Source organism: Thauera aminoaromatica (assembly GCF_000021765.1).
GTDB lineage: Bacteria > Pseudomonadota > Gammaproteobacteria > Burkholderiales > Rhodocyclaceae > Thauera > Thauera aminoaromatica.
Map to the genome: position 1 here is coordinate 1,463,009 of NC_011662.2, position 57,671 is coordinate 1,520,679.

Consider the following 57,671-nt stretch of genomic DNA (forward strand, 5'->3'; position numbering starts at 1 on the left):
GCGAGAAGCAGCAGGCCGGGAGACAGGCCGGGGTGCACCCGCCACGGCAGCAGCACCGCCGTCAGCATGCCGAGCGCGGCCAGCAGGCGCGCGGCGATCCAGAAATCGATCGCCTTCTCGGGGCTGCTCGGCGTGATGAAGTCCGGCATGCCGAGGTAGGACAGCATGTGGGTGAAATCCAGCACCGCCACGCCGAGGAAGCAGCACCCCAGGATGCGCGTGTTGGCCGCCGCGCTGCGCTCGGGCGTCAGCCATGCGACCGCGAACACCAGCACGGCGGCGACGATCGAGGCGGTCTCCAGCGCCAGGTGCAGCGGCAGGTAGTGCGCCAGCCCGGCGGCCCAGCGCGTGGGCAGCCACCACAGCGCGAGCACGCCGGCGAGGCCGACGCCGAGCACGCCGAGGCTGCGCGGCGCGGCGCGGGCGTGGGTCGGGTGGACGTACGCCATCTCAGCCTGCCTTCCAGTCCTCGATCGGAACCGGCCGGCCGAACAGATAGCCCTGGAACAGCTCGCAGCCGCGCGTCAGCAGCAGCTCGTGCTGGGCGGCGGTCTCGACACCCTCGGCCACCACCTTCAGGTCGAGCGAGCGGCTGAGCGCGAGGATCGCGCGCACGATCGCCTCGCTGCTGGTGTCCTTCTCCATGTCGCGCACGAACATCTGGTCGATCTTGAGCTGGTCGAAGGGCAGGCGCTTGAGATAGGACAGCGAGGAATAGCCGGTGCCGAAGTCGTCGAGTGCGAACCTCACCCCCAGGGCCTTGATCTGGCGCATGCGCAGCACCGTGGTCTCGATGTCGCCGATCACCACGCTCTCGGTGAGCTCGATCTCGAGGCCGCCGGGGCGGATGCGGTGGCGCTCGATCGCCGCCGCCACCTTGCCGACGAAGTCGGGCTGGTGGAACTGGCGCGCGCTGACGTTGATCGACAGGCTCAGCCCGGCCGTGGAGGGCGTGCGCTGCCATGCACGCAGTTGCGCACAGGCGGTCTCCAGCACCCACTCGCCGATCGGCACGATGAGGCCGGTCTCCTCGGCGAGCGGGATGAAGGCGGCGGGCGAGATCATCTCGCCCTCGGCGTCGAAGCAGCGGATCAGCGCCTCGGCGCCGATCACGCGGCCGTTGCGGTCGAGCTGCGGCTGGTAGTACAGGCGGAAGCCGTTGCAGGCCAGCGCCGCGCGCAGCTTCAGCTCCAGCTCGGCGCGCGCGGCCACCACCGCCTGCATCGCCTCGCTGAAGAAGCGGATCAGGTTGCGGCCGTCGTCCTTGGCGCGCGCCACCGCCACCTCGGCCTGCTTGAGCACCGCGTCGGCCGCCGCGTTGCGGCCGCGGAACAGGGTCAGGCCCAGGCTCGCGCCGACGTGGTAGGGGCCGCTCGCGAGGCCGAGCTCGCAGGGCGCGGTCACGCAGCGGTGCAGGTGCTCGGCGATCTTCTCGGCGCGGCCGATCGCTTCGTCGCGGTCCGCGCCCAGGTTCTCGACCACGATCGCGAAGTCGTCGTCGCCCACCCGCGCCACCGTGTCCTCCTCGCGCAGCGCGCCGCGCAGGCGCTGCGCCACCTCGCGCAGCAGGGCATCGCCCACCTCGTGGCCCTGGGTGTCGTTGAGCAGCTTGAAGTGGTCGATGTCGAGCAGCATCAGCATGCCGCTCGCGCCGCTGCGCGCGCTCGCCGCGATGGCGTGGCGCAGGCGGTCCCACATCAGGCTGCGGTTGGGCAGGCCGGTGAGGGTGTCGTAGTAGGCGAGCTGGCGGATGCGCGCCTCGGCCTCGCGGCGCCCGGTGATGTCCTCCTTGATCGCCACATAGTGGCTGACGCTGCCGTCGGCCTGCTTGATCGGCGCGATCGTGGCGAGCTCGGTGTAGGTGCCGCCGTCCTTGCGGGTGTTGATGAACTCGCCGCGCCACACCTCGCCGCGGCCGAGCGTGGCCCACAGGTCGGCATAGGTGGCGGCGGAGGTCTTGCCGGCGTTGAGCAGGCGCGGGTTCTGGCCGATCGCCTCTGCGGCGGTGTAGCCGGTGGTGCGCACGAAGGCCTCGTTGACATACTCGATGCGACCATCGGTGTCGGTGATCACGATCGTGTTCGGGCTCTGCTCCACGGCCAGTGCGAGCTGGCGCAGGCGCAGCTCGACCTCCTTCTGCGCGGTGATGTCCTGGCCGATCGAGTGCACTTCGACGCAGCGCCCCTCCTCGTCGAGCACCGGCAGGTCGAGCCAGCGCAGCCAGCGCGTGCGGCCGTCGGCCTGGCGGAGGCGGCGATCGGTGGTGAGCGTGCCGGCGCCCTGCAGCATCCGCGCGATGGCGGCGTGGACCTCCGCGCGCTTCGCCTCCGGCACGTTGTCGATCCAGCGCGTGCCCGGCAGGGACGCGGCCTCGGTGCCGAGCAGTTCGGCGTAGCGCTCGTTGCAGGTCAGCAGCGTGGTATCGGGCCGCCAGGCGCAGGTCGCCTCCCGGCGGCTGTCGATGAGGGCGTCGAAGCTGCGCTTGCTGCGCGCGAGCTGGCGGCGGCTGCGGTGCAGGGCAGCCTGCAGCGCCAGCAGCAGGCCCAGGGTGGCCAAGGCGATGATCGTGGCGACGGTCGCGGTCTGCCGCCAGGGCGCGAATTGCTCGGAGATCGCGCGGCCGATCACCACGTAGAAGGGGTAGTCGCGCAGCGCCTGGAAGGCGAAGCTGCGCTCGACTTCGTCCGCGATGCCGACGTAGCGCGCGCTGCCGGACGTCTCGCCGCGGCGGATGGCCAGGAAAGGCTCGGTGCTGGTGATGTCGGCGACCCGGCTGGCGCCGTGGTCCGGCAAGCGCAGCACCAGGCGGCCGTCGTCGCTGCGCCGGATGCTGACCATGCCCTGGCGACCGGCGTCCACCCCGAGCAGCAGGTCCTGCAGGCGCTGCAGGTCGAGCGCGACCGCGACCACGCCGACGAAATCGCCCGCCGGGTTGCGGATCGCTTCGTAGGCCACCACGACCTCGCGCGGGCCGGCCTTGTAGATCACGGGCTCGGAGAAAGCGAGCGCGTCCTGGCGGTGTTCGCGGGCGTGGCGGAAATATTCGCGGTCGCCGATGTCCCATTGCGGCGGCGTGTCGAGGGTGCTGGCCAGGATCTTGCCCTGCGCGTCGGTCACCAGGATGGCGACGGCTTCCGGAAAGCCGCGCGCCAGATGCTGCAACTCCAGCTGCAGCTGCACCAGCGAGGCCTCCCACGCGGGGGTGCCCGCGTTCTCGTGCAGGCCGATGCGGATGTACTTGTCGCGCATGAACCCGATGCTCATCTCGATGCGGCGCAGCGCGCCCTCGATCTGCGTGGCCAGCACGCGCACCTCGTTGCGCGAGGCGGTGGTGGTGATCGTCTCGGCCGAGCGGTGGGAGAACAGCAGGAAGGCGGCGAGCAGCCCGAACACCAGCAGCACCGCCACCGCCGCCTGGACCAGCGGACGCTCGAAGACGCCGCCGCGCGGGGCGCTCATCGGACCCCCTGCGCACGCGTGCTGCGCGTCGGCGCCCGGTGCGGGACGAGGAAGCGGCGCGCGGAATCGGACATGGGGAGCAATCGGACAGGGAACAAGCCGCAATTATCCGGACAGCAGCAGACAGGTCACTGCACTATGTCACGACGGGCGACGCAAATCCGCCCGGCATGCGAGCGGGACACGCACGGCGCGGTCCGCGATTCATGGAAAATGGCGGCCTCTTCGATCCTCCGCGGAAGCCACCATGACCCCCACCTTCGCCCCCGTCGCCCTCGAACACGCCAGCCGGCTCCTCAACCACGGACCCACGGTGCTCGTCACCAGCGCCCAGGGTGGTCGGCGCAACGTGATGGCGGCGGCGTGGTCGATGCCGGTCGAGTTCTCTCCGCCGCGCATCGCCATCGTGATCGACAAGCGCACCTTCACCCGCGAACTGATCGCCGCCAGTGGCTGTTTCGGAGTGTGCATCCCGGGCGCGGCGCTCGCCGACCTGACGTTTGCGGTGGGCAGTTGCAGTGGCCGCGAGGGCGACAAGTTCGCGCGCTTCGGCATCGCGGCGCTCGCGGGGCCCGTGCTGGGCGTGCCGCTGATCGAGGCCGGCTGCGCGGCGTGGATGGAGTGCCGCCTGATCCCCGAGCGCCACACCGAGGACGCCTACGACACCTGCTTCGCCGAGGTCGTGGCCGCGGCCGCCGACGCGCGGGTGTTCTCGTCCGGGCGTTGGGACCTGCGCGCCGACAACGCCGAACTGCATACGCTCCACCACCTCGGCGCCGGCAACTTCGCCCGCGCCGCCGACGTCGTCCGCGCACGCCCTCTGTAGGCGCGCCGGCAGGCGCGATCGGCCGGACGAAACCGGTCTTTACCCGCCGGAAGGGGGCGGTCCCTTGGGCGGTGCGGCGATCGCCATGCGCAGTCCCCACAGGCCCAGCAAGGCGAGGCCGAGGAGCGCGAGCACGCCGGGCTCCGGCACGGGCCTGCCGACGGTGGCCGTAGGTGCGCTCGCATCGGGGTGGGTCACGAAGCCGATCGTGAAGGGCGGATCGTCCGCCACGCAGCCTTGTGCGGACGCACAAACACCCAGCAGGTAGTTGCCCGGCGCCAGCATGTCGACGGAGAAGTCCAGCCAGCCCTCGGAGATGCACGGGTTGGGCGGATACTCGGCGCTGCCCACAAAGCAGGCCTCGTCGGGCAGGCCGCTCTCGCGCACCAGGCGGATCGGCAGGGCTTCGTCGTCGAAGCCGTCGAGGCGGGCGAGGATCGCAAGCGGGCCGCCGGCGAAGTGGAAGCGGAACACGTCGATGCTGTCGTCGCCGCCGATGCTGCCCTGGATGCGTTCGATGGAGGTTCCGACCACGTCCTGCGGCGAGGCGAAATCACCGGCGTCGCCGCGTTCCTGGAACACCGCGCCGGCGTGCGCGGCGAACGGGATGCAGAACAACAGCAGGCTGCAGAGGATGCGCGCGATCATGCTGGCCTCCTTGCTCCGGAGTGTCGGGTACTGCCCTCCCTTGGGGGGAAGCATTCGCCGTGCCCGACGATCAGACCATTGATTATCTGCGCTTATTTTTGAAGGTTCGGCACCGGGTGTAAAAATTTCCGACACTTCCATGCCGGCTGGCGGCCGGTTTCAGCTGTGCCGCCGTGCCTTGCCTTCGGCCTTGTCGCGGTACATCGCGGCATCGGCGTGGCGGGCGAGGGTGGTGGAGTCGCTGCCGTCCTGCGGGTAGTGGGCGAGGCCCATGCTCACCGAAACCGCGAGCTCTCCACCGTCGATCATGAACGGGCGGTCGATCGCCGCGCGGATCTTGTCCGCGACCACTCTGGCGTCTTCGGCCGACGCGATCCCGGGCAGCAGCACGACGAACTCGTCGCCGCCGATGCGCGCCGCGGTGTCGGACTCGCGGATGCTCTGGCGGATGCGCGCCGCCACGCCTTCGAGCACGCGGTCGCCGACGACGTGGCCGAGGCGGTCGTTGATCGGCTTGAAATCATCGATATCGACGAACAGCAAGGCCAGCCCGCCGTCGTCGCGGCGGGCGGACGCGAGCGCCACCGCCATGCGGTCGTCGAAGAGCGCGCGGTTGGGCAGCCCGGTGAGCGCGTCGTGGCGGGCGAGATGCTCGAGCTCGCGGCGGCGGTGCTCGAGCTCGGCCAACTGCTGCCCGATCTGGGTGCGCAGCTCGGCGAAGCGGCGGGCGAGGGCGCCGATCTCGTCCTGACGCTCGACCGGCAGCGCCGGGGCCTGGTCGTTGTCGTAGAAGTTCTGCACCGCGGCACCCAGCACCTCGATCGGATGGGTGATCGCGCGGGCGAGGATGGCCGCGAGCAGGATGCCGGTGAGGCTCATGCCGATGACGATCTGCAGCATGATCCCGCGCAGCGGATCGAGCTCGGCGAGCACGGCGGCGCGTGGGCGCGCGAGGCCGAGGATGAAGGCGCCCTCTTCGGTGCGCAGCTGCACCCGCGCGGCGATGAAGGCGGCGACCAGCGGCGCCTGCGCGTGCTCGCCGGCATCGCTGTCGATCATCGACTCGCTGCTGCGGCCGTCGATCACGGCCTGCGTGGCGGGGAACTCGTCCTGCACCCGTACCCGGCGTCCCTTGTCGAAGCCGAAGGTGCGCGCGGGGTCGGGGTGGATCAGGTAGTCGCCCGCGCTGTTGGCGAGGTAGAGCAGGAAGTCGGCGGGCAGGTCGGCGGCGAGCAGGGCGAACACGCCGTTGAGGTCGATGCTGCCCACGATCACCCCGCGTGGCCGGCCCGATTCGTCGACGACCGGGGTGGCGAGCTGCACCGCGGGCCGGCCGAGGGCGGCGTGCGAGCCACGCTCGCGATTGATGCTCACGCGCGACATGTAAACCTCGCCCGCTGCCAGCGCGAGGGCGTCGAAGACGTAGGGGTAGTGGCCCTTTTCCTGCAGCGCGTCGCCGTCCACGCGCAGCAGTGCGTCGCCGTCGCGGTCGATCCGCACGCGCTCGAGGCCGTGGTCGGCGGCGCCGATCAGGCGGAGCTGGAAGTAGGCGCGGTTGGCCGCCATCGGCAGGGCGAGCAGGGTCGCGAGCTGCGTCGCAGCCTGCGGGTCGTCGCTCTCCAGCGCCGCGAGCGCGGCCGGGTGGCGGGCGAGCGCGAGCAGGGTGCGCGAGATGTCCTCGCGCACCTGCGTGATGCGCTGCGCGAGCACCCGGGTGGAGGTGAGCAGCTCGGCACGCGCGCTGTCCACCAGCACGGTCTCGCTGGCGCGCTGGGCCTGGAAGGCGGTGATGCCGGCGGAGAGCATGCCGGACAGGGCGAGTACGATGCCAAGACGGGCGGCGATGCCGAATCTCATGGCGCGAGCACCCGTGCGCCGCGGTCGCCGGAGAGGATGCGCTCCCACAGCAGGTTGCGGCGTTCGACGTCCTCGACCGGTTCGAGCCAGACCAGGCGGTCGGTTTCGGCCTGGTGCGGCGCCGGGTCGCGGGTGTTGTCGAGGCCGTGGCGCGCGCTCAGCACGTGCGCCGGGCCGGTGCCGAGCAGGTGGTCGATCCACGCCAGCGCGAGCGCCTGGTTACGTGCGCCGCGCGTCACCACCCAGCAGTCGAGCCAGGCGAGCGCGCCTTCGCGCGGGATCGCATAGCCCACGTCCGCCCCCGCTGCGCGCAGGAGCTGCAGCTGCTGGGTGCCGTAATTGGCGTACATCAGCGCCGCGCCGCGGCTGACGAACAGATGCGCGGATTCTTCCGGCTGGGCGTAGAAGGTCAGCAGGTTGCGGCGCAACTCGACCAGACGCTCGACCGCCGGCGCCCAGTCGGCGGCGTCGAGGCGGAAGGGCGATGCCTTGCCCAGCATCTGTGCGGCGAGCGAGAAGTTGTGCGAGCCGCTGTTGTACACCAGCACCTTGCCGCGGTAGCGGGCGTCCCACAGCGCGGCGATGGACTGGGGTGGCGCGTCGAACTGGCGCCGATCGTAGATCAGGCCCATTTCGGCCCAGGCATAGGGGATGGCGTACAGCTTGCCATCGCGAGTCGTGCCGGGCAGCGTTGCCGGGTTGCGGAAGCGCGGCAATTGCGCACCGAGGTTGGGCAGCGCGGCCGGATCGATCGCCACGGCCACGCCGCGGTCGATGTAGCGCTGCAGCTCGGCGGTATTGACCGCGAACACGTCGTAGTCGGTCGCGTCGTTCGTGCTGAGCTTCTGCCACAGCGTTTCGTCGGAATCGACCTGGGTGACTTCGACCCGGGCGCCGGTGCGGGCCTCGAAGGCCTGCACCACGTCGGCGTCGGCATAGCCCGGCCAGCTCAGCACGCGCAACACCTCGGTCGCGCAGGCCGTGCCGGAGAGTGCGAGCGCGAGCACAAGCCAGGGGAGGCGATGCAGGCTCAAGCGACGAAGCATGACGGATCGGCTCCTGGATCTGGCGGCGGGGAAGGATCTTGGGGGGTGCGAGGCAGTTTAAGCGCGCCGAGCCTGCCGCGGAAGCGCGCCCGACGGCTGGCCGCCAGCCGCCGCCGGGCGGTGGACGGGCCGCCCATGCTGGAGCGCCGCAAGTCGCGATCGCGGCCTTGGGGCACTCCGCTGCCGCTCATCGTGCCCGGTGCCGCTCGATCCTGCGGGCCGCCTCGTCGATCTGTTATCTTCGATCCCATGGACCCCATCATCTCGATCTCCGCTCTGTCCAAGACCTACGCCTCCGGCTTCTCCGCGCTGAAGGGTGTCGACCTCGACATCCGCCGCGGCGAGATCTTCGCGCTGCTCGGGCCCAACGGCGCGGGCAAGACCACGCTGATCAGCATCGTGTGCGGCCTGGTCAATGCCAGCTCGGGCAGCGTGCGGGTGGATGGTCACGACATCGTGCGCGACTACCGCGCCGCGCGCGCCCTCGTCGGCCTGGTGCCGCAGGAACTCACCACCGACGCCTTCGAGACGGTGTGGAACACGGTGAGCTTCACGCGCGGCCTGTTCGGCAAGCCGCCCGACCCGGCCTACATCGAGCAGCTGCTGAAGGACTTGTCGCTGTGGGCGAAGAAGGATGCCAGGCTGATGATGCTCTCGGGCGGCATGAAGCGCCGCGTGCTGATCGCCAAGGCGCTCTCGCACGAGCCGCGCATCCTCTTCCTCGACGAGCCCACCGCCGGGGTGGACGTGGAGCTGCGCCGCGACATGTGGCAGCTCGTGCGCCGCTTGCGCGACAGCGGCGTCACCGTGATCCTGACCACGCACTACATCGAGGAGGCGGAGGAGATGGCCGACCGCATCGGCGTGATCGCCAAGGGTGCGCTGATCCTGGTCGAGGACAAGGCCGTGCTGATGACGAAGCTCGGCGGCAAGCAGCTCACGCTGCAACTGGCGGCGCCGCTCGCCGAGGTCCCGCCCGCGCTCGCGCGCTACGGGCTGGTGCTGGGCAAGGGCGGCAAAACGCTGGTCTATCGCTACGAGCTCGGCAGGGGCGAAGGCGGGGAAGGGGGCGAGGGCAGCGATCCGGCAGGCGATGGCGCGATCGCAGGCTTGCTGCAGGACCTCGCCGCCGCGGGGATCATGTTCACCGACCTGCACACTACCCAGCGTTCGCTCGAAGAGATCTTCGTCAGCCTGGTGAGCGAGCGCGAAGCGCCGGGTACGGACGAGCGGGGCAACCGGGCCGAGGCCGCAGGGGAGGGCGCACGATGAACTGGCACGCGGTCCGCGCGATCTACCTGTTCGAGATGGCGCGCACGAAGCGCACGCTGCTGCAGAGCGTGCTGGCGCCGGTGATCACCACCTCGCTGTATTTCGTCGTCTTCGGCTCGGCGATCGGCGCGCGCATCCCCGAGATCGAGGGCGTGAGCTACGGCGCCTTCATCGTGCCCGGCCTGATCATGCTCAACCTGCTCACCCAGAGCGTGTCGAACGCCTCCTTCGGCATCTTCTTCCCGAAGTTCTCGCGCACGATCTACGAGATCCTGTCGGCGCCGGTGTCGCACTTCGAGATCGTGCTGAGCTACGTGGGCGCGGCGGCGACCAAGGCGGTGATCCTGAGCCTGATCATCCTCGCCACCGCCACCTTCTTCGTGCCGCTGCGCATCGAGCATCCGCTGTGGATGATCGCCTTCCTGCTGCTCACCGCGATGAGCTTCAGCCTGCTCGGCTTCATCCTCGGCATCTGGGCGGACAACTTCGAGAAGCTGCAGCTCGTGCCGCTGCTGATCATCACCCCGCTGACCTTCCTCGGCGGCAGTTTCTACTCGATCGACATGCTGCCGGCGGGGTGGCGCACGGTGTCGCTGTTCAACCCCGTGGTGTACCTGGTGAGCGGCTTCCGCTGGAGCTTCTACGGCAGCGCGGATGTGGCGGTGGGGGTGAGCCTGGCGATGACGCTGCTGTTCCTGGCGGTGTTCGTGGGGGTGGCGACCTGGATGTTGAGGACGGGGTATCGGCTGAAGCCTTGAGGGGCGCAGGCCCGCCGGCTGGCGTCGCATCCGGGGTGCCGCATCCCGGGCGTCGGAATCGCGACTTGCGTCGCTCCCACGGGAGATTCCGGACCGGTGCGTTTTCCGGTCACCGCGGCGATTCCGTCTACCGCCGCGGGTCCGTGCTTCTCTCGTGGGAGCGACGCAAGTCGCGATTGCAGCGGCGACGGACCGCCACCACTGCAATCGCTTGCGACGGAGGTGCTGCGGCGCAAGGCCCGGCGCCTCGCCCCTTACGGGTACAGCCCGCGCTCCGCGCGCGCCTCCAGCACCCGCGCGCAGGCGATGATGAAGGCGGCGGTGCGCAGCGACACCTGCTTCTCCTGGGCCACCTTCCAGATCGCGGTGAAGGCGGCGACCATGATGCGCTCGAGGCGCTCGTTGATTTCGTCCTCGGTCCAGAAGAAGCTGGAGAAATCCTGCACCCATTCGAAGTACGACACGGTGACGCCGCCGGCGTTGGCGAGCACGTCGGGCACGACCAGGATGCCGCGCTCGTGGAGGATGTCGTCCGCGGCCGGGGTGGTCGGGCCGTTGGCGCCCTCGACGACGATGCGCGCACGCGCGCCGGCAGCCCGCTCGACGGTGAGCTGGCCTTCGAGCGCGGCAGGGACGAGAAACTCGCACTCGAGGCGCCAGAACGCCTCGGGGTCGATCGGCGCGGCGCCGGCGAAGCCCTTCAGGCCGCCGTTCGCGGCGGTGTGCTCGAGCGCGGCGGGGATGTCGATGCCGGCCTCGTTCACCAGGATGGCGGTATGGTCGGCGATCGCGATCACGCGCGCGCCGGCGTCGTGGAACATGCGCGCGCCGATGCCGCCGACGTTGCCGAAGCCCTGCACGACCACGCGCGCGCCCTCGATCGGCAGGCGCAGGTGGCGGGCGGCCTCGCGCGCGGCGATGAAGACGCCGCGGCCGGTGGCTTCCTGGCGGCCCAGGCTGCCGCCGAGCGCGATCGGCTTGCCGGTGACGACGCCGGTGGCGGTGCCGCCGCGGTTCATCGAGAAGGTGTCCATCATGATCGCCATCGTCATCGCGTTGGTGCCGACGTCGGGCGCGGGGATGTCCTTGTCCGGGCCGATGACGATGCCGATCTCGGAGGTGTAGCGGCGGGTGATGCGCTGCAGCTCGCCCTTGCTGACGCTCGCCGGATCGACGCGGATGCCGCCCTTGGCGCCGCCGAAGGGGAGCCCGACCGCGGCGTTCTTGATCGTCATCCAGCCGGCCAGCGCCATCACCTCGTTGAGGGTGACGTCGGGGTGGAAGCGCACGCCGCCCTTGCCCGGGCCGCGCGACAGGTTGTGCTGCACGCGGTAGCCCTCGTAGTGGGCGACGGTGCCGTCGTCGCGCTCGATCGGCACATCGACGATCAGCGCGCGCTTGGGATGCTTGAGGGTCTCGATCCAGCGTTCGAGCGCGCCGAGATGGGGGCGCACGCGCTCGATCTGCTCGACGAAGCTCGCCCACGGCTCGGGGGCGGCCGGGTTCAGGTAGGAAAGGCCGCCGACGCGGTCGAGGGCCGCCTTGTCTTGTGGTGTCGCACTCATCTGTCTGCCTCGTGTGGTGTGAGAAGGTGCGCGCATTGTGTGGATTGCCCTGGCCCGAAGGCATGCCGTTGCTACATCGGGTCATGCGTCTTGCGCATAGGGTGGCCGGAGGGGCCGGAGGGGCCGGTGAGTCGGTGTGCAGCCGCGTGCCTCGGCTACCCGCGGCGCTCGGGTTCTGGCGCAGGAGCGACGCGAGTCGCGATTGCGGTGGCTTGGCCGCGACCGACATCCGACGTGGTCCGACGCGGCGCAATCGCGACTTGCGTCGCTCCTGCAGCGGTTCCTACAGAGGCTTTGCGGCGAGGTGCTGCCACAGGCGCAGCAGCTCGGGCTTGGTGTTGGCGCGGTCGCGGTAGAGGCGGACCTCCATCTCCAGGCTCCACTCCGGGCCGCCGGCGACCACCACCTCGCCGCGTTCCACCTCGCGCGCGACCGCGCTCGCGGGCAGGAAGGCGAGGCCGTGACCGGCGAGCAGCATGGCCTTGAGGCTCTCGGCCATGTCGGATTCGTACTGCAGGGCGAGGTGGGCCGGATGGGCGGCGCGGTCGAGGATGGTGTCGACCATGCGGCGCAGGTAGGTGTTGGGTCCGTAGCGCAGGAAGGGGATGGGCGCCTCGGCCGAACCGGGCAGCTGCCAGCCCGCGCTGCGCGCGAGCCGGCGCGGCAGGTAGGGGCGCACGCGCTCGACCGCGAGCTGGATGCCTTCGAAGCGCGCGGGATCGAGCCACACCGGGTGGGTCGGATGGTGGTAGCACAGCAGCAGATCGCAGCCGCCTTCCACCAGCATGGTCACCACGTCATGCACGTTGCCCGCGATCAGCCGCGTGGGGACCTCGCCGAACTCGGCCTTGAGCCGCCCCAGCCAGGTCGGGAAGAAGGCGAAGGCGAGCGTGTGCGGGACGGCGAACACGAGCGCGTCGCCCGCGGTCGTCTGGTGGCCGCGCACCAGCGCGCGCGCCGCATGCAGGCGGTGGATGAGATCCGCCGCCGGTCCCTTGAAGGCCTCGCCCGCTTCGGTGAGCCGGGTCGGGAAGGTGCTGCGGTCGACCAGCGCCACCCCCAGCCAGGCCTCGAGCGCGCGGATCCGGCGCGAGAAGGCGGGCTGCGAGACGTGGCGCTGCTCGGCCGAGCGCGAGAAGCTCCCGCTGTCGGCGAGGCTGAGGAAATCTTCCAGCCATTTGAGTTCCATGGGCGGGCCCTGCAGGGGGAGAGACCCCATTGTATGCAGGAAATCCGCCGGCGTTCCCCGCGTACCGCCGCTCGGCGCCCGTCGCCCATCGGGCCCGGTGCTCGCCGGGCCGGGGCAGGACGCGCGCGGCCGACATGCCCGGGTATGCATGCGGGATTCGCAGGCCCTATAATGGGGCGTTTCGTGAACTGGTTCGCATGATTCAGGTAACCGGGCGCGACTGCGCCGCAAAATTGCGGCAGAGTTCGCGCACTGTCCCCCAATCCCCCATGCGCCGGAGAGCCCCCGTCGACGCCCGTCGCGGTACGACCGATGATCCGTACCTCGCTCAATTTCCGCCTGTGGCTGACGATCGCGATCGCGGTACTTCCGGTGCTGCTGTTCGTCTTTTTCGACTTCCACGAGCGCCGTGAACAGGCGGTGGCCGAGACCCGCGCCGAGATCGCGCTGCGCCTGGCGGATGCGAACCGCGAGGCGCAGGCCGCGCATCGCGCGGTCGCGTTGGTGTTGCGGATCATGGCGCGCTCCAACGACCTGCAAGCGCTGGATTCCGCGCAATGCTCGGGCATCGCCGGGCGCCTGCTCAAGTCGCTGGACGGTTTCGCAAACATCGGCGCCGCGCTGCCCGACGGGGAGATCTTCTGCAGCGGGAGGCCGATGAGCGCCCCGGTGACGGTGATCGATCGCGCCTGGTTCCGCACTTCTCTCGACAGTGATGAAATTTCCCCCGGGGAGTTTGTCATCGGCAGGGTGTCGGGAACGCCGAGCATGGCTTTCGGCTACCCGCTGCGTGCGGCGGACGGCACGCTGCGTGCGGTGATCTTCGCCACCATCACGGTGGCGTGGTTCGATCGCCTGATCGAAGGGTTCCGCCTGCCTGAGGGTTGGGAGGCGAGCGTGATCAGCAATTCCGGCCTGGTGCTCGCGCACCAGCCCGAGCGTGCGCCCGAGGGCTGGCGCGCGCACAAGGTCCCCGCGACGACGCTCGCGCGCATGGCCGCCGTCGTGCGCGACGAAGGCGGCATCGCCGAACTCGCCGGCATCGATGGCGTGCAGCGCCTGTACGGCATCGGCGTGCCGGATTTCGCCCCTGGCAGCGGCTTTTTCGCGATCGGTGCGCCGCTGGAGCGCTCGCTGGAGGCGGCGGGGCAGCGCCTGCTGATGTACCTGGCCCTGGTCGCGGCCATCGCGCTGGCCTCCGCGCTGATCGCGCGCTTGTACATCTACCGGCTGATCGAGGTGTGGGCGACGCGGGTGCGCGGTGCGATTGCCGAGATCGCTGCCGGGCGGCGCGATGCGCGCATCGGGCAGGCCACCGGCGTTGCCGAGCTCGACGCGCTCTCCGAGGGCATCGACCAGATGGCGTTGGAGATCGGCAAGCGCGAGGGCGAGCTGCAACGCCTGTCGATGGTGATCGAGCAGAGCCCGGAGTCGATCGTCATCACCGACACCGCGGGGTGCATCCTGTATGTGAACGAGGCCTTCCAGCGCATCACGGGCTATGCGCGCGACGAGGTGCTCGGACGCAACCCGCGCATCCTCAACGGCGGGTTGACGCCGCGCGCAACCTACGAGCAGATGTGGGCGACCTTGCTTGCAGGCGAGGTGTGGCGCGGCGAGTTCCACAACGTCCGCAAGGACGGCTCCGCCTATCTCGAGCTGGCGACGATCGCGCCGATCAAGGACGCGGGCGGCACGGTCACCCACTACGTGGCGGTCAAGGAGGACATCACGCAGCGCAAGCAATCCGAGGCGCTGCTGCACCGGCTGGCCTACTTCGATGCGCTGACCGGGCTGCCCAACCGCGCGCTGCTGCACGACCGCATCGCCCAGGCCATCCGCAGCGGTGTGCGCCGCGAGAGCTTCGGCATGCTGATGCTGGTCGACATCGATCGCTTCCGCCAGCTCAACGACACCCTCGGTCACGCCGCCGGAGACCGCCTGCTGTGCGAGGTCGCGGCGCGCCTGCGCGCGAGCGTGCGCGAGGAGGACACGGTCGCGCGCCATGGCGACGACGACTTCGCCGTGCTCGTCGAGCGCATCGGCGAAACCGAGGCCGATGCGCTGAGCCACGCCGAGCACGTCGCACGCAAGCTCCAGCGCGCGCTGCAACAACCCTATGTGCTCGGTGGTACGGAGGGCGACCGCCACTTCGCGACGCTGAGCTTCGGCATCAGCCTGTTCCACGACGGCGTGAGCTCGCTCGAGAGCCTGCTCAAGCAGGCCGAGGTGGCCTTGTACCGGGCCAAGCAGGACGGGCGCGACATCGTGCGCTTCTTCAACCCCGAGATGCAGGCGGTGGTCGATGCCCACGCCCGTCTCGAGGCCCGCATGCACGAGGCGCTGGAAGCGAACGCCTTCCGGCTCTTCTTCCAGCCCCAGGTCAACCGGCGCGGCGTGGTGATCGGCGCCGAGGCCCTGCTGCGCTGGCCGCTCGACGGTGGCGCCATGGTGTCGCCGGCCGAGTTCATCCCGCTCGCCGAGGACACCGGCCACATCGTCCGTCTCGGCTTGTGGGTGCTGCGCAGCGCCTGTGCCCAGCTCGCGCGCTGGCAGATGAACGAGGGCACGCGCCACCTCAAGATCGCGGTCAACGTCAGCGCGCGCCAGTTCCACCAGCCCGACTTCGTCGCCAGCGTGAAGGACTCCGTGCGCGCCGCGGCCATCGACCCTTGCCGCCTCGAGCTGGAGCTCACCGAGAGCGCCATCCTGTCGGACGTGGACGAGACCATCCGGCGCATGAACGAGCTGCGCGCGCTCGGCATCCGCTTCGCGCTCGACGACTTCGGCACCGGCTACTCCTCGCTGTCCTACCTCAAGCGCCTGCCCTTCGACCAGCTCAAGATCGACCAGTCCTTCGTGCGCGACATGGCCGAGGACGAGAGCAGCGAGGCGATCGTGCTGGCGATCCTGTCGCTGAGCCACGCGCTCGGCCTGGAGGTGGTGGCCGAGGGGGTGGAGATGCCGGAGCAGCGCGACTTCCTGCGCCAGCATGGGTGCGATTCCTTTCAGGGTTACCTGTTCGGCAAGCCGCTGCCGATGGAGGCCTGGGGCGACTTCCTCGAGATGATCTGAGGCCGGCCGCGCGCCCTGCCTACACCGGCACGCCCAGCACGTGCGTCGCCGCCACCGCACGGTCGTCCCCAAGCATCATCAGCACGAAGAGGCGCTCCTCCAGCGTCGCGCAGGCGGCGCTGCGGCGCTCGAGCAGGGGCGTTGCGCGCGGGTTCAGGACGACGAAGTCGGCCTCCTTGCCGGGCGCGAGGTTGCCGATGCGGTCGTCGAGGTAGAGGCTGTGCGCGCCGCCCAGGGTGGCGAGGTGGAAAGCGCTCGCCGCCGACAGCGACTGGCCGGCGAGCTGCAGCACCTTGTAGGCCTCGTTCATGGTCTGCAGCATCGAGAAGCTGGTGCCGCCCCCCACGTCCGTGCCCAGTCCCACGCGCACGCCGAGCGCGCGCGCGCGCCGCAGGTCGAAGAGCCCCGAGCCGAGGAAGAGGTTGGAGGTGGGGCAGAAGCTGATCGCCGCGCCGGTCTCGGCCATGTGCCGGCGGTCGGCGTCGTCGAGCCAGATGCAGTGCGCGAACACCGCGCGCGTGCCGAGCTGGCCGGCGCGGGCATACACGTCGAGGTAGCTGCGCGCCTGCGGGTACAGCTGCGCCACCCAGGCCACCTCGGCGCGGTTCTCGGCGAGGTGCGACTGCAGGAAGACGCCCGGGTGCTCGTTGAAGAGGCGACCGGCGAGCGTCATCTGCGCGGGCGTGGAGGTGGGCGCGAAGCGCGGGGTGATGGCGTACAGCAGGCGGTCGCGGTTGTGCCAGCGCTCGATCAAGGCCTTCGACTCCGCGTAGCCGGTCTCCGCCGTGTCGCGCAGGAAGTCGGGGCAGTTGCGGTCCATCAGCACCTTGCCGGTGATCATGCGCATGCGGCGCGCGCGCGCGGCCTCGAAGAGCGCATCCACCGAGGCCGCGTGCACCGTGGCGAAGGCCGCCGCGGTGGTGGTGCCGTTGCGCAGCAGCTCGTCGCAGAAGAAGCCGGCGACCTCGGCGGCATGCGCGCGGTCGGCGAAGCGGCGCTCGGCGGGGAAGGTGTATTTCTCCAGCCATTCGAGCAGCTGCTCGCCGTGGCTGGCGATGATGTCGGTCTGCGGGTAGTGCACGTGGGTGTCGACGAAGCCGGGCAGGATCAGCTTGCCGCGGTGGTCGGCGAGCGGCGTGCCGGCGGGCAGCTTGGGCAACAGCGCGGCGGCGGGGCCGCATTCGGCGACGTGGCCGTCGCGCACGATCAGCACGCCGTCGGCGAAGTGCTCGAGCGCGCGCGGGTCGGCCGCGGGGTCGGCGAGGAAGTGGACGATCTCGCCGCGTACGGCGGAGAGCCGCGGGGAGGGTGGGGCGGAGGGCTTCATGTCTCGTGGCCGGATTCCGTGGGTTGCGTGGCCGGTGCGCCCGCTGCGGGCCGGCGCGGCGTGCTCGGGGGATGCGCTTGCGGGCGCAGGCGCATCACTTCGGCGGCGATCGCGAGCGCGATCACCTCGGCTTCCTTGCCCGGCAGGCCGGGCAGGCCGACCGGGCAGCGCAGGCGTGCGATGCGCGCTTCTTCGATTCCGCGCGCGTGCAGGCGGTGGGCGAAGCGCGCGCGCTTGGTCTGCGAGCCGATCAGGCCGCAAAAGCGGAAGTCGTCGCGCGCGAGGATGGCTTCGACCAGCTCGAAGTCGAGCGCGTGGCTGTGAGTGAGGACCAGGAAGACCGCGCCCGCGGGCGCCGCGCGCACCTCCGCCGTCGGCGTGTCGGTGCAGTGCGGTTCGACATTGGGCGCAAGCGCGGGCGGGAATTCCTGCGCGCGCGCGTCGACCCAGCGCACGCGCAGCGGCAGCCGCCCGAACAGCTCCGCCAGCGCCCGCCCCACATGGCCCGCGCCGAACATCACCACCTGCAGCGCCGGCGGCGGGCTCGCATCGAGCAGGATCGCCGTCCCGAGCGCCGCGGCGGATCCGGGCGCTGTCGCCGATCCGTCGGCCCGATCGCGACTCGCGTCGCTCCTACGAGGAGCGGCGAGGTCTTCCTGTAGGAGCGACGCAAGTCGCGATCCGGCGCCCGGGGCCGGGGTCGCGGTGGATCCCGGCGCCGTCGCCCCCTCGTCGGCCCGATCGCGACTCGCGTCGCTCCTACGAGGAGCGGCGAGGTCTTCCTGTAGGAGCGACGCAAGTCGCGATCCGGCGCTCGGGGCGGGGGGCGCGGCGGATCCCGGCGCCGTCGCCCCCTCGTCGGCCCGATCGCGACTCGCGTCGCTCCTGCAGCCGAGCATGAACAGGAGGAGGGCGGTGTCCTCGCCGGCGGCGAGGAGGTCGCGGGCGTGGGCGGAGAGGGCCGGGTCGGTGCAGGTGTGTCCCACCGATTCGCGGTCGAACACCGCGACCGCGCCGGCGTGCGGGCCGTCGATGAAGATCCGCCGCCCCCAGGCGCGGCCTGCGGCGGCGAGCGTGGCGGCGCGCCCGACCCACTCCCGCTGTGCCGGGCCGACGCGCTCGAAGGCCAGCACCACGACGCCGCCGCAGCACTGGCCGAGGCTGGCGCCGAGGGCGAAACGTTCGAGGCGCGGGGAAGGGGCGTCGGCGACGAGCAGCTCGCGCGCGATCCCGATGGCGCGCTGCTCCAGCCGGCCGCCGCCGACGCTGCCCTGCACCTGGGCGGCCGTCACCACCATGTGCGCACCCGCGGCGCGCGGTGCCGAACCTCGTGTGGCGGCGACCGTGACCAGGACCGCGCGGGCGTCGGTCTCGAGCAGACAGGAGAGGGTGGAGATCCAGGAGGGCAAGGGGAGGTGAGCTGCGAAGGACGAAACGTCGGGGGGTCAGGCGTCAGGCGTCAGATGGGAGGCGTCGGGCGTCGGGCGTCGGGCGTCGGGCGTCGGGCGCCGGCGCACCGCGTCGAGCGCGTCGAGGATGGCCTCGGGGGTGGCGGGTGCGCGCAGGGGCGGGTTGCTGTGGCCGTCGCCGGCGGCGGCGATGGCGTCGCGCAGCGCGAAGAAGACCGAGAAACCGAGCAGCAGCGGCGGTTCGCCGACCGCCTTGGAGCGCAGGAGGGTGTCGGCGCGGTTGGGGTTGTGGAACAGGCGCACGCGCAGGTCCGCCGGGCAGTCGTGCGCGGCGGGGATCTTGTAGGTGGAAGGCGCGTGGGTCATCAGGCGGCCCTCGGCGTTCCACCACAGCTCTTCCATGGTGAGCCAGCCCATGCCCTGGATGAAGGCGCCCTCGACCTGGCCGCGGTCGATCGCCGGGTTGATCGAGCTGCCGGCGTCGTGCAGCAGGTCGGCGCGCAGCAGGCGCCATTCGCCGGTGAGCGTGTCGACCACCACCTCGGACACCGCCGCGCCGTAGGCGAAGTAATGGAAGGGGTGGCCGGTGAGCGTGGCCGCGTCCCAGTGCAGTCCGGGCGTGGCGTAGAAGCCGTCGGACCACAGCTGCACGCGGGCGCGGTAGGCCGCGCCGACGAGCTCGGCGAAGGGGATCGTGTGTGCACCGACGTACACCTGGCCGTCGGCGAAGCGCACCGCGGCCGGGTCGGCGGGCCGGCGGCCTGGGCGCGCATCGCCGCGGTCTTCGCCTTGGCCCCCCTCGCCCCCCTCGGCGAAGCGGCGCAGTGCGAACTCCGCCAGGCGCATGCGGATCGTGCGCGCGGCGGCGGCCGCGGCCTGGCCGTTGAGGTCGGCGCCGGTGGAGGCCGCGGTGGCCGAGGTGTTGGCCACCTTGCTGGTGTCGGTGGCGGTGGCGCGCACGCGCTCGAGCGCGATGCCGAGCTCGGCGGCGACCACCTGGCAGACCTTGGTGTGCAGGCCCTGGCCCATCTCGGTACCGCCGTGGTTTACCAGCACCGAGCCGTCGGCATACACATGCACCAGCGCGCCGGCCTGGTTCAGGTGGGTGAGGTTGAAGGAGATGCCGAACTTCACCGGGGTGAGCGCCAGCCCGCGCCGCAGCACCGGAGCGGCGGCGTTGAAGGCGGCGATCTCGGCGCGGCGGGCGCGGTAGTCGCTGCTCGCTTCGAGTTCGTCGACCAGCGCGTGCAGCACGTTGTCGGCGACCACCTGGCCGTAGGGCGTGGTGTCGCGCCCCGGGCCGCCGTAGAAGTTGGCGCGGCGCACGTCGAGCGGATCGCGCCCGAGCGTGCGCGCGATGCCGTCGATCACCCACTCGGCGAGGATCGCGCCCTGCGGTCCGCCGAAGCCGCGGAAGGCGGTGTTGGACTGGGTGTGGGTGCGCGCGAGCCGGGCACGGAGGTCGGCCGCCGGCAGGTGGTAGGCGTTGTCGACATGGCAGAGCGCGCGCGTGGCGACCGGGCCGCTGAGGTCGGCGGAGCAGCCCGCGCGCGCGACCATGTCGACGCGCAGCGCGAGGAGGCGGCCCTCTTCGTCGTGACCGACGGTGTAGTCGTAGTGGAAGTCGTGGCGCTTGCCGGTGATGGCGATGTCGTCGTCGCGATCGGGGCGCAGCTTGATCGCACGGCGAAATCTCGCCGCCGCCAGCGCCGCCACGCAGGCGAACAGCGCCGACTGCGACTCCTTGCCGCCGAAGCCGCCGCCCATGCGGCGCATCTCCACGACCACGCGGTGGGCGGCGATGCCCAGGCAGTGCGCCACCACCTGCTGCATCTCGCTCGGGTGCTGGGTGGAACACCACACCTGCATGCAGCCGTCCTCGCGCGGCTGGGCGAGCGCGACCTGGCCTTCGAGGTAGAAGTGCTCCTGGCCGCCGACCTGCCATCGCCCCTCCACGCGATGCGGCGCCGCGGCCAGCGCCGCATCGACGTCGCCACGCATGAGGCGCATCGGCGGCAGCACGAGCTCGCCCGCGCATGCGGCCTCCAGCGGGTCGAGCCGCGCCGGCAGCGGTGCGTAGTCGATGCGGGCGAGGCGCGCGGCGCGGCGCGCGGCGTCGCGCTCGTCGGCGATCACCGCGAAGATCGGCTGGCCGACGTAGTGCACTTCGCCTGCGGCGAGGATGGGGTCGTCGTGCACGATCGGCCCGCAGTCGTTGCGTCCCGGAATGTCGGCGGCCACCAGCACGCCGAGCACGCCGGGCGCCGCGAGCACCGCGCCGAAGTCCATCGCCACGATGCGCGCGTGCGCCTGCGTCGACAGGCCGAGCGCCGCGTGTGCGGTGCCGGCGGGTTCGGGGAGGTCGTCGACGTAGGTGGCCTCGCCGGCCACGTGCAGGTGGGCGGACTCGTGCGGATGCGGCTGGCCGGCGGGGGGGGCGGATGCCGGCGGTGACGAGGTGGGCTCGATCGGCTCGTTCATCACGTTCTCCTCAGCGCCCGCCGCCGGCGAGATCTTCCGCGGCGAAGGCGCGCGTCTGCGCCGCGGCGAGCGGCGCGTCGGGGCGGGTCTCGAGGAAGAAGCGCGCGAGCAGGCCGGCGGCGGCGCGGCGGCGGTAGCCGGCGCTCGCGCGCAGGTCGTCGAGCGGGGCGAAGTCGTGTTCGAGCGCGCACTGTGCGGCGGCGAGCGCGGCTTCGTCCCAGGGCCGGCCGGCGAGCGCGGCCTCGGTGGCGGTGGCGCGCCTGGGCGTCGCCGCCATGCCGCCGAAGGCGATGCGCGGAGCGTGGATCCGGCCCGCGCGCAGCTCGAGCGCGAAGCCGGCGCATACCGCGGAGATGTCGGAGTCGAAGCGCTTGGCCAGCTTCCAGCTGCGCAAGCGTCGCGCGGGTGCGGGCGGCGGCAGTTCGATCGCCTCGACGATCTCGTCGGCGGCGAGGTCCTTCTTCATGTAGTCGAGATAGAAGTCCTCCAGCGCCAGGCTGCGCCGGCCGCGCACGCTCGCGAGCACCACGCGCGCGCCGAGCGCGATCAGCGCGGGCATCGAGTCGCCGATCGGCGAGCCGTTGGCGACGTTGCCGCCGAGCGTGCCGGCGTTGCGCACCGGCGGCGAGGCGAAGCGCTCCCGCAGCTCGGCCAGCTCCGGGTGCAGGCGGACGAGCGCGGCGAAGGCGGCCGTGAGCGAAGCCGCTGCGCCGATGCGCAGGCCGCCGGCGTGCGGCACGATCGCGCGCAGGGCGGCGACCTCGCCGGTGTGGATCAGGGTGTCGAGCCGGCGCAGGCCCTTGTTGACCCACAGGCCGATGTCGGTGCCGCCGGCGAGCAGGGTGGCCGCGGGGTGGCGGCTGCGCAGGGCGAGGAGTTCGTCCACGCTGCGCGGGGCGACGAAGCGGCCGCCCTCGTGGCCGAAATCGAGCGTGTCGTCGCGGCGCAGCGCGAGCAGGGCGGTGCGCAGGCGATCGCGGTCGAGCAGGCGCGACGGGGCGTCGAACATGCGCTCGCCGGCCTCCACGATCGGCCGATAGCCCGTGCAGCGGCACAGGTTGCCGGCGAGCGCGCTGCGGATGCGGGCGGGATCCGCGGCGGCCTCGCCCTGCGCGTGACGGTCCTCGTACAGCGCCCACAGCGACATCGTGAAGCCGGGGGTGCAGAAGCCGCATTGCGAGCCGTGGCAATCGACCATCGCCTGCTGCACCGGGTGCAGGGCGCCACCGGCGAGGCTGCGCAGGTGTTCGACGGTGAACACCGCCTTGCCGTCGAGCGTGGCCAGGAAGCGGATGCAGGCGTTGACCGCGTACAGGCGCGGCGCGTCCGCGGGGTCGTCGGCGAGCTCGCCCACCACCACGGTGCAGGCGCCGCAGTCGCCCTCGTTGCAGCCTTCCTTGGTGCCGACGAGGCCGCGCGCGCCGCGCAGCCAGGCGAGCAGGCTGGTGGTGGGGGCGAGGTCGGTGATCGACACCGCCTCGCCGTCGAGCAGGATGCGTATCGTCTGGCTGTCCATCTTCGGATCCCGGGGGCGCAGGCCCGAAGATGGTAGCGCGTTCGGCGCCGCCTCAGTGCGCCAGCGCCGGCTCGATCGCCTCGGCGCTGGCGCTGCGGCGGCCGCCGTTGAGGAAGAGGTTGAGCGTCACCGCGGTGATCGCCGCGAGCAGGATGCCGCTGTGCAGCAGGGGTTCGAGCGCGTGCGGCATCTGCTGGAAGAACTTCGGCGCCACCATCGGGATCATGCCGGCGCCCACCGACAGCGCGACGATGTAGAGGTTGAAGCGGTTGTTGCGCAGGTCGGCCGCGAGCAGGATCTTGATGCCGGTGGCGGCGACCATGCCGAACATCACCAGGCCGGCGCCGCCGAGTACGTACTGCGGCACCGAGGCGATGATCAGCGCCATCTTGGGGAAGAGGCCGAAGGCCATCAGGATCGCGCCGCCCGCCACGCACACCCAGCGGCTCTTGACGCCGGTGACGCCGACCAGGCCGACGTTCTGCGAGAAGCTGGTGTGCGGGAAGGTGTTCAGGAAGCCGCCGATCAGGGTGCCGAGGCCGTCGGTGCGCAGGCCGCGGGTGAGGTCGTCGCGCGACAGCCGGCGGCCGGTGAGCTCGCCGAGCGCGAGGAACATGCCGAGCGACTCGACCATCACGACCACCATCACCAGGCACATGGTGGCGATCGAGATCGGGTCGAAGATCGGCGCGCCGAAGTGCAGCGGCGTCACGATCGACACCCAGGGCGCGTCGGCGAGGCCGTCGAAGCCGACCTTGCCGAGCGCGATCGCGATCGCGAAGCCCACGCCCATGCCGACCAGCACCGCCACGTTGGACAGGAAGCCACGACCGTAGCGGGTGATCGCCAGCACCACGACCAGCACGATGGCGGCGATGGCGAGGTATTCCGGGGCACCGTAGGCGGGGTTGTCCACCATCAGTCCGGTCGCCGCGTCGCGGATGCGCGGCTGGCCGCCGGCCGACCAGTTGATCGCCACCGGCATCAGCGAGAGGCCGATCACCGCGATGATCGAGCCGGTGACCACGGGCGGGAACAGCGGCAGCGCGCGCGCCACCAGGGGCGCGAACAGGATGCCGAAGAGGCCGGCGGCGATGCCCGCGCCGAGGATGGCGTTGATGCCGAGCGCGGGGTTGCCCGCCATCGCCACCATCGGCCCGACCGCGGCGAAGGTGACGCCCATCATGATCGGCAGGCGGATGCCGAAGCGGCCGACTCCGAGCGCCTGGATGATGGTGACCAGGCCGCAACACAGCAGGTGGGCGTTGATGAGAAAGGCGATCTGGTCCTTGGGCAGCTTGAGCGCGCCGCCGACGATCAGCGGTACCGCGATCGCGCCGGCGTACATCACCAGCACGTGCTGCAGGGCGAGGGTGAACAGGCGCCCGCCGGGCGGGCACTGGTCTACCGGGTCGAGTTCGAGCGGCCGGCTCGTGCGGGTTTGATCGGACATCGTGGCGTCTCCTTGTCGTTATGGACCGATGAGTCCAGTCTAGGATCGCGCCGTGATATGGAAACCCTTATGGGCTTATAGGACGGATCAGGGGATCCGTATGGTGTGTGCGGGGAGGGGGAGGCGTGGTGGGGCAGGGGAAGGAGAGCGGGAGCCTGCGGCGGAAGGGCGAAGGCGGTCTCTCGGGCGCCGCATCGCGACTTGCGTCGCTCCCACGAAAACCGTCGCGTCTCGGGACACGCCGCATCGCGACTTGCGTCGCTCCCACGAAAACCGTCGCGTCTCGGGACACGCCGGATCGCGACTCGCGTCGCTCCCACACGAACCGCCGCGCCTCGGGAGGTGGTCGTAGGAGCGACGCAAGTCGCGATTCCCGCGCTTGCGCTGCGATCACCCCGCGACGCTCACAGGGCTTCGATCACCCCGTGGCGGTCGAGTTGCACCTCGTCGCAGTTGTGTCCCGGGCCGCTGCGGTCGATGACGAGGAAGTCGCACACCCCTTCGAGCGCGAGCAGCGGGTGGTGCCACACGCCGGTGGCGTAGTTCACCCCCTGGTCGGCGCGGGCGAGGAAGACCTTCAGGTCCTCGGCCGCGGGCGGCGCGCCGGCGGGGGCGACGACGACGAGGTAGGGCTTGCCCGACATCGGGACGAAGGCCTGCGAGGCGAGCGGGTGGCGCTCCATCATCTGCACCGTGAAGGGCAGGCTGCGCGGCTGGCCGCGGAAGATGGAGACGATCACGCGCCCGTCGGGCCCGGGCTCGATGTTGGCGAGGTCGTGGTAGCGCTCGGTGTTGCCGGCGTTGATGGTGAAGTGGCGGACCGCGTCGCTGACCTCGACGACCTCGCCATAGGGGGCGAAGGCCTCGCGGGTGAGCGGATGGACGGCGAGCGGGAGGGGGGCAGCGGTGCGCATGACGGGGTCTCGGTGACGGTTGGGGGGCGTGTGTCCGCCGGAGGGGGCTGAGAGGGGGGATCGCGACTCGCGTCGCTCCTACGCGAACCGACGCGGCTCCGGCAGCACCGGTGGGATCGCGACTCGCGTCGCTCCTACGAGAACCGACGCGGCTCCGGCAGCACCGGTAGGAGCGACGCAAGTCGCGATTGGCGGTTTCGGCAGCACGGGCAGGAGCGACGCAAGTCGCGATGGTCGGCGCGGGCATCCGTGGCGGCGCGAGCGCGGCCGCCGCCGGTCTCACTTCGCCTCGACCTTGCCCCACAGGCGCAGGCGCGAGACGCCGCCGTCGGGGAAGATGTTGAAGCGGACGTGGGTGATCGGCCCCAGTTTCGCGACCTGCTCCGTAAAGGTATGGATCGCGTCCATCTCCAGCTTCTGCTCGGGCAGCAGGGTCTGCCAGAACATCGACTGGGTGGTGATCGAGCGGTCGGTGCCGCCGCTGACGTAGGCGGCCTGCACCGAGCAGCGGTCGGGGTAGTTGCCCTTGAAGAAGGCGGTGTCGACCTCGATGCGCTCGACCGTGCCGGGGGCGCCGAGCTCGAGCACGCACCAGTCGTTGCCGGGCTCGCGGCGGCGTCGGGTCTCCCAGCCGTCGCCCATGTTCATGCCGCGCCCGGGCAGCAGCAGGGCGGCGGCGGATGAGCCGAAGCTGGCGTCGTTCCACGACAGCGCGCGGCCGCCGTTCTCCATCGCTACCAGGTCGACCAGCTCGCTGCCGGCGGCCTTGGCCGCGAGTGTGCCCACCGGGCGGCCGTAGACGCGCAGGCGGGCGATGCCGCCGTCGGGGTACATGTTCACGCGCAGGTGGGTCCACGCCGCGGTGCTGGCGCACTCGAGAAGGTGGTGGCTGTTGGGGCCCATCGGGCTGGCGGGGAGGATCTCGGTCCACTCGGCCGCCTGCAGGGCGGCGACGTCGTCGGTCTCGGACACGCAGGCCTCGATCGACACCGCGGGCGGGTAGTTGCCGGTGAAGTGGGAGGTGTCGACGTCGAAGCCGCGGATCACGCCCTTGACGCCGAGTTTCACGAGCGCCCAGTCGTGGCCGGCGACGCGCTTCCTGCGCGACTCCCAGCCGTCCATCCACTTGCCGTTGGTGTCGAACTTGCCGGGGACGAACTGCGCGGGTTCGGGGTTGAGCATGCGGCCGACTTCGGCGAAGAAGTCGTCGGAGGCGGCGATCGCCTTGGCGCCGAGGCGCGGGTTGGCGAGGTCGACCGAGCGCAGCGCCCAGTCGGGCAGCTCGGCAGCGGGGGCGAAGACGGGGGCGCCGGGGGTGTGGCTGGCCATGGGGGTTCTCCTTTGGGTTCGGGTCGTGAGGCAGGCGGGAAAGAGCCGGGAGTCGCTCGGGAAATCGCGGTCTGTCCCCGATTTCCCGATTTCCCCCCGGCTTACTTCGCTTGGTAGGGGTGGCGCTCGATCCAGTGGCGGGCGACGTCGACGCGACGGCACACCCACACGCGGTCGTGCTTCTCGATGTGGTCGAGGAAGCGCTGCAGGGCGCGGAAGCGGCCCGGGCGGCCGAGCAGGCGGCAGTGCATGCCGATCGACATCATCGCGGGACGCTCCTCGCCCTCGGCGTACATCACGTCGAAGGCGTCACGCAGGTATTCGAAGAACTCGTCGCCGTGCGAGAAGCCCTGCGGCAGCGCGAAGCGCATGTCGTTGGTGTCGAGCGTGTAGGGCACCACCAGATGCGGCACGGTCTCGCCGTCGGTCCTTCTCACCTCGGTCCACAACGGCAGGTCGTCGCCGTAATAGTCCGAGTCGTACAGGAAGCCGCCGTGGTCGGCGACCAGGCGGCGGGTGTTCGGGGAGTCGCGGCCGGTGTACCAGCCCAGTGCGCGCGTGCCGGTGAGGCGCTCGATGATCTCCATGCCGATCTTCATGTGCTCGCGCTCGATCTCCTCGGGCACGTTCTGGTAGTGGATCCAGCGCCAGCCGTGGCAGGCGATCTCGTGGCCGAGCTCCTTGAAGGCGGCGGTGAGCTCGGGGTGGCGCTCGAGTGCCATCGACACGCCGAAGATCGTCAGCGGCAGGCCGCGGCGCTCGAACTCGCGCAGGAAGCGCCAAACGCCCACGCGCGAGCCGTACTCGTAGATGCCCTCCATCGACAGGTGGCGGTCGGGGTAGCTCGCGGCATTGAAGAGCTCGGAGAGGAACTGCTCGCTGCCGGCGTCGCCGTGCAACACGCAGTGCTCGCCGCCTTCCTCGTAGTTGAGCACGAACTGCACCGCGATGCGGGCGCGGCCTGGCCAGTCGGCGTGGGGCGGGTTGCGGCCGTAGCCGACGAGGTCGCGGGGGTAGGTCGGGTTCGAGGTCATGGTGTTCTGTCCAGACAGGCGATCAGGGATTCAACAGGCCAATCGGCCTTGGGGGGCGTGTGGGAGCGACGCCAGTCGCGATCCGGGCGATGACTTGGCGCCGAATGTCGGCTTCGCACGGGCGGGGGCGTTTGATCGCGACTGGCGTCGCTCTCACGGAACCGACCTCGCCTGCCTCGCCGCGCGCTAGGCGCGACGCGCGTTTGATCGCGACTTGCGTCGCTCCTACCGCGCGGCTGCGTTGGCGGGGTGCTCCTGCAGGAGCGACGCAAGTCGCGCTTCCCGCGCCGAGATGCCGACCACCCGCGCCCTCGCGGCGGCCGTTCAGCTGTTCGTCCCGAACATCGCATCCAGCCGGAAGCGGGCGATCTTGCCGATCTCGGCCAGGCAGGTGCGGAATTCGGCGTCGCGCACGTTGGCCAGGCGGGCCTCGACGCGGTCCAGGATCTGGTGGCGGGTGAGGCCCTTGACCGCGACCACGAAGGGAAAGCCGAAGCGCGCGCGGTAGTCCTGGTTGAGCCGGCGCAGGCGCTGGAGCTCTTCCTTGCTGCACTGGTCGAGCCCGGCGCCGCGCTGCTCGCCGGTGGAGGCGGTGGTCAGCGTGCCTTCCTCGGCCTCCTTGCCGGCGAGCTCGGGGTGGGCGCAGATGAGGCCGAGCTGCTCGGCAGGGTCGGCGGTGTCGACCACCAGGCACATCGCGGCGTGCAGCGCGTCGATGCTGGCGAAGGGACCGGCGCTCCAGGCACGCTCGGCGATCCACGGCGAGTGCTCGAAGATGCCTTCGAGGCGGGCGACGAAGGCGTCCTGCGCCAGGCGGGAGAGTTCATCCAGGGCGGCGTCCAGCGCGGCGGCCGGGCGGTCGGGGGCGGTGGTTGGGGCGGTGGCGGGGGTGCTCATGGTGTCTCTTCCTGTCCTGTTCCTGTCGTTCAGTCCGCGGTGCGCGCGCCCTGGGCGAACCAGATGGCGATCTTCTCGCGCTCCTCTTCGGTGATGGCGGTGAGGTTGCCGAGCGGCATGTAGCCGCTGGCCACGGTCTGCGCGCTCATCACGGCATGGGCGGCGATCTGCTCGGGCGTCTGCAGCATCACGCCCTTGGGCGCCTGGGCGAAGCCCTCGAAGGTCGGCTTGTCGGCGTGGCAGGCGATGCAGCGCTGGGCCATGATCGCCTTGACGGTGGCGAAGCTCACCTTCTCGCCGCCGGCATCGACCTGCTTCGGTGCCATCAGCACCATCAGCAGCGCGATCAGCGCGACGCCGGCCGCCGGCAGCCACCACTTGACCTGGCCGCGGTGGCGCAGCACGAAGAACTGGCGGATCAGCACCCCGGCCACCATCAGCACGCCGAGCACCAGCCAGCCCTTGGCGTTGGCGTAGGTCATCGGGTAATGGTTGCTGATCATGATGAACAGCACCGGCAGCGTGAAGTAGGTGTTATGCACCGAGCGCTGCTTGCCGACGATGCCCGGCATCGGATCGACCTGCTCGCCGCGGCGGATCTGCTCGACCATCTTCTTCTGCCCGGGGATGATGTGGAAGAAGACGTTGGCCGCCATCATGGTGCCGAGCATGGCGCCGACGTGGATGTAGGCGCCGCGGGCCGAGAACACCTGGTGCAGCACGTAGTTCGCCACCATCACGAAGACGAACACGATCGCGGCGAGCACGCCGTCCTTGCCGATCATGTTGCGGCACAGCAGGTCGTAGAACACCCAGCCGGCGACCAGGAAGGTGATCGAGATGCCGACCGCGGCGGCAGGCGAGAGCGCCATCACGCTGCTGTCGATCAGGTAGCTCGAGGCGCCGATCCAGTAGATGACGGCCATCATGCCCATGCCCGACAGCCAGGTGGTGTAGGCCTCCCACTTCGACCAGTGCAGGTCCTGGGTGAGCGGCTCGCCCTTGGGGCCGGTGAGGTATTTCTGGCTGTGGTAGAAGCCGCCGCCATGCACCGCCCACAGCTCGCCGAACACGCCGCGCTTGGCGTCGTTCGGGTTCTTCGGCGGCTTCAGCGAGTTGTCCAGCATGACGAAGTAGAAGGACGCGCCGATCCAGGCGATGCCGGCGATCAGGTGCAGCCAGCGGACCAGCAGGTTGGCCCAGTCGAGCAGGTAGGCTTCCATGGTCTGTTCTCTTGTTCTCGATTCGGTTCGGTGTGGAGGTGGAAGCGCCGGGTTCAGCTGCCGCGGTAGGTGGAATAGCTCCACGGCGACACCAGCAGGGGCACGTGGTAGTGCTCGGCGACATCGGCGATGCCGAAGCGCAGCGCGACCTCGTCCACGAACGGCGGCTCGGGCAGGTTCAGGCCCAGCGCGCGGAAGTAGTCGCCGGCGGCGAAGACGATCTCGTACTTGCCGGCCTCGAGTGCGGCGCCTTCGAGCAGCGGCTTGTCGCAGCGGCCGTCGTGGTTGGTGACGCTGCGCGCGACTTCGCGGCGCTCGCCGTCGAGCCGGTACACGGTGACGGTGATGCCGGTTCCGGGCTTGCCGTGGGCGGTGTCGAGGACGTGGGTGGTCAGGCGGCCCATGCGCTTGTCTCCTGGTCTGGTGCGGGGCTGGGGGAATCGTGTGAGACGCAGTGTAAGCCGGGTCCGTGTTAACGGAACGCATATGTCCTTATATGTGATATATGCTCTCGCGTATCTGTCTGCTGGCGGCCAGTCGCTCCCGCCCCGGATCCACACAAGAACGACGAGGAGACCCACCATGAGCCTGCGGCGCAGTGACGACCCGCTCGACACCTACCTGTTGCGCGTGTTCGTGCTCCTGATCAGCGAGCGCAGCGTGTCGCGCACCGCGCTGCGCCTGAACCAGTCGCAGCCCGCGGTGAGCGCGGCCTTGAAGCGTCTGCGCGAGATCCTCGGCGATCCGCTGCTGGTGCGGGAGAAGGGCGGCATGGTGCCGACCGAGCGCGCGCTCGCGCTGATGTCGCACGCCAAGGGCGCGCTCGCCGAGATCGACCGCATGACCGATGCGCCGGAGTCCTTCGAGCCGCACAGCACCCGCCACGAGTTCCGCGTCGGCTCGCCCGACTATCTCGCGCCGGTGTTCGTCGCCAGCGTGGCCGAGCGCTTCCGCCGCGAGGCGCCGCAGGCGCGCCTGAGCCTGCACGCGCTGGGGCCGAGCTTCGACTTCGAGCGCTCGCTCGCGGAAGGGGACCTGGACGTGGTGATCGGCAACTGGCCCGAGCCGCCGCACCGCATGCACCTGTCGATGCTGCTCGAGGACGAGATCGTGTGCCTGGTGGCGGCCAGCCACCCGTGCGCGAAGAAGGGGATGAGCGTCGACGACTACCTGCGCGCCGCGCACGTGGTGCCGATGCCGTATTCGATCAGCCAGCGCGGGGTCATCGACAGCGTGCTGGCGTCGATGCGCATCAACCGCGACGAGCGCGTGGCGGTGCAGTCCTTCACCGCCGCACCCTACCTGCTGCAGGGCACCGATCTGGTGTTCACCACCACCCGGCACTTCGCGCAGTTCTACGCCAACCTGCTGCCGCTGGCGATCATCCCCTCGCCGATCGCCTTTCCACCGATGCGCTTCTACCAGCTCTGGCACGAGCGCAACCACCATTCCACCGGCCACCGCTGGCTGCGCCGACTGTTGTCGGATTGCGGGCGCAGGATCGCGCCACCGCATGCGTGAGCGGGATGGGGGCTTGCGGTCCGCGTGGTGCCTGCGGAGGAGCGCGGTGTTTCTGGAAACGGTGGATCGCGACTTGCGTCGCTCCTACGGAAACCGTTGTGGCGCTGGAACGCGGCGCGCCCCGAACCGCCGCGGCTCCGGAGCCATGCCGTAGGAGCGACGCAAGTCGCGATTGCCGCGCTGGATCGGCCGCGGTGCGAATCCCATGCGCCGGATCGCGACTCGCGTCGCTCCCACGCAGGAAGCACCGCGTCGCTCGCACGCAGGAGGCACCGCGTCGCGCCTGCGCAGGAAGTACCGCAGCGCTCAGCGGTCGATCGGCACCAGCATCACCGGGATGTCGGCCTTCATGGTGACCTTGTGTGCCACCGAGCCGAGCAGCAGCTCGCCGATGGTGCTGTGGCCGCGCGAGCCCATGACGATCACGTCGGCGAGCACATGCTTGGCGACGTCGAGGATGCGGCGCGAGGGGTCGCCCTCGAGCGCGCGCACGCTGGCGAGCACGCTCTTCACGTCGAGCTCGGGGTTGGCTTCGGCGAAGACGTCGATGCGATGGCGCAGCAGGGCCTCGGCCTTCTTGTGGCCGGCGAGCTTGATCTCGTCCATCTTCTCCTCGCTGAGGAACTCCTCGTAGGGCAGGCTGCTCGATGGAAGGGTCACGGTGACGGCGTGCAGCTTGGCGTTGAACTTCATCGCCAGGCCCACGGCGTGGCGGAATACCGCGGGCGAGCGCGGGGTCAGGTCGGAGGCGTAAAGGATCGAGCGGATTTCGTAGCTCATCGAGGGAACTCCCGGTTGCGGTGGTGTGGTCGGTGCCGGAGCGCGGTGTCCCGGCGGGCATCCTGCATTCTCGTGGCCGGTGGATCCGGCGATGCCTGCGCAGGCGTCCTGGACAAAGTGTAGAGGCGTGCGCCGCGCCGGCGCAGCCGCGCCGCCCGATAGCGCATATACGGAATGCGTGATGACGCTCACACGTGCGGCCTGCTTGCGGCCGGGCCGGCACGGGCGGGATGATGATGCAAGAACGGGCCGCGGCCCGCAGCCATGGAGAATCGCATGATCGATCTGTACACCGCCGCAACCCCCAACGGCCACAAGGTCTCGATCGCGCTCGAGGAGCTCGGCCTGGCGTACTCGCTGCGCGTGCTCGACCTGTCCGCCAACGAGCAGAAGGAGCCCTGGTTCCTCGCCATCAACCCCAACGGTCGCATCCCGGCGATCGTCGACCACGACGAGGGCGACTTCGCGGTCTTCGAGTCGGGCGCGATCCTGATCTACCTCGCCGAGAAGACCGGCCGGCTGATGCCGCAAGACGCCAGGGGGCGCTCGCGCGTGCTGCAGTGGCTGATGTTCCAGATGGGCGGCATCGGCCCGATGATGGGCCAGGCCAACGTCTTCTTCCGCTATTTCCCGGAGAAGATCCAGCCCGCGATCGACCGCTACCAGGGTGAGGTCAAGCGCCTGTTCCGCGTGCTCGACGGCCATCTGGCGAAGAACGAGTACCTCGCCGGCGACTATTCCATCGCCGACATCGCCAACTGGGCCTGGGTGCGCACGCACAACTGGTCGGGGGTGGCGATCGACGACCTGCCCGACCTCGCGCGCTGGCGCGACCAGATCCGCGCCCGCCCCGCCGTGCAGCGCGGCATCGAGATGCCGCCGTCCAGCTTCGACCGCGACGGCGACGGCGAGGAACAGGCCAAGGCGTTCTCGGCGAAGGTGCGCAACATGGTCGAGACCGGCCAGTCGCGCAGCGGTGGAGTCTGAGTGGCCCCGCGGCCCTGCCGGTTCAGGACATTCCAGGAGACCCCATGAAGCTCTATGTATCACCCCGGGCGCCCAATCCGCGCCGCGTGCAGATGTTCATCGCCGAGAAGGGCATCCGCGGCATCGAGGAGGTCGCGGTCGACCTCGTCAAGGGCGAGCACCGCAGCTCGGACCACCGCGCACGCAGCCCGCTCGCCAAGGTGCCGGTGCTGGAACTCGACGACGGCCGCTACCTCGGCGAGACGCGGGCGATCTGCAGCTACCTCGAAGGCCTCTACCCCGAGCCCAACCTGATGGGCGACAGCTTCGAGGAGCGTGCCTTCGTCGAGATGACCGACCGCCGCGTCGAGCTCTACCTCTTCGGTGGCATCATGAACTGCGTCCGCCACACCCATCCCGGGCTGGCGCCGCTCGAGCAGCCGCAGTTCGAGGATTTCGGCCGCTCGCAGGGCGAGAAGGTGCGCGAGGTGGCACGCTGGCTCGACGAGGAGCTCGGCCGCCAGCCCTTTGTCGCCGGCGAGCGCTTCACCATCGCCGACATCACGGCCTTTTGCGCGATCGAGTTCGCGCGCGGGCTGATGAGGTTCAGGCCCGGCGCGGAGGGCATGGCCAACCTGCAGGACTGGCGCGACCGCATCGCCGAGCGCCCGAGCGCGCGGGTCTAGGTGCGCGGCTGCGCGGGAAGGATCAGGAACGCGCGCGTTCGCGGCGGCTGCGGTCCAGCCAGTAGAGCAGCTTCGAGTACAGCACGGCGGGCATGATCGGCTTGGTCAGGAAGTCGTCCATGCCGGCTTCGAGGCAGCGGACCCGGTCCTCGGCGAAGGCATTGGCCGTCAGGGCGATGATCGGCACCTCGCGCCCCCAGTCCTGGGTCCGGATCCTGCGCGTCGCGGCGATCCCGTCGACAACCGGCATCTGCATGTCCATGAGGATCAGGGCCGGCTTGCAGCGTTCGGCGAGCGCCGCGGCCTCTTCTCCGTCGGCTGCGCATTCCGGCGCCAGCCCGCCGCGCGACAGCAGCACCCGGGCGATTTCCCGATTGACCTTGTCGTCGTCGGCCAGCAGCACGCATGCGCCGCCATGCCGCTCGGCGAGCGCGCTGCGGATCTCCAGGGGCGAACCCGTGGGCGCCACGACCTCGTCGGCCTTCACCTTGCGCAGGCGCGTGGTGAACCAGAATCGACTGCCGCGACCAGGCTCGCTCTCGGCGCCCGCCTGCCCGCCCATCAGCTCGGCGAGACGCGCGGTGATCGCCAGCCCGAGCCCGGTGCCGCCGTGCTCGCCCGTCGAGGTCGCCTCGGTCTGGGTGAAGGGCTTGAACAGACGCCGCAGTTCGGCGGCAGCGATGCCCGGCCCGGTGTCCTCGACCACGAAGCGGACGTCCACCGCGTCCGTGTCGACCGCGCTGGCGCTGCAGCGCACGGTGATGCCACCCCGCTCGGTGAATTTCAGCGCGTTGATGAGGTAGTTGACCAGCGCCTGGCGCAGACGCGTCGCGTCGCCGAGGAAGGTGCCCGGCGGCAGGTCGAACTCTGCACGCAGGCTCAGCCCCTTGGCCTCGGCCTGGTGGGCGAGCATCGCCATCGCCTCCTCGACCACGCCGCGCAGGTCGAGTGCGGCCTCGTCGAGCGTGAACTTCCCCGCTTCGATCTTCGACAGGTCGAGGATGCCGTTGATGATCGAGAGCAGGTGCCTGCCTGCGTTCTCGATCACGTCGAGCCGCTCCCGCTGGGACGCCGGCAACTCCTCCTGGTGCATCAGGTGCGACATGCCCAGGATTGCAGCGAGCGGTGTGCGGATCTCGTGGCTCATGCTGGCGAGGAAAGACGATTTCGCCTCGCTGACACTTTCCGCGTTCTCCTTGGCGCGCTTGAGCGCCTCGTGCGCCTTTTGCAGTTCGGCTTCCGCCTGGCGGCGACGGTTGATCTCCCGCGTCATCGCCATCGTGCGGTTGGCGAGCTTGTCGTACATCACCAGCACGGTCTCGACCAGGACGCGCATCGAACCCGACATGGTTTCGTCGGCTTGCGTCCTCGCCTGCTCGAGCGTCAATCCGCGCTGCACGCCGTGTACGACCAGGGCCATGCGGCGGTCCGCCTCGAGGATGTGCAGTGCCAGCCAGCGGGTCAGAAAGTTGACGATGTTCTCGATCACCGTCTCGAAGGGTTTGGTGGATTCCTCCGCCTTCAGACGCAGGACCTCGTCGATGAAACGGACGTGAGATTCATGGTGGCCCGCGACGCCGGCGTACTCGCCCAGATGCGCCTGCCAGAGCGCCTCCTCGGTGGTGAAATGGACCTCGACGTAATCGCGCAGCTGGTCGAACACCGAATTGAGCGTGGGGGCGTCGGATTGGAAGGCGAGATGCGTGACGAGACGGTTCAGCAGTGCCACGAGCTGCTGGTGCTGTGCATCGATGACCGCGATGCCGGTGGCGAAGTTGCTGTCCCACGGGAAGATCTCCATCTCGGTGATCATTGCTGCGGTGCTCCGGGCAGAGGATGGCATCTTGAAGGTGGCGAATATTGTAAATATTCCAGATATGGCGACGATGGTTGATATTTCACGCGTCGACGCGAATTCTGCCGGCTGCCGGCCTTGCCCTCAAACGCCCTCCTCACGGGGCGAGGTGGCGAGCGAGCTTCTGCAGCAGGATCTCGCGGTCGAACGGCTTCACCAGGAAGTCCACCGCACCGGCCTTGAGGCTGGCTTCGAGAACCTGGCGTTCGCTGTGACCGGTGATCATCACCACCGGGATGGCCGCAAAACGCGGGATGGCCTTCAGGCGTCGGGTGAGTTCCACACCGTTGAAGTCGGGCAGCGCGACATCCATCAGGATGAGATCGGGGGGCTGGCGGCCGAGCACCGCAAGGGCTTCGGCACCCGAGTGCGCGATGATCGAACGGTAGCCGGAATTGCCGAGCAGGCGTTCGAGCAGCTTGCACTGGAAGGCGTCGTCGTCGACCACCACGATGAGGGGCGGTGTCCTGCCAGCGAGTTCGCCGAGTTGGCGAGCCGCATCGAGTTGCGGCTTGACGTCCGCCTTGAGCCCGCCGATCCATTCGGTGAGCGGCACCACCTTCTTTTTCGCCTCGTCCACACGCAGCTTCGCTTCCTGGATGACGTCTTCTTGCGGTGTCACGGCGAACTGGGTCGGCCGATCCAGGCCCGAGGGCACGTCGCCGACGTCGAGCTCGAAGCTGTCCGTGAATGCGGGCAGGACGTCGAGGCCTGCGTCCGGGATGGTGGCGCTGTCGCTGGAGGGCGCTGCGGGCGCCGCAGGGCGGGGCTGCGCGCTGGAGGCTTCGATTTCCGCTGCCTGAAGTGCGCGCTCGAGCGCGTCAGCATGCTGACGACCGACCTCGATGCGATCGTCCAGCACGGTCTCCAGCTGGCTGATCGAGCGTGCATGCGCGGCGACCTCGCGTGCGTTCGGCGTGTCCCGCTGGGCCTGCAACGAGCGGCCGGCGATGAGGACCGACATGGCCAGGCGTGGCGTGTCGAACACCATGGGCCAGTACAGGACGTAGTCGTCGAAGTACTCCTTGCGGCACAGCTCGAATGCGCGATGGACGTTGTCCTTGTCGCACAGCACGATGCTGCGGTGAGGCAGGGAGTGCACCACCTCGCTGTGACGATAGAGGCCGAGCGAGTAGCGCTCGGCGCGCTCGAGGCTGGTGAAGGCCAGCACCACGACGTCGGGCTGGACGCGCTCGAAATCGGCGATGAAGCGACTCTCGATCGTCGACGTCTCGATGTGCTCGAAATGGTCCGCGAGCAGGCGCGCGATCTGGGCCGCATCGGCCGCGACGTCGGTAACGACCAAGACCTTGAGGGTCTCGAGGTTCATCGGTTCCGGCTCTGTCGGTGGGATCCGTATTCTAGCGGCTACCCAGGCCGGGGGGTATCACCACGCGCAGGCGGAACTCCTGCGGCCTGTGTGCCTTGCATCGCGGTGAGCGTGGCTGCCAGGGCCGCCTCGAGCAGCCCGCCCTGGCGCTGCACTTGGTCGCCATCGTCGTCGCGACCGGCCTGTTCGAGCGCGGCGCAGATTTCGCCGAGCTGCATGGCGCCGACCGAGCGCGAGGAGGACTTCAGGCGGTGGGCGAGCTCGCCGGCCCGGCGCCAGTCGCCGTCCTCGCACGCCTTGCGGATGCTGCGCACGGTGTCGCATGCGGAGAGCCGGTATTCGCCGAGAAACTCCGCGATCAGCGCCGCATCGTTGCCGATCAGTCCCGGCAAGGCCTGCGGATCGAACACCGCAGGAGGCGCCGCCGGGGCTGCCGGCGCGGTGCCGGCGGGAGTCCGCTGCTCGGTGTCCGGTTGCAGCCAGCGCGCGAGCACCTCCTGCAGCGCCGCAACCTGTACCGGCTTGAGGATGAAGTCGTCCATGCCGGCGTCGATGCAGCGCTCCTTCTCTCCGCGCAGGGCGTTTGCGGTGACCGCCACGATCGGCGTACGCCGGCCCGGCGCTTCCTCGCTGCGGATCCTCGCCGTGAGTTCGTAGCCGTCCATCCCGGGCATGTGGAGATCGGTCAGCAGCAGGCTGTATTGACCCTGCCGCCAGCGCTCGAGTGCCTCGAAGCCATCCTCGGCAGTGTCGCATTGCAGCCCGAGGAGTGCGAGCTGTCGCGCGATGACGCGACGATTGATGTCGTTGTCCTCGGCGACGAGGATGCGGCGACCGGACTCGCCGGCTCCGGGTGTCGCAAGCGGCGGCGTGGGCGAGGGGCGAGCGAGCGCCGTGCTGCGGGCTGGCTCGCTGCGCGTGGCCGAGCCGTTGGTCGCGGCAAGCGGGAGTGTGACCACGAAGCGGCTGCCACGCCCGGGAAGGCTGTTCACCTCCATCCGGCCCTTCATCATGCGCACGAGGCGCGTGCAGATCGACAGTCCGAGTCCGCTGCCGCCGAAGCGGCGGGTGGTGCTGGATTCGGCTTGCGAGAAGGGGTCGAAGATCTTCTCGATCGCCTCGGGGGCGATGCCGATGCCGTTGTCGGTGACCATGAAGCGGATCCGGCCTGCGCCGGCGGTCTCGACGCGAATCTCGACGCGGCCGGGGCGGTCGAGGCCGGAGGAGAACTTCACCGCGTTGCCGACGAGGTTGCCCAGGATCTGCTGCAGGCGCAGCGCGTCGGTGCGCACGACCGCGGGCACGTCGGGGTCGATGCGGGTACTCAGCCGGACCGACTTGCGGTTCGCGACCGTCTGCAGGATGCCGACGACACGCGCGATCAGGTCGGGGATCGATGCAGGGCCGACGTCGAGCTCGAGATTGCCCGACTCGATCCTGGAAAAGTCGAGGATGTCGTCGATCAGCCGCAGCAGGGTCTCGGCGGATTCGCGCATGATGCCGACCATCTCGACCTGTTCCGTGGAGAGCTGCGAATGGCTCAGCACGTCGAGCAGGCCGATCACCCCGTTCATCGGCGTGCGGATCTCGTGGCTCATCGTGGTGAGGAACTCGCTCTTTGCGCGGCTGGCGATGTTGGCCGCATCGAGTGCGTGCTGCAGTTCGGCCGTCCGGCTCTCGACGAGGCCCTCGAGGTGTTCGTGGTAGCGCAGCAGTTCCTCTTCCATGCGCCGTTGCGCGGTGATGTCCTGCTTGACCGCGACGTAGTGGGTGATGTGCCCGCTTTCGTCGTGGATCGGCGTGATCGTCACGCGCTCGAGGTACTCGCTGCCGTCCTTGCGGCGGTTGAAGAACTCGCCCTGCCAGGAGCGGCCGTGGGTGAGCGTGTTCCACAGGTCCGCATAGGTGGCCGGGGTGGTGCGTCCGGACTGCAGCAGGCGCGGGTTCTGGCCGATGGCCTCGGCACGGGAATAGCCGGTCTTGTCGATGAAGGCCTGGTTGACGTACTCGATCTCGGCCCGGGTGTTGGTGATGACGATGCTCTCCGGGCTCTCCTCGACGGCGCGCGACAGCTTGCGCAGCTCATCCTCGGCCGCCTTGCGCGCGCTGATGTCGAGTCCGAATGCGAAGCGCGCGACGGCGCGGCCGCGGTCGTCGAGCAGGGCGGTCACTCCGATCACGAGCGGCAGCCGGCTGCCGTCCTTGCGCAGGTGAACGGTCTCGAAACTGGCGTTGCCGATGCGATCGGCCTCGGCGAGGTGAGCATGGAGTTGCTCGCGCTCGTCCTCGGGGTAAAGTTCGTCGATCCGCATGCCGCGCAGCTCCTCGATCGAGTAGCCGTGCTGGCTCGCATAGGTGGCATTGACGTCGATGATCGTGTTGTCGGACACGTCGTGCATCGCGAGGCCGAGGTTCGACAGGCGGAAGAAGCGCTCCCAGCGTCGCGACAACGCTTCGGCCTGCTTGCGCTCGGTGATGTCGTGCACGATCGAGAAGACCATGGAGCGGTTGCCGTCCTCGGTCGGTCCGCTGTGGACCTCGACGTCGCGGACGGAGCCGTCGGCGCGGCGATGGCGGAACTCGAAGTGCTTGCGCTCTTCCGCATGGGCCGCCTTCAGTTCGACGAGCAGCGCCTGCGGGGACAGGGTGTTGATGTCCCCGATCTGCATCGTCTGCAGCGTTTTCCTGGACCAGCCGTAGAACTCCTCCGCGGCGGGGTTGGCGTCGAGGATGCGACCGCTCTCCGGGTCGAGGATCAGCATCACCGCGTGGCTGTTGTTGAAGATGTGCGCGTAGCGGGCTTCGCTGAGGTCGCGCGCGCGCTCGGCCTCGAGCTGTCGGGTGAGGTCCTTCGCGAAAGAGAGCAGCGAGACGAGCCGGCCTTGCGGGTCGCGGTTCGCCCGGTTGTGCCATTCGCAATGCAGCAGGCGGCCGTCGCGCGTGAAGTTGCGGCCGATCACCGGCGGTGTGGGACCGTCCGCGGTGATGGCCTGGCCGATCGCGCGCTTGACCTCCGCCGCGTCGTCCGGATGGGTGAAGCTCCATTCGTTGGGGCGCCTGCCGAGCACCTCCGCAGCGGACCAGCCGAAAACCCGCTCGGCCTCGGGCGACCAGCGCAGGACGCGCATGTCGCGGCCCCACTCGATGACCGCGAACGGGGCAGGCCTCGATGAAAAGCTCGATCGCTGCCGCGGAGGGGGACAAGGCTGGCGTCGGGGCAGGGAGGCTCACGGTGGCGCGCTGTGCCGGGTGCGGATCGTTCATCGGTCGCGATCTGCCCCGCCCCGGGGCTGCGTGCCGCTCCCGTGCAAGGCGTCCGTCGCGGACATCCGTGCGCGGAAGCTTTCCACCGCCTCGGGGCGGGCGAACAGGAAGCCTTGGAAGGCGTCGCAGCCGTTGTCGAGCAGACAGGCGTGCTGTGCGGAGGTTTCCACGCCCTCGGCGACGACGCGGATGCGCAGGGTGTCGGCGAGTGCCATGATGGTGCGCACGATCGCCAGGCTGCTGGCGTTGGCGGGCAGGTCGCGCACGAAGGTGCGGTCGATCTTGAGCTCGTCGAGCGGCAGGCGCTGCAGGTAGCCGAGCGAGGAGTAGCCGGTGCCGAAGTCGTCGATCGAGAAGCGTATGCCCATCTCGCGCAGGCGGGTCATGGCCTCGATGGCGCGCTCGATGTCGGTGAGCAGCAGCGATTCTGTGAGCTCGAGCTTGAGCCGCTCGGCGGGGGCGCCGGTGCGCGCCAGCAGCGCGAGCACCTCCTCGACGAAACCGGGCTCGTAGAGCTGGGCGGCGCTGACGTTGACCGCCATCACCAGGCCGTCGGCGCCGGGGAGCGCGACCCAGCGTGCGAGTTCCTCGCAGGCGAGCGCCATCGCCTCGCGTCCGAGCGCAGGCATCAGGCCCGCCTGCTCGGCGATCGGGATGAACAGGGCGGGCGGGGTCGGTCCGTGCCCCTCGCGGTTCCAGCGCAGCAGGGCCTCGGCGCCGATCAGGCGTCCGCCGGCGTCGAGCTGGGGCTGCAGGTGGAGCAGGAATGCGCCGGAGCCGATCGCGCCGCGCAGCTCGGTCTCCAGCGCGAGCCGGTCGGCCAGCTCGGTACGCATGTGCGGATCGAAGACGCGGGCGGTGTTCTTGCCCGAGCGCTTGGCCTCGTACATCGACAGGTCGGCGCGCTGCATCAGTTCGTCGGCCGTGTGCTCGTGGCCGTTGAAGATCACCAGGCCCAGGCTCGCGGTGCATTTGCGGTCGAGTCCGTCGAGACGGTAGGGATGGCCGAGCTGTTCGAGCAGTTTGTCCGCGACCTGACGCGCGGCGAGCAAGGCCTCGTCGGCAGATTCGGCGAGCAGCTCGAGCAGGACCACGAACTCGTCGCCGCCGAAGCGTGCCACCGTGTCGGATTCGCGCACCACGCCGCGCAGGCGTGCACCGGCCTCGCGCAGCAGCACGTCGCCGTTGTGGTGGCCGAGCAGGTCGTTGATGTCCTTGAAGTCGTCCAGGTCGATGAACATCAGCGCGCCGTGCAGGCCGGTGCGCGCATTGGTGGCGATCGCGTGGCCGAGGCGCTCGACGAGCAGGCGGCGGTTGGGCAGCGTGGTGAGCGGGTCGTAGTAGGCGAGCTTGCGGATGCGCTCCTCGGCGGCCACGTTGGGCGTGATGTCCTGCACCAGGATGGCCGCCGCGCGGCGCCCGCCGATCGGGGCGTCGATGGCCTGGATCCAGGCCTGGAATTCGCGGTGGCCGGCGGGCGTGTCGAGCGCATAGCGGGCGCAGGTCCGCTCCGGGCTGGTCAGGGCTTGCTCCAGCGCCTCGCGCAGCACGGCGGCCGGTCCCGCGGGCAGCACGTCCTCGGAGCGTCGACCGATCACCTGCTCGGGCGGTGCGGCGAGCAGGTTTTCCTGGCGGGTGATGACCTCGAGGTAGCGGCCGTCCTCGTCGACCACGAAGACCAGGTCGGGGATGGCCGCGGTGATCGCGCGCAGGCGCGCCTCGCTCGCCGCCAGCGCGCGTTCGGTCGCGCGGCGCTGCTCGAGGTCGCGCAGCAAGGCGCCGAGCAGCAGCGTGGCGGCCCCCATCAGCAGCAGGTAGGGCAGGCCGAGGTTGGCGAAGAGACCGGCGAGGGACTGGTTGGGGACCGTTGCGATCAGCAGCAGGCTGGTGGCGTGGGTGAATACGCCGAAGAGGAAGAGCTGCAGCGGCGCCGGCCGCAGCCAGCCGCGCGCGGCGCCGAGGCGGAAGGCGAGGCCGAGCAGCACCGCCAGCGTGATCGTCGTCACGCCGATGAAGACGCCGCTGCCGCCCAGCCAGATGCGATAGGCTGCGGCGGCCAGGCCGGCCACGGCGCCGGCGAGCGGACCGCCGAAGAGTGCGCCCACGCTCAGCACCACCGAGCGCGGATCCACGATGACGCCGGGCGCCAGCGTGATCGGCATCATCATGCCGGCGATGCAGGCCAGCCCGTAGATCAGCCCGGACCCGACCGCGAATGCCGGGCCGCCGTGCGCGCAGCGGCGTGCCAAACCGCCCTGCAGCAGGCAGAGGGCGAGCAGCAGGGCGGTGGCCTGGAGCAGGTCGAGGATCATCGGGCGGGTACGGGCAGGCGGACCTGCGCCGGAGCGTGTTCGGATGCCGCAGATGCTAGCCCGCGCTCCGCCCGGCTGCTGCCGACTGCGTCACGCGCGACCCGAGATGGGTTGTCCCGCGCTGGAGGGCTGCCGAGCCGCCGCGGTCGCGGCGAAAGGCGTCAGGCCTCGGGCCGGTAGGGCTTGCCGAGCGAGACCGGCGAGTTGAGCCGGATCGTGTTGCCGTTGCGCGAGATCGCCACCAGCACCACGATGGTCGCCCAGTAGGGCAGGGACGACAGCAGCTGCGAGGGGAAGTCGATCTGCAGCCCCGAGCCCTGGATGAAGAGCTGGGTGACCATCACGCCACCGAACAGATAGGCCCCGACCATCACCCGCAGCGGCCGCCAGGTCGCGAACACCACCAGCGCGAGCGCGATCCAGCCGCGCCCGGCGACCATGCCCTCGGCCCACATCGGCGTGTAGAACACCGACAGGAAGGCGCCGCCGATGCCGGCCATGGCGCCGCCGAACAGCACCGCGAGGTAACGGATGCGGATCACCGGGTAGCCGATCGCGTGCGCCGACGCGGGCGATTCGCCCACCGCGCGCAGCACCAGCCCGGCGCGGCTGCGGTGCAGGAACCACAGCAGGCCCCAGAACAGCGCCCAGGAGAAATACACCAGCGCCTGCTGGTTGTAGAGCGCTTCGCCGATCAGCGGCAGGTCGGCGATGAAGGGGATGCGGATCGGCGGCACCGCCTGCAGCGCCACCGCCTCGTAGGGCTTGCCGACGAAGGCCGCCAGGCCGACGCCGAAGATCGCCAGGGCCAGGCCGGAGGCGACCTGATTGGCCATCAGGGTGAGCACGAGCAGGCCGAAGAGCGCCGCCATCGCCATGCCTGCGCCCATGCCGGCGGCCACGCCCAGCCACGGGTTGCCGCTCTCGTGGGTGACGGCGAAGGCGGCGACCGCGCCCATCGCCATCATGCCCTCGGCGCCGAGGTTGAGCACCCCGGCCTTCTCGTTCACCAGCAGACCGAGGGCGACGATGATCAGCGGCGTGCCCGCCACCACGGTGGCGAACAGCATCGAGGTGAAGAGACTCGCGTCCATGGCGGCCTCCTCAAGTGCCACGCCGGCGCAGGCGCAGGCGGTAGTGGATGAAGACGTCGGCGCCGAGCAGGAAGAAGAGCAGCATGCCCTGGAACACCATCGAGATCGAGTTGGGCAGGTTCAGGTATTGCTGCGCCTGCTCGCCGCCGATGTAGAGCAGGGCCATGAGCAGGCTGGCGAGCAGGATGCCGAAGGCGTTGAGCCGCCCGACGAAGGCGACGATGATGGCGGCGAAGCCGTAGCCGCTGCCGACCTTGTCGGTGAGCTGGCCCATCGGCCCGGCCACCTCGCCCATGCCGGCCAGCCCGGCGGCGGCGCCGCCGAGGAGCAGGCCCACCCAGATCATGCGGGTGGCCGAGAAGCCGGCGTAGCGCGCGGCGTCGGCGGCCTCGCCGGCGACCCGCATGCGAAAGCCCGCGTGGCTGCGGTTCATGAAGGCGTAGCCGGCCACCAGGGCGGCGAGCGCGATCGCGAAGCCGAAATGCAGGCGGGTGCCCTCGATCACCATCGGCAGGGTCGCCGCCTCGGCGAACATCCGCGTCTGCGGGAAGTTGAAGCCGTCGGGGTCCTTCCATGGCCCGAACACCAGCCAGGACACGAAGAGCTGGGCCACATAGACCAGCATCAGCGACACCAGGATCTCGTTGGCGTTGAAGCGCGTGCGCAGCAGCGCCGGGATCGCCGCCCAAGCCGCCCCGCCCGCGGCGCCGGCGAGGACCATTGCCGGCAGCACCAGGGCGCTCTCGGCGTCGCCGAAGTACAGCGCCACGCCGGTGGCGGCCACCGCGCCGAGCATGAACTGGCCCTCGGCGCCGATGTTCCACACGTTGGCGCGGAAGCCGATCGCCAGGCCGATCGCGCACAGCATCAGCGGCGTGGCCTTGAGCAGCAGTTCGGAGAGCGCGTAGAGGTCCTTGACCGGGTTGAGGAAGAAGACGCGGAAGCCTTCGACCGGGTCCTTGCCGAGCGCGGCGAACACCGCCAGGCCGCCGACGAGCATCAGTGCCACCGCGAGCAGCGGCGAGGCCCAGGCCATCAGCCGCGAGGGTTCGGCACGGGCTTCGAGCTCAAGCATGCGGGGTCTCCGTCGCGAGGGGCGCGCCGGCAGTGTGCTCGGCGCCCGGCCACAGTCCGCTCATCCACACGCCGATGTCCTCGATGCTGGTGTCGCGGGCGGCGCGCACCGGCGACAGCCGGCCCTTGGCGATCACCGCGATGCGGTCGCAGATCTCGAACAGCTCGTCGAGCTCCTCCGAGATCACCAGCACCGCGCAGCCGCGGTTGCGCAGGTCGATGATCCGCTGGCGGATGAAGGCGGCGGCGCCGACGTCCACGCCCCAGGTGGGCTGCGCGCATACGAGCAGGCGCGGGGCCTGCAGGATCTCGCGGCCGACGATGAACTTCTGCAGGTTGCCGCCCGACAGCGACTTGGCCGCGGCGGCCGTGCCGCCACAGCGGACGTCGAACTCGTCGATGCAGCGCCGTGCGAACGCGCGCGCACGCCCGAAGCGCAGGAAGCCGGCGGCCACCATGCCCTGGTTGTGCGCGGCGGTGAGGAGCGCGTTGTCGGCGAGCGACATCGTCGGCACCGCGCCGCGGCCGAGGCGCTCCTCGGGCACGAAGGCCATGCCGAGCCGCCGCCGCCGCCCCGGCGACAGCCGGCCGGCCTCGACACCGCAGATCTGCACGGGGAATTTCTCCGCCAGCGGCGCCTCGCCCGAGATCACGCGCAGCAGCTCCTGCTGGCCGTTGCCCGAGACTCCGGCAATGCCGACGATCTCGCCGGCATGGACGTCGAGGTGGAGGTCGCGCAGGTCGGTGCCGAAGGGGTCGTCCGCGGCGTGCGAGAGCCCGGCCAGGCGCAGGCGGACTTCGCTGCCGGCCTGCCGCGCGTCGTGCTCGCAGCGCGGCAGTTCCTTGCCGATCATCAGGCGCGCCATCGAGGCGGGGGTCTCCTGCGCCGGGATGCACTCGCCGGTGACCTTGCCGCCGCGCAGCACGGTGGCGGTGTGGCAGAGCGTGCGGATCTCGTCGAGCTTGTGGCTGATGTAGAGGATCGAGCAGCCTTCGTCGGCGAGCCGGCGCAGGGTCTCGAAGAGCTTGCGCACCGCCTGCGGCGTGAGCACCGAGGTGGGCTCGTCCATGATCAGCAGGCGCGGGTCCTGGAGCAGGCAGCGGATGATCTCGACGCGCTGGCGCTCGCCCACCGACAGGGCGTGGATGTGGCGGCGCGGATCGACCGGCAGGCCGTAGCGCTCCGAGACCTCGACGATGCGCCGCGCGAGCGCGTCGAGCGCGGGCTTGCCGGGCAGGGCCAGGGCGACGTTTTCCACCACGGTCAGCGTCTCGAACAGCGAGAAGTGCTGGAACACCATGCCGATGCCCAGGCTGCGCGCATGCGCCGGGCTGGCGACCGCGACCTCCTCGCCCTCCCAGAACATGCGCCCGCTGCTTGGCCGGGTGACGCCGTAGATGATCTTCATCAGCGTCGACTTGCCGGCGCCGTTCTCGCCGAGGATGGCGCGGATCTCGCCCGCGCGCACGACGAGGCCGATGTCGTGGTTGGCGACCACCGTCGGGTAGGCCTTGCTGATGCCCTGCAGGACCAGTCGGGCAGGGCCGGCGGCGGTGTCCGGCTGCAGGGGGGGATACGGGATGGGCACGTCGATTCGAAGCGGTGTGTCGTCGGTCGGAAAGCGGGCGCGTGCGGCGTCGTGGACGCCCGGGGGCTCAGCGGCTGCGCTCGGCCGCCTGCCGGGCGGCCTCTTCGGCGGCTTCGAGCGACAGGGCCTGCGCGCGCCGGAGCTCGTCCGCGTCGAGCTTGACCGCGATGCTGTCGCGCTCCTGCACGCCGTCCATGTTGAGCAGGGCGGCTGCGCGATTGAACCACACATAGGCCTGCACCGCATCCCGTTCGACGCCGATCCCGCTGCGATGCAGGCGGCCGAACTCCACCATGCCCTCGGGATCGCCCGCATGCGCCGCCTGGTTCAGCCAGCGCGCGGCGAGCTCGTAGTTCTGCGGCATGCCGATGCCGCTGCGGTAGAGCTTGCCGAGCAGCACCATGGCACCGGTGTGGCCGCCTTCGGCAGCCTCGCGCAACTGGCTCACCGCGCTGGCGGACACTTCGCGGCCGCGCGCGGTGTCGAGCAGCGCGGCACGTGCGGCGCGGAAGCGGGCGTCGAGCGCGTCCGCCGGCGCCGAGGGCTCGGCCGCGGCGGATCGGGTCTCGCCCGGCGCATCGCCGGACTCGTCGAGGTCCAGCATGCGCACGCTCGCGATGCCGATGCCCAGGAGCAGCAGGGCCGACAGGATCCCCACCACCAGCGGCCATCTGCTGCGCGGCCGGAGCGCGTCGTCGGGAGCCAGGAAGCGCTGGTCGCAGGCCAGGCAGCGCCAGGGGTGCAGCCCGGGATGGCCGGCGTGTTCCTCGTGCGAGCGCCAGCGCGAACGCCGGCAGTCGGTGGATCCGCAGGCCGGGCAGGCCGGATGGGCGCGAGTGCTCATGCGCGCTCCCCGCTCAGCTCTTCCAGAACCACAGGATCGCGATGACGGCGATCGTCAGCAGCAGGGTGCTGCCGCCCACCGCGGCGACGATCGGGTTGTCGCGCAGCAGGCGGCGCGGCTCCGGGGCGTGGAAGCGGTGCACGCAGGACATGCAGCGCCATGCGCGCTCGCCCGGGTGGGCGAGGCGCTCGTCCGCGGATTTCCACGGGGACTCGCGGCAGTCGGTTCCGTCGCAACGCGGGCAGGTGGGCATGGTGATCGCTCGGGCGTGCCGTGGTCGCAGGGCGGGCTGCGCACCGTTTCTGAAGATTTTCTCGATTATATAGAGCGTCTGCGTCCAGGAAACGATCGACGGATCACACCGAGCGCAAAAAAGGGCAGCCCGCAGGGCTGCCCTTTTTTGCTGAATATGACGTTTGCGCGATGCCCGTGCGCGCGCTCAGCCGCAGGTCCCGACCGCGCCGCAGGCGGTGCAGAAGTCGCAGCCGTCCTTGCGGATCACGGTGTGGTTGCCGCATTCGTTGCACAGCGCGCCCTGCATCAGCTTGGGCTCGTTGTCGTCGCGCGGCGACTCCAGGATGCCCATCTCGCGCGTCGGGTAGCCGCGCTCGTCGAGCACGCCGAGCATGGCGTAGCGGTGGATGATGAGCTGCGCCAGGTAAGCCACGGTGCTGGGCCAGTTCTGCTGGCGGCGGGTGCCGGGCACGAAGGCCATGAAGTCGCCGAGCGGCTCGGGGTAGTCGAGGAGCTTGCGCAGCTTCATGCCGATCCAGGCCGGGTCCATGACGCGCATGTCGAGCGACAGGATGCGGGTCAGGCCGTCCAGCGCGCGCGGATAATTGCCCGACAGCCACACCGAGTACGGGCGGGTGACGCCGTCCGGCAGGGTGATTTCCTTGAGGCCGAGCACGAAGTCTTCGCCGGTGGCCGGGTTGTAGATGTCCACCGTCCACGACAGCGTGCCGTCGGTGCCGGTCTTGGGTTCTTCCAGGCTGAACAGCGTGTCGAGGACGCCGTTGCTCTCGTCTTCCTTGTCGAACACGCCGAGCTTCTCGCAGCGGTAGTTCACCACCTGGGCGAAGGCCGACACCACGCCGGGCACCAGCTTCTTCTCGCCGTGCGGCGGGAAGGGCATCTCGAAGGAGCGCTCGCCCACGGTGCGGGCCAGGGTGTCGAGCTTGAGCTTGAGCCAGCCGCGGTCGTTGGCGCGCATGTCCATCGACAGGGTCTTGGCCACCGCACCCAGGCCGCGCGGCTGGTCGGCGCCATTGACCCACACCTCGAACGGGAAGCTGCCGCCGTTGTTGCCCACCTGGCCGACGAAGAGCGCGAAGCCGCCGGTCGGGGTGTTGAGCATGTAGGTCCACGCCAGGTTGCCGTCGGGCAGGTCCGGGCGGCCGGGCCAGCGCAGGCTGGACAGCACCGGAGCGGGCAGGTTCTTGATCGACAGGCGCTTGTTGGCGTCGGCGATCTCGACGTCGTGCGGCTGCTTCTGCTCGGCGGTCGGGGTGACCGACAGCACCGAACCCAGCACCGAGTTGGGACGGTAGGTGGCGAGCCCCTTGAGGCCGGCTTTCCAGGCGGTGAGGTAAAGATCCTCGAACTCGGCGTAGGGGTAGTCCTCGGGCACGTTCACCGTCTTGGAGATGGACGTGTCGACGTAGGGCGCGACCGCGGCGACCATGTCCTTGTGGGCCTGCGCGGAGATCTCCAGCGCGGTGACGAAGGACTGCGGCAGCTTGTCGACGTTGCCGCCGAGGTGCTTGTACAGACGCCAGGCGTAGTCCTCGACCGCGTACTCCTTGAAGGTGCCGTCGGCCATGCGCTTGCGCCGGGTGTACGTATAGGAGAAGGGCGGCTCGATGCCATTGGAGGCGTTGTCGGCGAAGGCCAGGCTGATCGTGCCGGTGGGGGCGATCGACAGCAGGTGCGAGTTGCGGATGCCGTGCTTGCGGATCTTGTCCTTCACATCGGCCGGCAGGCGCGAGGCGAAGTTGCCGCCCGACAGGTAGAGGTCGGCGTTGAAGAGCGGGAAGGCGCCGCGCTCGCGGGCGAGCTCGGACGAGGCCAGGTAGGCGCGGTTGCGCATGAACTCGGAGATCTTGCGCGCTTCCTCGCGCGCCTCGGCGGTGTCGTAGCGCTGGCCGAGCATGATCAGCGCGTCGCCCAGGCCGGTGAATCCGAGGCCCACGCGGCGCTTGGACTGCGCCTCGGCGTGCTGCTGCGCGAGCGGCCAGTGGGTGACCTCGAGCACGTTGTCGAGCATGCGGATGGAGACGTCGACCACCTTGCCGAAGCCGGCATAGTCGAACTCGGCCTTGTCGCCGAAGGGGTTCTTGACGAAGAGCGTGAGGTTGATCGAGCCCAGGCAGCAGCAGCCGTAGGGCGGCAGCGGCTGTTCGGCGCAGGGGTTGGTGGCCTCGATGGTCTCGCAGTAGTACAGGTTGTTGTCCGCGTTCATGCGGTCGAGGAACAGGATGCCCGGCTCGGCGTGGTCGTAGGTCGAGCGCATGACCTGGTCCCACAGCTCGCGCGCGCGCACCTTGCGGTACACCCACATGCCGTCGTCGCGCTGGTAGGCGCCGGCGGCCTTCACCTCTTCGGTGGGCTCGGCCTTGTGCACCAGCTCTACGTCGCCGTCGGCCTCGACCGCCTGCATGAAGGGATCGGTGACGCCGACCGAGATGTTGAAGTTGGTGAGATCGCCTTCATCCTTGGCGTGGATGAATTCCTCGATGTCGGGGTGGTCGCAGCGCAGCACGCCCATCTGCGCGCCGCGGCGCGCGCCGGCGGACTCCACCGTCTCGCACGAGCGGTCGAACACGCGCATGTAGGACACCGGGCCGGAGGCGTTGGAGGCCGTGCCCTTGACCAGCGCGCCCTTGGGACGGATGGACGAGAAGTCGTAGCCGACACCGCCACCGCGGCGCATGGTCTCGGCGGCCTGGGCGAGCGCGGTGTAGATGCCGGGGCGGCCATCGACCGCCTCGGTGACCGAGTCGCCGACCGGTTGCACGAAGCAGTTGATCAGCGTGGCGGCGAGCGTGGTGCCGGCGGCGCTGTTGATGCGACCGGCGGGCACGAAGCCTTTCTCCTGCGCCTCGAGGAACTTCGCCTCCCAGTGGGCGCGCTTGTCCTCGGCTTCGACTGCAGCCAGCGCGCGCGCGACGCGGCGACGCACTTCGGCGACGGTCTGTTCATCGCCCTTGGCGTACTTCTCGACGAGCACCTCGCCGGAGATTTCCTGCATCGGCAGGTTGGCGGCGGAGGCTTTGACGGTGTTCTGGGTGGACGCGCTGGTGGTCTCGCTCATGGTCTTTTTCTTCCTCCGTGGTGGGTCTTGGGACGGACGGAAGGATAGCGCGGAACGAGTGCTGGTGCAAAAAAATAAAAATGTAAAAAAACAATGACTTATATAATCTCTTTGTATTTCATGATTTTGCAGGGCACTACATGTAGTAGCTTCCGAAGTGGGGTTTTTGGGCTGGAATCCCAGTCTCCATGCGGGTTTGCGCCACGCTGCGGCCCCTACCTGCGTGGGAAGAACAGCGACAGGTAGGCGGCGAAATCGATCTCCGCACCTTCGCGCAGGCCCGCCAGGCGCTCCGCCTCGAGCCCGAGCAGGCCCCAGGTCTCGGGCGCGACGCGGGCGGCGGCGGCGCTGCTCGGGAGGTCCAGCTCGTCGGCCTCGGCGATGCGGCGGGCGAGGTTGATGGTTGCCGCCTCGGCGGCGTAGGCGCCGCCCAGGCGCGGCAGCATCTGCGCGCCCACCGCGGTGCCGAAGCGGTCGGGCAGTTGCCAGCGGTCGAGCAGGGCGGCGCCGAGTTCCGCGAAGTCGCAGCCGACCAGGCGACGCTCGGCGGCGTCGAGCGCCTCGTCGCCGGCTTGCGCCGCAAGGCGCGCGGCGGCGGCGAGCTCGGGCACGGTCTGGTACATCACCAGGTGGCCGGTGTCTGCGAGCACGCCGATCAGGAACAGGCGTTCGCCGGCGGTGAGGCCGGCGGCGATCCCGGCCGCGCGCGCGGCCAGTCCGGTGAGCAGGCTGTTGCGCCAGAAGCGCCGCATGTCGAGGCGGGCGGGGCGGACGCCGGCGAAGATGCCCTGCAGGGACATCGCCAGCACCAGATCGTGCACCTGCTGCAGGCCGAGCAGCGCGACCGCGCGCACGATGTCCTCGACGCGGCCGCGCTGGCCGAACAGGGGGCTGTTGACCAGGTGCAGCAGGCGGGCCGAGAGCGCGGGGTCGGCGGAGACCAGGCGGGCGACGGTGACGACCGAGCCGGCCGGCGACTCGAGTTGTTCGCGCACGCGCATGTAAACATCGGGCAGCGAGGTCAGCGCCTCGATCTGGCTGACCAGTTCCTGGGCGGAGTGCATTGTCGGGGTCCTGTGGATCGGGGGAGGGGCTCAGCCGGCATCGCGTGCGCGCGGCGTACGTGGGGTGAAGACCAGCGGCTGCGCCGGCGGCAGCTCGGGTTGCAGGGTGGCGTGCTCGATGCCGAAGCGGCTGCGCAGCAGGGCGCGCTCGGCCGCCAGCACCGTCGGCCAGCGCGCCGCGTCGGCGAGCACGACATGGGCGGAGAGCGCGCTGCGGTTTGAATCCAGGCTCCAGATGTGGAGGTCGTGCACCGAGCGCACGCCCTCGACGCCCGCCATCGCGTGACCGACTTCGGGCAGCGACAGGCCGTCGGGCACGCCCTCGAGCAGGGTGTGGACCACCTGGCGCAGCAGCGCCAGCGTGGAGTACAGGATCAGGCCGCAGATCAGCATGGTGAGCAGCGGGTCGATCGGCATCCAGCCGGTGTACAGGATCACGATGCCCGAGGCGAGCGCGGCGACCGAGCCGAGCAGGTCGCCGATCACGTGCAGCAGCGCGCCGCGGGTGTTGAGATCGCCCTCGCCGCGGGTCAGCAGCCAGGCCACGGCCAGGTTCAGCACCAGCCCGCCGAGCGCGACCAGGATCACCGCCTCGCCGGCCACCGCGCGCGGCTCGAGCAGGCGCTCGACCGCGTGCCACACCAGGCCGCCGACGATCACCAGCATGAAGAGCCCGTTGGCGAGCGCGGCGAGCGCCTCGACCCGGCGCAGGCCGTAGGAGTGGCGGGCGCTGGCCGGGCGCAGCGCGATGCGCGCGGCGAGCGCCGCCAGCCCGAGCGAGGCCGCGTCGGTGAGCATGTGGCCGGCGTCGCCGAGCAGGGCGAGCGAGCCCGACCACCACCCGGCGATCGCCTCGACCGCGGCGAAGCCGAGCGTGAGCACGAGCGCGAGCGGCAGGAAGCGGCTCGCGGAGTGGTCGTGCGCGTGATGAGGGGGGTGGGCGTGACCGGCTTGATGCGGGTATGCGTGGCCGTGTGCGGGGTCGCCGTGTTGGTGGTCGTGCTCGTTGTGGGCGTGGTGGTCGTGCTGATGACCGTGATGGGTGTGCATCGCAGCGCTTCCTCGAGGGCTTCAGCGGATTATGCCTGTGGCGCAGTCGGTCCCGACACCTCCGGCATCCGCGGCGGGCCGCGGCGCGCGTCCACACCCTTCGGGGACTCAGCGATGCAGCAGCCCCGAGAAGCGCTCCACCACCTCGACGACCTCGGTGGCGCCGTTGTGGATGCCGTCGATGACCTCGCCGGCCTCGCGTGCCAAGCCGATGCTCGCGGTGGCGGTCTCGTGCATGCCGTGCACCCGCGAGATCGCTAGGTGGGTGGCGTCCTGCACGGTGGAGATCATGGCGCTGATCTCGGTGGTGGCCTTGGAGGTGCGCTCGGCGAGCTTGCGCACCTCGTCGGCGACCACCGCGAAGCCGCGGCCGTGCTCGCCTGCGCGGGCGGCCTCGATCGCCGCGTTGAGTGCGAGCAGGTTTGTCTGGTCGGCGATCTCGCGGATGGTGTTGACGATGGTGGTGATGCGCCCGGTCTCGTCGCCGAGCTGGCCGAAGGTGTGCGCGGCATCCTCGGCGCTGTTCGAGATCGCCACCATCTGTGCGGTGGCGCGCGCGATCACGTCGGTGCCGCGCTCGGCGAGGTGGGCGTTGTCGCGGGCGCGTTCGAGCGCGGCGGCGGAGTTGGCGACCTCTTCCTCGAGCGCCTCGACGCGGGGGCTGATGTCGGCGGCGAGCTTGATGAACTTGCAGGGGCGACCGGACGCATCGAACACCGGGTTGTAGCTGGCCTCGAGCCAGACCGTGCGGCCGTTGCGCGCCACGCGGCGGAAGCGGCCGGAGAAATATTCGCCGTGGCGCAGGCGCTCCCAGAACTGCGCGTACTCGGGCGTCGCAGCGTCCTCGGCGGCGCAGAACAGGCGATGGTGGCGGCCAAGCACCTCGTGGCGGGCGTAGCCCATGGTGGCGAGGAAGTTGTCGTTGGCGGCGAGGACCTTGCCGTCGAGGTCGAATTCGATCATCGCCATCGAGCGCTCGATCGCCGACAGCATGGCGCGGTGCTCGGCGCCCTCGCGGACTTGGGCGGTGATGTCGGTGGCGAGCTTGACCACGCGCAGCACGCGGCCGTCGGGGCCGAATACGGGGTTGTAGGTGGCCTCGAGCCACACCGGCTCGCCAGTGGCGTCGCGGCGCTCGAAGCGCCCGCTCACCGGCTCGCCGCGGCGCAGGCGCTGCCAGTGCGCGAGGTAGTCCGACGAATTCGCGTAGGCCTCGTCGCAGAACATGCGGTGGTGCTGCCCGAGCACCTCTTCGCTGCGATACTTCATGGTCGCGAGGAAGAGCTCGTTGGCGAACAGCACGGTACCGTCGGGTGCGAACTCGATGCGGGCGGTGGCGCGGTCGATCGCCTCGATCACCGCCTGGCGTGCGGCGAGCTCGGCCTGTTGTTCCTGGAGGGTGCTCTTGAGCTTGCGGTTGAACATGGTCTGGTGGCCGTCGTCGGGAGTCGCGATGACGGGCGGCCGCAGGCCGCCTGTCCGGATGCGCGGCGTGTCGGGCTGGAAGGCGGCGGGGCGTCCGCGCCGGACACGGGGCGTGCCCGGTATAACGGCGCGCGGGGGTCTTTCTTTACATCATGTCGAAATGCGTATGAAGAAATCGATCGGGCAGCGACAACGAGGCATTCGCCTGCTGAGCTGGAACATCCAGTGGGGGCGCGGGGCGGACGGGCGGGTGGATCTGGCGCGTACGCGCGAGGCGATCCGCGCCGCCGGGCCGCTCGACCTGATCTGCCTGCAGGAGGTGGCGAGCAATTTTCCCGGCCTCGCCGGCGGTGCGCGCGAGGACGAGCCGGCCTTCTTCGCCGAGGCCTGTGCGGATTTCGAGCCGGTGTTCGGCGCGGGTATGGACGTGCCCGACGGCGACGGCGGGCGGGCGCGCTTCGGCAACCTGCTGCTGTCGCGCCTGCCGGTGGGGCAGGTGTTCCGCCACCTGCTGCCATCGCCCGCCGACCCCGCCTGTCCGGCGATGCAGCGGGTGTGCGTGGAGGCGGTGGTGGAGGCGCCCTGGGGGCCGCTGCGGGTGATGAGCACCCACCTCGAGTATTACTCCGCGCGCCAGCGCCGCGCCCAGGTCGAGGCCTTGCGCGCGCTGCAGGCCCAGGCGGCGGACCTGGCGCGGTTGCCGGCGGCGGGCAAGGAGTCCAACCCCGCCTTCGCCGCGCGCCCGCGTCCGGCCTCGGCGGTGCTGTGTGGGGACTTCAATTGCGAACCGGGCTCGGCCGAATACCTCGCGCTGCAGCGTCCGCTACCCGCGTCCGAGCTCGCACCGGACGCCGAGCGCCCGCACTGGGTGGACGCGTGGGCGGTCGCGCACGGCGCGCGGGCGCATGCGCCCAGCGTCGGGCTGCACGGTGCGGAGTGGCCCGACCGCAGTTATTGCTGCGACTTCTTCTTCGTGACTGCCGACCTCGCGCCGCGGGTGCGCGCGGTCGAGGTGCTCGCGGACACCGCGGCTTCGGATCACCAGCCGGTGGTGCTGGAGCTGGGCGCGTAAGACGAGAGGAGCGCGGCAGGGGAGACGACCGCCCGGCCGGGCTCAGTCGGTCCCGAGCAGGGCCCGCACCACGGCGGTCGGGGCCTCTTCCTGCATCGCGTGGCCGCAGCCTGCCAGCTCCACCAGCCTCACTTCGCCGCCGCCGGCGCGCAGGGCCTCGTGCAGCGGGCCGATGGCCTTCACCGGGGTCATGCGGTCGAGCGCGCCGCACAGCAGCAGGGTGGGGCAGTCGCGGCGCGTGGCGGCGGCCAGCGCGTCCTGCCAGGCGTTGCAGGCCGCGAGGTCGCGCGCGAGCGTCTCGCTGCCGTTGCGTTCCATGCGCTCGCGGTTGCCGGCCTCGAGCGTGCGTCGGCGGTCCTCGCCGAGCACTTCGGCGGGGGCGAAGGAGAACTTGTTGATCAGCGCGTGGGCCTGCGCCGGGTCGCTGCGCGCGGCATCGAGCAGGAAGGGCGCGACCGGCATCGGCGCGAGGCTGCCGAGCAGGTGCAGGCGTGCGATGCGCCCCGGCGCGGCAGCCGCGGCGGCCAGTGCGACCAGCGAGCCCATGCTGTGCCCGGCGAGTTCGAAGCGTTCGAGGCCGAGCGCGTCGGCGAAGGCGAGCACCCACGCCGCCATGGCGTCGACCGCGCCGGGGGCCTCGCCTTCCGAGTCGCCGTGGCCGGGGAGGTCGGGGACGATCACCCGGCGGCCGGCGGCGGCAAGCCCGGCGGCGACCGCTTGCCAGACGCCGCGGTCGTGTCCGGCGCCGTGGATCAGAAGGATCGCCGGCGCGGCGGCGGGGCCGGACTCGTCGAAGGCGGCGCGGCGGCCGTCGAACTGGAGGGTCTGGGTCATGGGCGTGTTCTTGGAGGGTTCGGGACCGCGGACGGGCGCAGGCGTCCTGGAGGGGGCTCTGCGAAGCCGAGCCTGCCGCGTGCGGGTTCAGGCGGCCGGACGTTCAGCCGGCCGGATGGAGTGTCGAGCCGGCGGGTTGTTCAGGCACCGTGGCAGTCAGGCATATTCGTCGGGGTCGAGCAGGTGCTCGATCGCGACGATGCGGTCCTTGAGTGCGAGCTTGCGTTTCTTGAGCCGGCGCAGCATCAGCTCGTCCTCCACCGGGTTGTCGGCGAGGCGGGCGATCGCGTCGTCGAGGTCGCGGTGCTCGAGGCGCAACTCGTCCAGCCGCTGGCGCAGGCTGGTCACCTCGTCGAAGCTCTCCCCGGTCATGCTCGTTCCCCTCGCTTGCGTGCCGACCATGGGCGAAGTGCCGGGCAGCATCGTTTTGTCCCCAATGGTATGTGGCAGCGCGGGGGAAGACAACCTGCGCCGGTGTGGAAGGCCGGTGCGCTCAACCCGCGAGCCGGCGCGCCAGCGTGTCTGCTTCCAGCGGGCGGCTGAAGTAGTAGCCCTGCAACAGGTCGCAGCCGGCGGACCGCAGGAAACCCACCTGCTCGGCGGTCTCCACCCCCTCGGCGACGGTCTGCAAACGCAGGCTGCCGGCGAGCGCGATGATGCCGCGTACGATGGCGGCACTATCCTCGTCCTGTGCCGCGTCTTGCACGAAGCTGCGGTCGATCTTGAGCTGGTCGAGCGGAAAGCGGCGAAGGCAGGCGAGCGAGGAGTGGCCGGTCCCGAAATCGTCGACCGACACGCTGACGTCGAGGGCCTTAAGGGTGGACAGGACCCGGGCGGCCTGACCGACGTCGCGCATGACCATGCTCTCGGTGATCTCGAGCTTGAGGAGGCGCGCGGGCAGGCCCGCTGCGGCCAGGCAATGGCGGATATGCGCGGCGAGTCCCTCATCGTTGAACTGGCGTGCCGAGAGGTTGACGGCCACCTGCATCTCGCGGCCCAGGTCGAGCCAGCGGCGTGCCTCGCGGCAGGCTGCGAGCAAGACCCAGCGGCCCAGCGCGAGGATCATCCCGGTCTCTTCTGCGAGGGGGATGAACTCGCCCGGCGGCGTGATCGTGCCGTTCTCGTCGCGCATGCGCACCAGCGCCTCGGCGGCGACCATGCGAGCGCCGGCGGCCTCATGTACCGGCTGGTAGTGGAGAACGAACCCGTCCTGGGCGATCGCCTGGCGCAGCCGGCCCTCCATCTCGAGCTTGCGGACCGCTTCGGCATTCATGTCGGCGGTGTAGAAGTGGAATGCGTTGCGGCCGGCGTCCTTGGCACGGTACATCGCGGCGTCGGCGTTGCGCAGCAGGGCTTCGAAGCCGTCGTCGTCGTCGGGAAACACGCTCGCCCCGATACTCGCCGAGATCTTGATTTCCCTCCCGAGCACGATGAGAGGCTGGCCGATCGCGCGCAGGATCCGGCCTGCGACCAGCGATGCGGCCTGTGCGCCGGCAAGGTCGGTGAGCAGGACGACGAATTCGTCGCCGCCGATGCGCGCCACGGTGTCGCAGGCATCCACGCAGTCCCGAATGCGGCCGGCGATCTCCTTCAGGGCCTGATCGCCGGCGTCGTGGCCGAGGCTGTCGTTGATGCGCTTGAAATTGTCCAGATCGAGCAACAGCAGGACGAGCGCTCGACCGTCCTGGCGCGCGAAGGCGATGGCCTGGCCGACGCGGTCGCGCAGCAGGTTGCGATTCGCCAGGCCGGTGACCGGGTCCTCGTTGTTCTGGCGCTCGAGGGCTTCCTCGTAAGCGATGCGCTCGCTGATGTCGTTGATGACGCCGACGAAGTGCGTCACCGTTCCCGCCGAGTCGCGCACCGGTGCGAGGCTCAGCTCGTTCCAGAACGGGCTGCCGTCCTTGCGGTGGCTACGCAACACGACCTCCGCCTCGCGCTGCGCCTTCACTGCAGCGCGGACCTCCGCGAGGCCGCGCTGCAGGGGGTCGGCGCCGACCAGGAAGCCGGGATTTCGTCCGAGTGCCTCGGCAGCGCTGTATCCGGTGATCCGCTCGAAAGCCTTGTTGACGTGGATGAGCGGGTTTCCCGGCTGGCGCGCATCGGTGATCATGATGCCGTTGGCGGACGCCTCGACGGCCCGACCAAGCAGACGGGCGGCTTCCTCCGCGCGCTGACGGCGTGCCTCACGCTCGAAATTGGCCAGAGCGAATGCGACGTCTTCGGCCATCTCGGTAATGAGTCCGGTCATTTCCTCGTCGAAGAATCCCCTTTCGCCTGCGTACAGCACGAAGCAGCCGCTCATCCGCCCGTCCTGCACCAG

The 57,671-nt window shown here is 70.3% G+C and carries 43 protein-coding genes (2 of these 43 running past the window's edge); 8 read left to right on the top strand and 35 right to left on the bottom strand.

Annotation, left to right across the window (positions count from 1 at the left end; all coding sequences use genetic code 11):
- Positions 1–449, bottom strand: partial view of an MASE3 domain-containing protein gene (locus TMZ1T_RS06495; protein ID WP_012584969.1) — the 5' end (the start) only. The gene continues 2,083 nt to the left of window position 1, outside the view; 449 of the gene's 2,532 nt are visible here — the first part of the coding sequence; its start codon is at positions 447–449; the stop codon falls past the left edge of the window.
- A 1-nt stretch (position 450) separates the two neighbouring features.
- Complete coding sequence (locus TMZ1T_RS06500; RefSeq protein ID WP_012584970.1) at positions 451–3,459, bottom strand: bifunctional diguanylate cyclase/phosphodiesterase; 3,009 nt, start codon at positions 3,457–3,459, stop codon at positions 451–453.
- A 247-nt stretch (positions 3,460–3,706) separates the two neighbouring features.
- On the opposite strand from TMZ1T_RS06500, the gene TMZ1T_RS06505 reads away from it, so the two are divergent.
- A complete protein-coding gene (locus TMZ1T_RS06505; RefSeq protein ID WP_004309126.1) occupies positions 3,707–4,285 on the top strand; it encodes a flavin reductase family protein in 579 nt (192 codons plus the stop codon).
- A 39-nt stretch (positions 4,286–4,324) separates the two neighbouring features.
- Here the strand turns inward: TMZ1T_RS06505 and TMZ1T_RS06510 are convergent, their stop codons facing one another.
- The 3 genes from TMZ1T_RS06510 to TMZ1T_RS06520 all read right to left on the bottom strand — a co-directional run bounded on the left by TMZ1T_RS06510 (position 4,325) and on the right by TMZ1T_RS06520 (position 7,836).
- Positions 4,325–4,933: a PEP-CTERM sorting domain-containing protein gene (locus TMZ1T_RS06510; protein WP_004309125.1), complete on the bottom strand. Its 609-nt coding sequence runs from the start codon at positions 4,931–4,933 to the stop codon at positions 4,325–4,327.
- A 159-nt stretch (positions 4,934–5,092) separates the two neighbouring features.
- On the bottom strand, positions 5,093–6,790 hold the full coding sequence (locus TMZ1T_RS06515; protein WP_004309124.1) for a diguanylate cyclase domain-containing protein: 1,698 nt from the start codon (positions 6,788–6,790) through the stop codon (positions 5,093–5,095).
- The gene (locus TMZ1T_RS06520; protein ID WP_004309123.1) at positions 6,787–7,836 is read right to left on the bottom strand and encodes an ABC transporter substrate-binding protein; all 1,050 of its coding nucleotides are present in this window, start codon (positions 7,834–7,836) and stop codon (positions 6,787–6,789) included. Before TMZ1T_RS06520 ends, TMZ1T_RS06515 begins: the two co-directional genes overlap by 4 nt.
- Positions 7,837–8,085: 249 nt before the next feature.
- Between TMZ1T_RS06520 and TMZ1T_RS06525 the strand changes: the two genes are divergently transcribed.
- Entirely contained in the window at positions 8,086–9,108 is a 1,023-nt protein-coding gene (locus TMZ1T_RS06525; RefSeq protein ID WP_012584971.1) for an ABC transporter ATP-binding protein, read from the top strand.
- On the top strand, positions 9,105–9,866 hold the full coding sequence (locus tag TMZ1T_RS06530; RefSeq protein WP_012584972.1) for an ABC transporter permease: 762 nt from the start codon (positions 9,105–9,107) through the stop codon (positions 9,864–9,866). Before TMZ1T_RS06525 ends, TMZ1T_RS06530 begins: the two co-directional genes overlap by 4 nt.
- Before the next feature lie 254 nt (positions 9,867–10,120).
- Here TMZ1T_RS06530 and TMZ1T_RS06535 read toward each other — a convergent pair whose 3' ends face one another.
- Together TMZ1T_RS06535 and TMZ1T_RS06540 are read right to left on the bottom strand one after the other, a co-directional pair.
- Positions 10,121–11,431, bottom strand: a complete 1,311-nt coding sequence (locus TMZ1T_RS06535; protein ID WP_004309118.1) for a Glu/Leu/Phe/Val family dehydrogenase — start codon at positions 11,429–11,431, stop codon at positions 10,121–10,123.
- A 283-nt stretch (positions 11,432–11,714) separates the two neighbouring features.
- On the bottom strand, positions 11,715–12,620 hold the full coding sequence (locus tag TMZ1T_RS06540; protein ID WP_004309117.1) for a LysR family transcriptional regulator: 906 nt from the start codon (positions 12,618–12,620) through the stop codon (positions 11,715–11,717).
- Positions 12,621–12,932: 312 nt separating this feature from the next.
- Between TMZ1T_RS06540 and TMZ1T_RS06545 the strand changes: the two genes are divergently transcribed.
- Entirely contained in the window at positions 12,933–15,695 is a 2,763-nt protein-coding gene (locus TMZ1T_RS06545) for a bifunctional diguanylate cyclase/phosphodiesterase (protein ID WP_004309114.1), read from the top strand.
- 19 nt (positions 15,696–15,714) lie between these two features.
- Here the strand turns inward: TMZ1T_RS06545 and guaD are convergent, their stop codons facing one another.
- From guaD to uraH, 11 genes are all read right to left on the bottom strand, one after another.
- The gene (gene guaD, locus TMZ1T_RS06550) at positions 15,715–17,022 is read right to left on the bottom strand and encodes a guanine deaminase (protein WP_004309111.1); all 1,308 of its coding nucleotides are present in this window, start codon (positions 17,020–17,022) and stop codon (positions 15,715–15,717) included.
- Positions 17,019–18,431: a xanthine dehydrogenase accessory protein XdhC gene (gene xdhC, locus TMZ1T_RS21410; RefSeq protein WP_012584973.1), complete on the bottom strand. Its 1,413-nt coding sequence runs from the start codon at positions 18,429–18,431 to the stop codon at positions 17,019–17,021. The genes guaD and xdhC overlap by 4 nt, the downstream gene beginning before the upstream one ends.
- A 36-nt stretch (positions 18,432–18,467) precedes the next feature.
- The gene (gene xdhB, locus TMZ1T_RS06565) at positions 18,468–20,912 is read right to left on the bottom strand and encodes a xanthine dehydrogenase molybdopterin binding subunit (protein ID WP_004327391.1); all 2,445 of its coding nucleotides are present in this window, start codon (positions 20,910–20,912) and stop codon (positions 18,468–18,470) included.
- A 10-nt stretch (positions 20,913–20,922) separates the two neighbouring features.
- Positions 20,923–22,428 (bottom strand): xanthine dehydrogenase small subunit, encoded by a 1,506-nt coding sequence (gene xdhA / locus TMZ1T_RS06570; RefSeq protein WP_012584974.1) that lies wholly within the window; start codon positions 22,426–22,428, stop codon positions 20,923–20,925.
- 52 nt (positions 22,429–22,480) lie between these two features.
- A complete protein-coding gene (locus tag TMZ1T_RS06575) occupies positions 22,481–23,881 on the bottom strand; it encodes a nucleobase:cation symporter-2 family protein (protein WP_012584975.1) in 1,401 nt (466 codons plus the stop codon).
- 404 nt (positions 23,882–24,285) lie between these two features.
- On the bottom strand, positions 24,286–24,795 hold the full coding sequence (locus TMZ1T_RS06580; RefSeq protein WP_004304767.1) for an ureidoglycolate lyase: 510 nt from the start codon (positions 24,793–24,795) through the stop codon (positions 24,286–24,288).
- A gap of 279 nt (positions 24,796–25,074) precedes the next feature.
- On the bottom strand, positions 25,075–26,124 hold the full coding sequence (gene alc / locus TMZ1T_RS06585) for an allantoicase (protein ID WP_004304765.1): 1,050 nt from the start codon (positions 26,122–26,124) through the stop codon (positions 25,075–25,077).
- 101 nt (positions 26,125–26,225) lie between these two features.
- A complete protein-coding gene (gene puuE, locus TMZ1T_RS06590; protein WP_004304763.1) occupies positions 26,226–27,158 on the bottom strand; it encodes an allantoinase PuuE in 933 nt (310 codons plus the stop codon).
- Between the two features lie 324 nt (positions 27,159–27,482).
- The gene (gene uraD / locus TMZ1T_RS06595) at positions 27,483–28,055 is read right to left on the bottom strand and encodes a 2-oxo-4-hydroxy-4-carboxy-5-ureidoimidazoline decarboxylase (RefSeq protein WP_004304761.1); all 573 of its coding nucleotides are present in this window, start codon (positions 28,053–28,055) and stop codon (positions 27,483–27,485) included.
- Positions 28,056–28,084: 29 nt separating this feature from the next.
- The gene (locus tag TMZ1T_RS06600) at positions 28,085–29,278 is read right to left on the bottom strand and encodes a urate hydroxylase PuuD (protein WP_004304758.1); all 1,194 of its coding nucleotides are present in this window, start codon (positions 29,276–29,278) and stop codon (positions 28,085–28,087) included.
- Positions 29,279–29,331: 53 nt separating this feature from the next.
- Entirely contained in the window at positions 29,332–29,682 is a 351-nt protein-coding gene (gene uraH, locus TMZ1T_RS06605; protein WP_004304756.1) for a hydroxyisourate hydrolase, read from the bottom strand.
- A gap of 178 nt (positions 29,683–29,860) precedes the next feature.
- On the opposite strand from uraH, the gene TMZ1T_RS06610 reads away from it, so the two are divergent.
- On the top strand, positions 29,861–30,799 hold the full coding sequence (locus tag TMZ1T_RS06610; RefSeq protein ID WP_004304754.1) for a LysR family transcriptional regulator: 939 nt from the start codon (positions 29,861–29,863) through the stop codon (positions 30,797–30,799).
- A gap of 306 nt (positions 30,800–31,105) precedes the next feature.
- Here TMZ1T_RS06610 and TMZ1T_RS06615 read toward each other — a convergent pair whose 3' ends face one another.
- Complete coding sequence (locus TMZ1T_RS06615; RefSeq protein WP_004304752.1) at positions 31,106–31,579, bottom strand: universal stress protein; 474 nt, start codon at positions 31,577–31,579, stop codon at positions 31,106–31,108.
- 276 nt (positions 31,580–31,855) lie between these two features.
- Here TMZ1T_RS06615 and TMZ1T_RS06620 point away from each other — a divergent pair, with 276 nt between their 5' ends.
- Both TMZ1T_RS06620 and TMZ1T_RS06625 read left to right on the top strand, forming a co-directional pair.
- A complete protein-coding gene (locus TMZ1T_RS06620; RefSeq protein WP_012584976.1) occupies positions 31,856–32,566 on the top strand; it encodes a glutathione S-transferase family protein in 711 nt (236 codons plus the stop codon).
- A gap of 44 nt (positions 32,567–32,610) precedes the next feature.
- On the top strand, positions 32,611–33,231 hold the full coding sequence (locus tag TMZ1T_RS06625) for a glutathione S-transferase family protein (protein ID WP_012584977.1): 621 nt from the start codon (positions 32,611–32,613) through the stop codon (positions 33,229–33,231).
- Between the two features lie 22 nt (positions 33,232–33,253).
- On the opposite strand, the gene TMZ1T_RS06630 is transcribed toward TMZ1T_RS06625, so the two are convergent.
- The 13 genes from TMZ1T_RS06630 to TMZ1T_RS21730 form a co-directional block, all read right to left on the bottom strand.
- The gene (locus tag TMZ1T_RS06630) at positions 33,254–35,044 is read right to left on the bottom strand and encodes a bacteriohemerythrin (RefSeq protein ID WP_012584978.1); all 1,791 of its coding nucleotides are present in this window, start codon (positions 35,042–35,044) and stop codon (positions 33,254–33,256) included.
- 139 nt (positions 35,045–35,183) lie between these two features.
- On the bottom strand, positions 35,184–36,416 hold the full coding sequence (locus TMZ1T_RS06635; protein ID WP_004304744.1) for a response regulator: 1,233 nt from the start codon (positions 36,414–36,416) through the stop codon (positions 35,184–35,186).
- Positions 36,417–36,454: 38 nt separating this feature from the next.
- Positions 36,455–39,544 carry a PAS domain S-box protein gene (locus TMZ1T_RS06640; RefSeq protein ID WP_012584979.1) on the bottom strand — a complete coding sequence of 1,030 codons (3,090 nt, stop codon included), beginning with the start codon at positions 39,542–39,544 and terminating at the stop codon, positions 36,455–36,457.
- Between the two features lie 132 nt (positions 39,545–39,676).
- The gene (locus TMZ1T_RS06645) at positions 39,677–41,992 is read right to left on the bottom strand and encodes a putative bifunctional diguanylate cyclase/phosphodiesterase (protein WP_012584980.1); all 2,316 of its coding nucleotides are present in this window, start codon (positions 41,990–41,992) and stop codon (positions 39,677–39,679) included.
- A 161-nt stretch (positions 41,993–42,153) separates the two neighbouring features.
- The gene (locus TMZ1T_RS06650) at positions 42,154–43,086 is read right to left on the bottom strand and encodes an ABC transporter permease (protein ID WP_004304738.1); all 933 of its coding nucleotides are present in this window, start codon (positions 43,084–43,086) and stop codon (positions 42,154–42,156) included.
- 10 nt (positions 43,087–43,096) lie between these two features.
- Positions 43,097–44,161, bottom strand: coding sequence for an ABC transporter permease (locus TMZ1T_RS06655; RefSeq protein ID WP_012584981.1), 1,065 nt, complete (start codon positions 44,159–44,161; stop codon positions 43,097–43,099).
- The gene (locus TMZ1T_RS06660; protein WP_012584982.1) at positions 44,154–45,749 is read right to left on the bottom strand and encodes an ABC transporter ATP-binding protein; all 1,596 of its coding nucleotides are present in this window, start codon (positions 45,747–45,749) and stop codon (positions 44,154–44,156) included. Before TMZ1T_RS06660 ends, TMZ1T_RS06655 begins: the two co-directional genes overlap by 8 nt.
- Before the next feature lie 67 nt (positions 45,750–45,816).
- On the bottom strand, positions 45,817–46,593 hold the full coding sequence (locus tag TMZ1T_RS06665; RefSeq protein WP_012584983.1) for a tetratricopeptide repeat protein: 777 nt from the start codon (positions 46,591–46,593) through the stop codon (positions 45,817–45,819).
- A 13-nt stretch (positions 46,594–46,606) separates the two neighbouring features.
- On the bottom strand, positions 46,607–46,846 hold the full coding sequence (locus tag TMZ1T_RS06670) for a hypothetical protein (RefSeq protein ID WP_012584984.1): 240 nt from the start codon (positions 46,844–46,846) through the stop codon (positions 46,607–46,609).
- 186 nt (positions 46,847–47,032) lie between these two features.
- Positions 47,033–49,906 (bottom strand): adenosylcobalamin-dependent ribonucleoside-diphosphate reductase, encoded by a 2,874-nt coding sequence (locus tag TMZ1T_RS06675; RefSeq protein ID WP_012584985.1) that lies wholly within the window; start codon positions 49,904–49,906, stop codon positions 47,033–47,035.
- A 215-nt stretch (positions 49,907–50,121) separates the two neighbouring features.
- A complete protein-coding gene (locus TMZ1T_RS06680) occupies positions 50,122–50,970 on the bottom strand; it encodes an HDOD domain-containing protein (RefSeq protein ID WP_012584986.1) in 849 nt (282 codons plus the stop codon).
- A 30-nt stretch (positions 50,971–51,000) separates the two neighbouring features.
- Positions 51,001–52,020, bottom strand: a complete 1,020-nt coding sequence (locus tag TMZ1T_RS06685) for a cation diffusion facilitator family transporter (RefSeq protein WP_012584987.1) — start codon at positions 52,018–52,020, stop codon at positions 51,001–51,003.
- A gap of 108 nt (positions 52,021–52,128) precedes the next feature.
- Positions 52,129–53,445 carry a methyl-accepting chemotaxis protein gene (locus TMZ1T_RS21730; protein WP_012584988.1) on the bottom strand — a complete coding sequence of 439 codons (1,317 nt, stop codon included), beginning with the start codon at positions 53,443–53,445 and terminating at the stop codon, positions 52,129–52,131.
- A 166-nt stretch (positions 53,446–53,611) separates the two neighbouring features.
- Here TMZ1T_RS21730 and TMZ1T_RS06695 point away from each other — a divergent pair, with 166 nt between their 5' ends.
- A complete protein-coding gene (locus TMZ1T_RS06695) occupies positions 53,612–54,517 on the top strand; it encodes an endonuclease/exonuclease/phosphatase family protein (protein WP_012584989.1) in 906 nt (301 codons plus the stop codon).
- A gap of 42 nt (positions 54,518–54,559) precedes the next feature.
- Here TMZ1T_RS06695 and TMZ1T_RS06700 read toward each other — a convergent pair whose 3' ends face one another.
- The 3 genes from TMZ1T_RS06700 to TMZ1T_RS20230 all read right to left on the bottom strand — a co-directional run.
- Positions 54,560–55,351: an alpha/beta fold hydrolase gene (locus TMZ1T_RS06700; protein ID WP_012584990.1), complete on the bottom strand. Its 792-nt coding sequence runs from the start codon at positions 55,349–55,351 to the stop codon at positions 54,560–54,562.
- Between the two features lie 156 nt (positions 55,352–55,507).
- Positions 55,508–55,723, bottom strand: a complete 216-nt coding sequence (locus TMZ1T_RS06705; protein ID WP_012584991.1) for a YdcH family protein — start codon at positions 55,721–55,723, stop codon at positions 55,508–55,510.
- 121 nt (positions 55,724–55,844) lie between these two features.
- Positions 55,845–57,671, bottom strand: the 3' portion of a protein-coding gene (locus tag TMZ1T_RS20230) for a two-component system response regulator (RefSeq protein WP_012584992.1). The gene runs 891 nt beyond the window's last position; only the last 1,827 of its 2,718 coding nucleotides appear in the window; its start codon lies beyond the right edge, outside the window; the stop codon is at positions 55,845–55,847.

Bases quoted from the DNA above. Each gene is read 5' to 3' on its own strand.
- TMZ1T_RS06500 (WP_012584970.1), bottom strand. From the start codon at position 3,459: ATGAGCGCCCCGCGCGGCGGCGTCTTCGAGCGTCCGCTGGTCCAGGCG.
- TMZ1T_RS06505 (WP_004309126.1), top strand. From the start codon at position 3,707: ATGACCCCCACCTTCGCCCCCGTCGCCCTCGAACACGCCAGCCGGCTC.
- TMZ1T_RS06510 (WP_004309125.1), bottom strand. From the start codon at position 4,933: ATGATCGCGCGCATCCTCTGCAGCCTGCTGTTGTTCTGCATCCCGTTC.
- TMZ1T_RS06515 (WP_004309124.1), bottom strand. From the start codon at position 6,790: ATGAGATTCGGCATCGCCGCCCGTCTTGGCATCGTACTCGCCCTGTCC.
- TMZ1T_RS06520 (WP_004309123.1), bottom strand. From the start codon at position 7,836: ATGCTTCGTCGCTTGAGCCTGCATCGCCTCCCCTGGCTTGTGCTCGCG.
- TMZ1T_RS06525 (WP_012584971.1), top strand. From the start codon at position 8,086: ATGGACCCCATCATCTCGATCTCCGCTCTGTCCAAGACCTACGCCTCC.
- TMZ1T_RS06530 (WP_012584972.1), top strand. From the start codon at position 9,105: ATGAACTGGCACGCGGTCCGCGCGATCTACCTGTTCGAGATGGCGCGC.
- TMZ1T_RS06535 (WP_004309118.1), bottom strand. From the start codon at position 11,431: ATGAGTGCGACACCACAAGACAAGGCGGCCCTCGACCGCGTCGGCGGC.
- TMZ1T_RS06540 (WP_004309117.1), bottom strand. From the start codon at position 12,620: ATGGAACTCAAATGGCTGGAAGATTTCCTCAGCCTCGCCGACAGCGGG.
- TMZ1T_RS06545 (WP_004309114.1), top strand. From the start codon at position 12,933: ATGATCCGTACCTCGCTCAATTTCCGCCTGTGGCTGACGATCGCGATC.
- guaD (WP_004309111.1), bottom strand. From the start codon at position 17,022: ATGAAGCCCTCCGCCCCACCCTCCCCGCGGCTCTCCGCCGTACGCGGC.
- xdhB (WP_004327391.1), bottom strand. From the start codon at position 20,912: ATGAACGAGCCGATCGAGCCCACCTCGTCACCGCCGGCATCCGCCCCC.
- xdhA (WP_012584974.1), bottom strand. From the start codon at position 22,428: ATGGACAGCCAGACGATACGCATCCTGCTCGACGGCGAGGCGGTGTCG.
- TMZ1T_RS06575 (WP_012584975.1), bottom strand. From the start codon at position 23,881: ATGTCCGATCAAACCCGCACGAGCCGGCCGCTCGAACTCGACCCGGTA.
- TMZ1T_RS06580 (WP_004304767.1), bottom strand. From the start codon at position 24,795: ATGCGCACCGCTGCCCCCCTCCCGCTCGCCGTCCATCCGCTCACCCGC.
- alc (WP_004304765.1), bottom strand. From the start codon at position 26,124: ATGGCCAGCCACACCCCCGGCGCCCCCGTCTTCGCCCCCGCTGCCGAG.
- puuE (WP_004304763.1), bottom strand. From the start codon at position 27,158: ATGACCTCGAACCCGACCTACCCCCGCGACCTCGTCGGCTACGGCCGC.
- uraD (WP_004304761.1), bottom strand. From the start codon at position 28,055: ATGAGCACCCCCGCCACCGCCCCAACCACCGCCCCCGACCGCCCGGCC.
- TMZ1T_RS06600 (WP_004304758.1), bottom strand. From the start codon at position 29,278: ATGGAAGCCTACCTGCTCGACTGGGCCAACCTGCTGGTCCGCTGGCTG.
- uraH (WP_004304756.1), bottom strand. From the start codon at position 29,682: ATGGGCCGCCTGACCACCCACGTCCTCGACACCGCCCACGGCAAGCCC.
- TMZ1T_RS06610 (WP_004304754.1), top strand. From the start codon at position 29,861: ATGAGCCTGCGGCGCAGTGACGACCCGCTCGACACCTACCTGTTGCGC.
- TMZ1T_RS06615 (WP_004304752.1), bottom strand. From the start codon at position 31,579: ATGAGCTACGAAATCCGCTCGATCCTTTACGCCTCCGACCTGACCCCG.
- TMZ1T_RS06620 (WP_012584976.1), top strand. From the start codon at position 31,856: ATGATCGATCTGTACACCGCCGCAACCCCCAACGGCCACAAGGTCTCG.
- TMZ1T_RS06625 (WP_012584977.1), top strand. From the start codon at position 32,611: ATGAAGCTCTATGTATCACCCCGGGCGCCCAATCCGCGCCGCGTGCAG.
- TMZ1T_RS06630 (WP_012584978.1), bottom strand. From the start codon at position 35,044: ATGATCACCGAGATGGAGATCTTCCCGTGGGACAGCAACTTCGCCACC.
- TMZ1T_RS06635 (WP_004304744.1), bottom strand. From the start codon at position 36,416: ATGAACCTCGAGACCCTCAAGGTCTTGGTCGTTACCGACGTCGCGGCC.
- TMZ1T_RS06640 (WP_012584979.1), bottom strand. From the start codon at position 39,544: ATGCGCGTCCTGCGCTGGTCGCCCGAGGCCGAGCGGGTTTTCGGCTGG.
- TMZ1T_RS06645 (WP_012584980.1), bottom strand. From the start codon at position 41,992: ATGATCCTCGACCTGCTCCAGGCCACCGCCCTGCTGCTCGCCCTCTGC.
- TMZ1T_RS06650 (WP_004304738.1), bottom strand. From the start codon at position 43,086: ATGGACGCGAGTCTCTTCACCTCGATGCTGTTCGCCACCGTGGTGGCG.
- TMZ1T_RS06655 (WP_012584981.1), bottom strand. From the start codon at position 44,161: ATGCTTGAGCTCGAAGCCCGTGCCGAACCCTCGCGGCTGATGGCCTGG.
- TMZ1T_RS06665 (WP_012584983.1), bottom strand. From the start codon at position 46,593: ATGAGCACTCGCGCCCATCCGGCCTGCCCGGCCTGCGGATCCACCGAC.
- TMZ1T_RS06670 (WP_012584984.1), bottom strand. From the start codon at position 46,846: ATGCCCACCTGCCCGCGTTGCGACGGAACCGACTGCCGCGAGTCCCCG.
- TMZ1T_RS06675 (WP_012584985.1), bottom strand. From the start codon at position 49,906: ATGAGCGAGACCACCAGCGCGTCCACCCAGAACACCGTCAAAGCCTCC.
- TMZ1T_RS06680 (WP_012584986.1), bottom strand. From the start codon at position 50,970: ATGCACTCCGCCCAGGAACTGGTCAGCCAGATCGAGGCGCTGACCTCG.
- TMZ1T_RS06685 (WP_012584987.1), bottom strand. From the start codon at position 52,020: ATGCACACCCATCACGGTCATCAGCACGACCACCACGCCCACAACGAG.
- TMZ1T_RS21730 (WP_012584988.1), bottom strand. From the start codon at position 53,445: ATGTTCAACCGCAAGCTCAAGAGCACCCTCCAGGAACAACAGGCCGAG.
- TMZ1T_RS06695 (WP_012584989.1), top strand. From the start codon at position 53,612: ATGAAGAAATCGATCGGGCAGCGACAACGAGGCATTCGCCTGCTGAGC.
- TMZ1T_RS06700 (WP_012584990.1), bottom strand. From the start codon at position 55,351: ATGACCCAGACCCTCCAGTTCGACGGCCGCCGCGCCGCCTTCGACGAG.
- TMZ1T_RS06705 (WP_012584991.1), bottom strand. From the start codon at position 55,723: ATGACCGGGGAGAGCTTCGACGAGGTGACCAGCCTGCGCCAGCGGCTG.